Source organism: Vibrio sp. OPT24, assembly GCF_015163545.1.
Lineage (GTDB): Bacteria > Pseudomonadota > Gammaproteobacteria > Enterobacterales > Vibrionaceae > Vibrio > Vibrio cyclitrophicus.
On sequence record NZ_JADDYI010000081.1, the window covers coordinates 286845 to 344199 of the forward strand.

Consider the following 57355-nt stretch of genomic DNA (forward strand, 5'->3'; position numbering starts at 1 on the left):
CGATACGGGCATGGGTTTCTTCGATCACATGCTTGATCAAATCGCGACACACGGTGGTTTCCAGATGAATCTAACTGTGAAAGGCGATCTACACATTGATGATCACCACACAGTAGAAGATACGGCTTTAGCTCTAGGCCAAGCACTTAAAGATGCGCTAGGTGATAAACGTGGGATTGGCCGCTTTGGTTTCAGTCTACCAATGGATGAATGTTTGGCGCAGTGTGCACTAGACCTTTCTGGCCGCCCATACCTGAAATTTGATGCTAAGTTCAGCCGCGAACAAGTGGGTGATCTTTCGACTGAGATGGTGGTTCACTTCTTCCGTTCTCTAACCGATACGCTAGCTTGTACGCTACACCTTTCTTCTAATGGCAATAATGACCACCACATCATTGAAAGCCTATTTAAAGCGTTTGGTCGTACTCTTCGTCAAGCAATTAAAGTTGAAGGTAACGAGTTACCAAGCAGCAAAGGCGTACTGTAAGGCTAACGTTAGCAAGGAAAAACAATGAAAGATCAAAAAGTCGTTATTATTGATACTGGTTGTGCCAACGTTTCCTCAGTGAAGTTTGCGATTGAACGTCTGGGCTACGCAGTTGAAATTTCGAAAGAACCAAAAGTTGTTCTAGCTGCCGATAAGTTATTCCTACCCGGTGTAGGTACAGCAAGTGAGGCAATGAAGAATTTGCAAGAGCGTGACCTCGTTAGCCTTGTGAAGCAAGTCGAGAAGCCTCTGCTTGGTATCTGTTTAGGTATGCAACTGTTAGGTAAACTGTCTCAAGAGAAAGGCCAAAAAGCCGACGAGATAGTGGAATGCTTAGGTTTGTGTGATGGCGAAGTTCGCTTGCTTGAAACGGGTGATTTGCCACTACCACACATGGGTTGGAACACTGTAACCGCAACACCGAATCACCCGCTATTTAAAGACATTGAAGAAGGCGAGTATTTTTACTTCGTACATAGCTTTGCAATGCCAGTAGGTGACTACACAATCGCACAATGTGATTACGGCAATCCGTTTACCGCTGCCGTTCAAAGTGGCAACTATTATGGTGTTCAGTTCCACCCAGAGCGTTCGTCAAAAGCAGGCTCTAAATTGATTCAAAACTTCTTGGAACTGTAATAAGGATTAGGCATCGGCTAACGCTGCCCTATAAGGAATGTAAATGATTATTCCCGCATTAGATTTAATTGAAGGCCAAGTAGTTCGCTTATTCCAAGGCGATTACGGGCAAGTAACAGAATACAAAGTAGACCCAGCAGAGCAGTTTAATCTGTATCACCAAGCAGGCGCAGGTTGGCTTCACCTAGTAGACTTAACCGGCGCAAAAGATACAACAGCTCGCCAGCTAGACTTAATCGCCAAGCTACTTGCAAGCACACCAGCCAATATTCAAATTGGTGGTGGTGTTCGCAATGAACAAGATGTAATTGATTTGCTAGAAGCCGGCGCACAGCGCGTTGTGGTTGGCTCGACTGCTGTTAAACAACCTGAACTTGTGAAAGGTTGGATGGAAAAATACGGCGCTGAAAAAATCGTACTTGCTCTGGACATCAACATTGATGAAAACGGCACACGTAAAGTGGCGATTTCAGGTTGGCAAGAAGATTCAGGTGTGACCATCGAAGCGCTAATTGAAGATTACCTAACGGTTGGCCTCAAACACGTTCTCTGTACAGATATTTCACGTGATGGCACGCTAGAAGGATCAAACGTAGAGTTATACATTGACCTTTGTAAGCAGTACCCACAAGTACAATTTCAATCATCGGGTGGCATTGGCAGCCTAGCTGATATCGAAGCTCTGAAAGGCAGCGGCGTTGCGGGTGTGATTGTTGGTCGCGCACTGCTTGATGGCAAATTCACCGCAGAGGAGGCATTTGCATGCTGGCAAAGCGAATAATCCCTTGTTTGGATGTCCGTGATGGACAAGTGGTTAAGGGCGTTCAATTCCGCAACCACGAAATTATTGGTGACATCGTTCCGCTAGCACAACGCTATGCAGAAGAGGGCGCCGATGAATTAGTGTTTTACGATATCACTGCATCAAGTGATGGACGTGTGGTCGATAAAAGCTGGGTGAAACGCGTAGCAGAAGTGATTGATATTCCTTTCTGTGTGGCTGGTGGTATCAAGTCAGCGGAAGATGCAGCACGCATTCTTGAGTTTGGTGCAGATAAAGTCTCAATTAACTCGCCTGCATTGGCTAACCCACAACTGATTACTGACCTTGCTGATAAGTTTGGCGTGCAGTGTATTGTTGTTGGTATCGATTCATACTTCGATAAAGATACCGGTAAATATCAGGTTTACCAGTTCACTGGCGATGAAGCGCGTACTAAAGCAACCAAGTGGGAAACCAAAGATTGGGTGAAGGAAGTACAAAAGCGTGGCGCAGGTGAGATTGTGTTAAACATGATGAACCAAGATGGTGTTCGTAATGGCTACGATATTGATCAGTTAAACATGGTACGCGAAGTGTGTAATGTACCTTTGATTGCGTCTGGTGGTGCAGGTGCGATGGAACACTTTGCTGAAGCCTACAAGAAGACAAACGTGGACGGGGCACTAGCGGCTTCGGTATTCCACAAACAAGTCATCAATATTGGTGAACTTAAACAGTATTTAAAACAACAAGATGTAGAGGTGCGACTATGAGTTTTGAAACCGCAAGCTTATCAAAAACAACAGTAGGCGCATTATCAGAGCGTATTAACTGGGAAAAAGTAGATGGTTTAGTTCCTGCCATTGTTCAAGATTACCAATCTAGCCAAGTGTTAATGATGGGATACATGAACCCTGCAGCACTTGAGAAAACCGGTGAAACTGGCAATGTTACGTTTTTCTCTCGTACTAAAGAGCGTCTTTGGACGAAAGGTGAAACGTCGGGCAACGTATTGCAACTGAAAAACATCGCTTTGGACTGCGATAACGATACTTTACTTGTTAAGGTAAATCCCATTGGCCCAACGTGCCACACAGGTACAACAACGTGTTGGGATGGAGACAAACAAGAAGAAACACAGATGGTGTGGCTTCATCAGCTTGAGCAGCTACTGGCTGCCCGCAAGGACGCAGACCCTGAGTCTTCTTATACTGCCAGTTTATATGCCCGTGGCACCAAGCGTATTTCGCAAAAGGTGGGCGAAGAAGGCGTTGAAGTCGCGCTTGCGGCGACGTCGGGCGATAAGGCGGAATTAGTGTGTGAATCAGCAGATTTGATTTACCACTTGATGGTTCTTTTACAAGACCAAGGCTTATCGATGAACGATGTGGTGAACAAATTAAAAGAGCGCCATAAGTAAGCTCTCTTTAGATTAATCGACTACGTAACAGATAAATAAAAGCCCCTTAAACAATTATGTTTACGGGGCTTTTTTAGCATTCAATTCTTGAGCATATCTCTTCGACTTTAGGCCTCGTCATTCCGAGGAGTCTAAGCGACATCAGGAAACTCTCCTCTTAATCTAACTTCCTAGACACATGAGTTAGCCGCAGCACTTTTTATACTTCTTACTGCTACCACAAATACACGGGTCATTGCGGCCGATCTTGAAGCTCTCTACAGTTTGGTTTAGGCGAGGATCTATCTCTGGTTGTGTTGCGTCTTCTTGTTCATTTTCTTGATTGGGGAAAGCGCCATCAATGTAGAACCAAATACCGTCTTCACGAACAAAGCGAGAACGTTCTTGCATACAGAACTGCTCAGCCCCGTCGTTGAAGTAAGCTTTAAACTCAACAAAGCCTTCGTTCTCATGTGAACCTGCGGCAGTATCGATGACTTCTAAACCCGCCCAATCACTATCAATGGATTCAGCAATACCTTCTCTCTGCGCTTCTGCATTACAAGTCGGGTGGTAAGTAGCAACCACATAATCAACCAAACCAAGTACATGTGCAGAATAGCGTGAGCGCATCAATTGTTCAGGTGTTTCGACTGAATTGTGGTCAAGATGTGCGGATTCACAGCACTGTTGGTAAGTATTTTTGCTACCACAAGGGCATAAAGACATAGTCAGTTCCTGTAAAAATGGCCTCGATTAAGAGGCCATAAATGAATGCATTGGAGTTTAGCAAGAAACGATCGCTCACCAAAGCTTAGTTTCTATTGCTGTTTTTGTAGGGAGTGTATTATTTCAATGAAGGTGATAACAGATCTTGAGCCCAAGTAGTGGCCTCATCATACGCTTGTCCGAGGTCTGCTTCGCTCAGTTTGAGCAGCTTACGAATGCGTGTCGCTTCATCCCAGCGAGCTTGCTCGTACGCAATGACCATCGCCATGATCGCACCAAGTACACCTTTACGCTGAATAAGAGCTTGTTTGATCTCTTCATCGATGGGTACTGAGTCCAATACTTGCTTTAAAGGCTGATCAAAGAGTGAATCGAGTAGCGAGAACATGCCGGTTAAAAAGGCTTGTCCAGGTTCAACTTTCACATTCATCTTTTCTACTAACAGTTCACATTGACGAGCGCGCAGTACCGCTAAACCATAAAGTGAATCCGGTTTATCTTCTTTCGCAGATGCGATTGCCACTAGTGAAACGAACTTACGCAGTTTCTGTTCCCCAAGGTAAATGAGTGCTTGGCGAAATGAACGGATAGTCGTCGCTGAACCGCCCGCAGAGTTTACGTAGGTGAGTAGCTTATAAGAGAGTGTTACATCCAATGTGATCAAACGTTCGACTTCACTGAAATCGATAGGATCGTGGGCTATTTCTTTTAGTAACTGAACGATAGTCAGAAAAGCAGGACTAAGTGCGCGAGTTTGGATCATTTCCGGTTTACTGAAGAAGTAACCCTGAAAATAAGAAAATCCGGCTTGTTTCGCTTCTTGATACTCATCGTAAGTTTCAACTTTTTCGGCAAGAAACTTGATATCCAATTCTCTCATAGAGTTCATGAACATTGATGCTTTTGTTATTGAGATCAAACGAATATCAAATTTAATGATAGATACGTAAGGCAAGAAACGTTTCCATGCTTTGCTTGGCACAAAGTCGTCCAACGCGATGGTATAACCCGCGTCGTAAATGGTTTTGATCGCTTCAAGCAATTCGTCCGTTGGTTCACAATCTTCAAGAACCTCAACAACGAGGCTTTCTTTCGGAAAGAGGGTAGGGACTAAGTTAATCAGACTTGCATAAGGAAAATTCACGAACCCCAACTTATCACCAAGCGTATTATAGTGAGTTGATAGGAAGTGATCGGAAAGCAAGCGGCTTGTAGCGAGTTCCGGTTCTACTTCAGGGAAAGTGTTCTTAGGACCGTCCCTGAATAGCAACTCGTAACCTATGGTTTTCTTGTCAGCATCGAGTATTGGCTGACGCGCTACATATGAATATTTCAACTTCGTACTGTGTTCGGTTTAGTTCTGATACAGAGATAATAGCTAATTGGAGAAAAATTACCATCTACAATCTTAGAAAGTCTGACCCATAATAATAATCAATGTGAAAGATGAGGAGTGACGTTAAAAGCGGTTGCTAAACTCACGATTCTGTAGTTCAAAACTTTGCGGAGTGAATACCAGAACTGAGCCCTGCGTGTACCAATCACCAAGTACGATACGAGTTTTAGTGCAACTATTGGTATTGAACCTATGAATGTCTGGGCGGTGCGTGTGACCGTGGATCATGAGATCTACATTATTTTGCGCCATCACATTTTCAACTTCTTGTTGTGTTACGTCCATGATGTCTAAAGACTTAGTCTGCTTGTCGTCCTTGATATCGGATTGAACCTTAGAAACAATTTTCTTTTTGATAAAGAATGGAATTCTATTGAATACCCATTGTAGCCAGGGCTGATGTACTTTTTCACGGAAGGCGAGATACTTTACATCTTCAGTGCACAAGGTATCACCGTGTAATACCACGGCTTTTTGTCCGTAGATATCGATCGTTGAAACTTCATCTAGTAGTTGGACGCCCGTTTGTTTGGCAAACTTTTTACCAACTAAAAAGTCCCGGTTGCCCTGAGTGAAATAACAAGGCACGCCAGTGTTAACTAGATCAATAAATGCTTGGCGAATGGAAGTAGCGAAATCGCTCGTATCGTCGTCACCAATCCAGAACTCGAAAAGGTCACCAAGTACATACAGTGCATCCGCTTCTACGGCTTCGTTTTTCATGAAGGTTAAGAAACAATCTGTGATGTCTGGTCGCGACGGGGCTAAGTGCAGATCTGATATAAAATATGTTTTCATAGGTCTAAAAAAGGGAGCGATTCGCTCCCTGTATCCTGATTTATCGGTTCACCAATGGTAATGATTAATACTAATCGAAAGCGAGTAATTAAGCTTCGATTGTAGTACCAGTGATGATCACTTCTTCTAGAGGTACATCTTGGTGCATACCCATAGAACCAGTGCTAACACCTTTAATCTTGTTTACGATGTCCATACCTTCAACAACTTCTGCGAATACACAGTAACCCCAACCGTCTAGGCTTTCGCTACGGAAGTTTAGGAAAGAATTGTCGTTCACGTTGATGAAGAACTGAGAGCTCGCTGAATGTGGTTCCATAGTACGAGCCATTGCAAGTGTACCTACTTTGTTAGCTAGGCCGTTGTTTGCTTCGTTCTTGATTGTAGCGCGAGTCGTTTTTTCTTTAAGGCCAGAAGTCATGCCACCGCCTTGAATCATGAAACCATCGATAACACGGTGGAATAGTGTGTTGTCGTAGAAACCGTCACGGCAATACTGTAGAAAGTTTGCGCTTGTTTCTGGTGCTTTTTCTTCGTTAAGTTGAACTTTGATGTCACCAAAATTTGTGTGAAGGATGATCATGATTGTTACCTTACTGTCTTTTTAATATGAAGTTCGAATTCTAGCGCATGTTGGCGGACTTTCAAATCACCAAATCATTCACTTAACTCAGATGTTTGAGGTAATTCCTGCTTTGGGGGATTACCTATTAAGGTATGACTTGTTATACTGCGAGCTTATTTTTGATTAATCCATAAAATAGATAGAGATCATGCTGAAGATATATAACACGCTCACAAGACAGAAAGAGGAATTCAAACCAATTACAGCTGGCAAAGTCGGTATGTATGTCTGTGGGGTAACCATATACGATCTCTGTCATATTGGTCATGGCCGTACGTTCGTTTCTTTCGACGTAGTAACTCGTTACCTTCGTTACCTTGGTTACGATTTGAACTTCGTTCGTAACATTACTGATATCGATGACAAGATCATCAAACGCGCTAACGAAAACGGCGAGTCTTGTGATTCTTTAACTGAGCGCTTGATTGGTGAAATGCATGCAGATTTCGATGCATTGAATATGAAACGCCCAGATGTAGAGCCTCGTGCAACAGAATTCATCACTGAGATCATTGAGTTAGTAGAAAAGCTAATTCAACGCGGCTTTGCTTACGTAGCAAGCAATGGCGATGTGATGTTCGAAGTTAAGAAGTTCGATGAATACGGTAAGCTTTCAAAGCAAGACTTAGATCAGCTTCAAGCTGGTGCTCGTGTCGATGTTGACTCTGCAAAACGCAGCCCATTAGATTTTGTTCTTTGGAAAATGTCTAAGCCAGGTGAACCTACGTGGGAATCGCCATGGGGTCCAGGTCGTCCAGGTTGGCACATTGAATGTTCAGCAATGAACTCTTCTATTCTTGGTAATCACTTCGATATCCACGGCGGCGGTTCAGATCTACAATTCCCTCACCACGAAAACGAGATTGCACAATCTTGCTGCGCACATGGTACTCAGTATGTAAATACTTGGATGCACAGTGGTATGGTAATGGTAGACAAAGAAAAAATGTCTAAATCATTAGGCAACTTCTTCACGATTCGTGATGTGCTAGCTCATTACGATGCCGAAACGGTACGTTACTTTCTAATGTCTGGCCACTACCGTAGCCAACTAAACTACAGTGAAGATAACCTAAATCAAGCACGTGCTTCATTAGAACGCCTCTACACGTCACTTCGTGGCTTGGATCTAACAGCAGCTCCGGCTGGTGGTGAAGAATATGTAACTCGTTTCTCTACTGCGATGAACGATGATTTCAACACACCTGAAGCTTATTCAGTGCTGTTTGAAATGGCTCGTGATATTAACCGTATCAAGACAGAAAGTATTGAAAAAGCAAGCGCTCTCGGTGCATTGATGCGTGAACTTGCCGACATCATCGGTATTCTTCATCAAGACCCAGAAGCTTTCCTTAAAGGTGATGCTGCTGGTAATGACGACGAAGTAGCAGAAATTGAAGCATTGATTAAGCTACGTAATGATTCTCGTGCTTCAAAGGATTGGGCTAACGCTGACCTTGCACGTGACAAGTTGAACGAGTTGGGTATTGTTCTGGAAGATGGTCCAGAAGGCACGACTTGGCGTCGTAAGTAAACTTTATAAAAAAGGGCTGATTTTCAGCCCTTTTTTCTAGCAAAAATTCTTTAATTTCACCTTTGCTTTTATCTTCAACTTTTAATTAACAGGAATATTTCTGTGGCTCAGATGTATTTTTATTACTCGGCAATGAATGCGGGTAAATCAACAACGCTTCTTCAATCTTCTTTTAACTATCAAGAGCGTGGTATGACGCCAGTGATCTTTACCGCAGCGTTAGACGACCGCTATGGTATTGGTAAAGTGAGCTCACGAATTGGTCTGCAATCTGAAGCTCAACTGTTTAAAAACGACACTAATATGTTTGACGCTATCCAAAAACTTAATGAAGAAGAAAAGCGTCATTGTGTTTTGATCGATGAGTGTCAGTTTTTATCGAAAGAGCAGGTTTACCAACTAACAGAAGTCGTAGATAAGCTGCACATTCCTGTACTTTGCTACGGTTTGCGCACTGACTTCTTGGGTGAGCTGTTTGAAGGTAGCCGTTACTTATTGTCTTGGGCCGACAAGTTAGTTGAGCTGAAAACGATTTGCCACTGTGGTCGTAAAGCGAATATGGTGATTCGTACTGATGAGCACGGTGTTGCGATTGCTGAAGGTGACCAAGTGGCTATTGGTGGTAATGACCAGTATGTTTCTGCTTGCCGTTTGCACTATAAAGAAGCGTTAGGTAAATAAACGGCTCTTTGGTTGATTTTGCTTAAGGAAACAAAGCAAAAATTAGTAATCTAAAATAAAAGCTAAGAATAATAAACGGTGGCCAAATGCCACCGTTTTTGTTTCCTGAAACGTACTATTACGTTACCTAAAGCTTTATTCGAAACCCAGTTTCTTCAATACTTTGTAAGCATGGTCAACGTCATCAGGGATTGGCATTTCAATCTGAAATCCTTGAGCAGGGTACGTTTTGATTCTTTCAAAGTCGGCAACTAAAGCCCCTAGTACCATGTCCAGTGGCAACTCTTCGTTAAAGTAATTGACCCAACTTTGCCATTGCGAAGTCACTCTAATTTCCGCCGCCTGTTCTGGCCATTGTTTGCTGAATGTTGCGTAGGTACGTTTTTCCATAAAGGGCTTTTGTACCAAGGTCAGTCGCTTCGGTGATAGCCCACGTTTTGTAAGCAAGTCATAGGTAAAACGGACATTTTCGCCAGTATTAGTCGCGTGTTTTTCAATCAAAATGTCTGAATCAGGTACTCCACAATCTCTGGCAATAGCGGCAAATGTTTCAGCTTCTGAGCATTCAAAATTTCCCTCAGTAAAACGTCCCACTCCGCCTGAGAAAACGATGTAAGGCGCTACTTTTTGGTGATAGAGATCTGCCGCGTATTCAGCAACCCGAGTATCGTTGCTACATAACACAAAAATGCAGTCTGAAGTTTCTACGTTATGGTTCATCGACATAAAATTCCAAAGGATGTCTATGGAACGATGCAATTTAACCTTGGGGTTTATAATCGATAGTTCAGTCATGAAGTGCGTCCAGTGTGGAATTGAACTTAAACGAGTAGCCTAAGTCGAGAATCTTTTTCGAAGAGATCAGCTTGTCTGGTGTATCAACAATGGGCGGTAAAGGTTCACTACTGTTGGCGCTTTTCAATGCCGCGGCATAAAATTCCGCCTTACTGACCGTATTTGGCGTCGTCACGTTGACCACTTCGTTGTGCAGCTGACTAATAGCGAAGTCGACCGCGTTAATTGCGTCATCAAGGTGAAGCATGTTGGCGGGAGCCTTAGAGCTGACTTGTCTAAGTCTACTGGCAAATCTTGACGGATGACGATTCGGACCAATTAATCCACTAAAGCGAAGAATGGTATAATCGATATCTGAATCAATCACTGACTGCTCAGCTCGCAACATGACTCGTGCGTTATCAGAAAATGAAGGTGCATGGCCGTTATCTGAGTTTGATAGATTCAGTGACGCATCCTGTTCGTGCAGAACGCCGGGCTTAGTAGGGTAGACCGTTGTTGAACTGACCATGAGCAGTTTCTTTATGTTAGCTTTTTTGCAAGCCGTCGTTAACTGTTTCCAGTAAGTGGCATACTCTTGTCCTGCGCCTTTTCTAAAGCCTGGAGGGAAGCTGCCAATGACGATTTCAGTGTTGTTTTCCAGTAGGAGTGAGTAGAGTCGGCCAATAGAGCGTTCAGGTTGCGCGGCATCAAAACTGAACACTTCACAAGGAATGCATTCGTTGCCAATAGCATCAGCGCCTGACTGAGTGGTCTTCGTAACGACGACTCGGTGACCATGTTTGACGAGATGTTCAGATAAGGGGACACCAACCCAGCCTGCACCAACAATAAATATAGAAGCCATGTGTTCCTCACAACTGCAAATGACGAATTTACATTAAGCCTAACAAACCTTTGGCTAAAAATGAAAAAACTCCACGGCCGAAGCAAGTGGAGTTTTTTCTAGAACAATCGAGCTTTAGTTTAGTACGCGAATGAGCTTATCTGCGCGTTCTGCCATCTCGATACCTTCATCTGTTAGGTAACCGCCGTCTGGCTGAGTGCAAAGGTTTTTTTCGAATAGGCGCTTAACGGCGTCTTGAGTTTCTTGAGCAGCCTCTTGATGAACTTTAATTCCGGTAGCAGCGCTACTTACATCAAATTGAAGAAGGAGGTTTAAATCAGCAATATGTTCAGCGTTGTACTTCATAATTAACCTATATATTCATAACGTTCTCTACCTTCACCTTAGTGCGCATTGACAGCTCAGGCAATAGCAAATAAATAGAATTGATAAGTGATACCAAATTGAATGATTAATCATCGCATGAAGGACTTATTTTGGTTAAATTGGGTAATTTACACACGTTTACATCATGAGTGATGTCTATTGCTAAGTGGTTGTAATATATTGTGTGACTAGAAAGATATTGCATGCAGCTAATATTGTACAAAAAGGAAATGCATCAGTGAGAGTTAACAAAGTAGCATTGGTAATTAGTATGCTATTTGCTATCTCAGGTTGTCAAAGCACACCCTCAGAGCAGACAGACGCGAACCAAATCACAAATAATAATGAATCTACAACAGAGGTCCGTTCTTTTCAGTCTCTCCAAAGTGTTTACTCCCAATGGGAAATTAAACTTGAAGATCATGCTCAATTGTCTCTTTATGCTCCGGAGAATTACCATGAACTTCTAGATGCATGGGATGATGCTGAAAATATTTATGCAGATTTACTGAAAGATGAGAGTCGATTATCTAAAAGTTATTCGATTTTCTCGAGCCTAACTTATGCCGAAGCTTTTGATGAAAAAATTGCTCTGATCAAATCTAACTATGATTCGATTTTAGTTTTGAAGAAAAAAGCCGATCGAGTGCTAGCCGATTCGATAGTACAAATGGAATACCTTCAGTTTCTTGGTGCGGACACCATGTTTACATCGAGCTATAAGAAGTTGTATTCAGAGTACAGCGAGCTATTCGAATATGTATTGGTTGATGAGTTAGAAGATGCTCAGGAAGCACAGATCGAATTCCTCAATAGTGCTCGTCTGTTAGAAGTCAAAGTTGCTCATAAAAAATATATTGAGCCTTTGAAGAACGAATTAGAATTTTTGGAAGACGAAGATTTTGATGATGTGGTTCCCTTAACGTTTGCAAAGGCCGCTTCTCAAATAGCATTAGCTGAAAGCCAAGTGAAAGCGAGCCCACGCGAAAAATCGATTATTGAAGATGCCGTTCAAGCTGCAGAGTTTGAATTGAACCATGTACGTAGTGTAGCGCACGAAGTAAAGCTACTTGCGAGCGTGAAAGGTGATCGATTTGAGCAAACGGTATTGAATGCAGAGAACCAATTGTTAAGTATTTCTCAGGTAATTAATGACAAGGACTATCGTGATGTTGTGTTGCGCCTCCAATCTCAAAAGATTGTTGCTAGCGTTAAGGCATTAAAAAGTTCGGATATGACATCTTTATTAAAGTCAGAGATTGAAGCTTTGACTGAACAATTAGTTAAGTTAGAAAGCGATAATCAAAAGCAAGCTCAGCAATTGTTTGAAGCGACTAAGCACAATGAGTTATTAGGTGAGCAGGTCACCAAGAGCGATGCACACATAAAGAGCTTAGAAGAGCTGGTGGATAGTTTGAAAGGATTAGATGGTAAAGTTGCTAACGGAAGCGATTCTGATCTTGTTCCTTCTAACGTTGAATCTAACCTTGAAGATGAGACTTTAACACAACCATCAGAAGAAGTGATTGAGCCAGCAGTTTAGCATAACTAATGTCTTTATTTGTGACTGACTTAAAAGCGCCTAAGGGCGCTTTTTTACGTTCTGTTGATCTATATCAAAATCTCGAAATAAAAGCCCGTTAAACACGGTTAGAGTGTACGTTATTCTTTTGGTTTTTTCGTAACCTGTTGATATTTATGGATGTGTTATTTTTATTGTTGATAACGATTCATTCATAATAGTTTTGATTTTACTACTAAAGTCGTATGAAATTTTAATATCATTCAGAATTTAGTGCTTTATGCATAGTTAAAGTGAATTTGTGAGAAAAATAGCTCTTGAATTAAGAAATGAAAGAGAGGATTATCGCGCTCCCCGACAACATGTTTCAAAATGTAAATCACATGAATCTAAACCAATTTGACTCATTATTACCGCCACAAATGGCTGAGCGCGCTGCAGATATTGGCGTAGGTAAAGCAACCAAAGATCCCATTAAATCTTTTCTTCTCGCTATTTCTGCGGGTATTCATATCGGTATTGCCTTTGTATTCTATACCATCGTAACGACGGGTGCGGGTGATTTACCATGGGGTATTACTCGCTTATTGGGTGGCCTTGCATTTAGCTTGGGCTTGATTCTAGTCGTCGTGACTGGTGGTGAGCTATTTACTAGCTCTGTTTTAACGTTAGTGGCAAGAGCGAGCGGAAAAATTAGCTGGCGTACCCTGATGAAGAACTGGGCTACGGTTTATATCGGTAACTTGATTGGCGCGTTGCTACTAGTAGCTTGTATGCTTCTGACCAAACAATACATGTTCGACAACGGACAAGTGGGCTTGAATGCCATGGCTATTTCACAACACAAGATGCACCATGATTTTATCCAAGCTATCGCGTTAGGCATCATGTGTAATGTTTTGGTTTGTATTGCGGTGTGGATGACATTCAGTGGCCGTACATTAACGGACAAAATCGCAGTAATGATTTTACCTGTCGCGATGTTCGTGTCGGCAGGCTTTGAGCACTGTATTGCGAACATGTTCCAAGTACCACTCGCTATCGGAATTAAAACCTTTGCTCCCGCTGAATTCTGGACAATGACGGGTGCTAACCCTGCCGACTATGTTGACCTAAACATGATGGATTTCTTAATGAACAACCTGTTACCTGTGACTTTAGGCAACATCATTGGCGGCGGTATCTTTGTGGGTATGTGGTATTGGCTAATTTACTTACGCGATTAATCCAGTTTACAAAATTAACTCGGGTTCAGTAAAAACGCTGAACTGACTTATGACATTTACAAGACGGTCTGCATTGCAGGCCGTTTTTTATTTGTGGAAAACTTACTTATTCATTTCTCTAATTATTGAAACGAACGCCCAACAACGCTGATTTTCATGTGTGTATATGTCTTTGAAAACCCCCAAGGATCAATGGCAATGATCTTTTGTTGAGTCAAAGTGACCAAAAAAGGATCGATGTTGATTTGGTTATCCACAATTTCTGTGGATAACCTGTCTCAAATTCGGTGAGTAACCAGAACTGAGGGGAGGAGGTAGCTAGTTTGTTGGTTGTATACGGGCGAGAACTCGACCTTCTTTTGTTAGAGAGGTCTTCAAAGCTAGGTGAAGTGAGAGTGCCAAAGAACAGCTCATCATCACGAAAATCGCCAACATGATCATAAGCTGATATTTGATAGCAATCATTGGTGAAGCACCACCTAGGATTTGTCCTGTCATCATTCCTGGAAGTGTCACTAAGCCTGTGGTTGCCATGGAAGCCATAATAGGAGACATCGCCTTCTGTATAGCATTACGTATAAAAGGCGCTGCAGCATAGGTTGGAGCAGCGCCTAAAGCGATTGCCGCTTCATATTCTGACTTCTGCGTCTCAAAAGCGCCAAACAAGTTCTGCAGTGCCACAATATTACTGCTCAAGCTATTACCCAATAACATTCCTGCGATAGGGATAAGGTATTGCGCGTTCAAAATCGGTGTCGGTTTAATAATAAAGAAGCAGATAAACATGACTACGGGCACACATGTAACAGAGAGGCTCACGGCAACTGGGACCAAAAGTAGGTTTTTCGGTAGTTTAGACTTTTCAACAATCGAGCTTGCACCGACGATTATCATGGTGAACAGCCACAATACATTGATCCACAAACTGTTCAGAGTGAACAAATATTCTAGGTAGAGACCGACAAGAAACAGCTGCACAACCATGCGAACAATACCGATAAAAGCTTCTTTGCCAAGGCCCAGTTTTAGCCAGTAATTTATCCCTATGGGGAGTACTAGAAGTGTACTGAATAACAACAATTGCCACCAAGATATATCAATAACGTCTTGCATAGTGCTTCCTTTTAAGTGGATACACATCATATATGAAAGTGTTAAATGATGCATTTTAGCTTCATTCCAGCTTACTCAAAAAAACACCCAATGATTTAACAAACAAAACACAAAATATTGGTGATTTTAGGCTTTTTTAGCTACTACTTAGTAGGTAAAAGGTTAAAATTGGTTGCCAAATAGTTGCGCAAATGTTTGTTTTTAACATTTGTGAAATATACTTAATTCTTCACATTTGTTAATAGTTTTTAATAACTTTGTTTAACTGAAAACAAGTTTGGATGAGCTCAAAAAAGTATTGATTAGCAAGGGTTATAACGGGGGATTTGATTGAACCTTACTTTGTGTATGGTCTAAAATTTGTTGTTAGATACTCAAGAACTTTAGCTCCTTAGAATGAGCTACTCAGAATTACTAAATACAAAATAGGCAAAATGTATGAGTGATGTTAAAAAAATTGAAACTGGCGAAAAACGCTCGTTGGAGTGGAAGTCATTCCTCTTCATTGCGGTTGTTCTCTTTCCAATATTAAGTGTGGCTTTTGTAGGCGGTTACGGCTTCATAGTTTGGGCACTGCAAGTATTTGTATTCGGACCTCCTGGTGCTCATGGCGGCATGTAATGCCCTCTAGTAACAACATTTTTTAAAATCAATATTTAAGAGAGCTAAACATGAAATCATTTTTAGTTAAATTATGGCGCACAATGACTCGCCCAGCAGTACACATCAGTCTTGGTGTACTAACTATGGGTGGCTTTATCGCCGGTGTTATTTTCTGGGGCGGTTTCAATACAGCGCTAGAACACACAAATACAGAAGAGTTCTGTGTAAGCTGTCACACTATGCGTGACAACGTGTACGTAGAGCTACAAGAAACGGTTCACTGGAAAAACACTTCAGGTGTACGTGCAACTTGTCCTGACTGTCACGTTCCACATGAATGGACAGCAAAAATTGCTCGTAAGATGCAAGCATCTAAAGAAGTATTCGCTCAAGTATTTGGTGACCTAGACACACCAGAGAAATTCGAAGCGCGTCGTATTGAACTGGCTAAACATGAATGGGATCGTTTCTCTTCGAACAAATCTCTAGAGTGTAAAAATTGTCACAACTACGATTCAATGGATTTCGACAACATGCGCCCAACAGCGCGCATTCAGATGAAAAACGCAGCAGAGCGCGACCAAAGCTGTGTTGACTGTCACAAAGGTATTGCTCACAACCTTCCATTAGATATGGCATCGGCAAGCGGTATTGTTGGTGAGCTAGAAAATGTTGCAAGCAGCACATCTTACGCATCGGGTAGCGACGTTATTTCTATTCGTCATCTTCCAATGTATACAGATGAGACTGCTGAAGTTGAAGCGGGTCTACTAAGCCCTGCAAGTAAAGTTGCTGTGATCGATGAAAAAGGCGACATGATCAAGATTCAAATTGACGGTTGGCGTAAAGCGAAAGGCTTCGGACGTGTAATCCAAGAAGACTTCGGTATGAATATCTCGACTGCAATCTTGACGAAAGAAGTCTCTCAAAGTGACGCAATCACTGTTGGTGAGAAGAAAGAAGATGAGCTTACTGGCCTTCCATGGGAAGAAGTTAACCTAGCACTTTGGATGAAGAAAGAGTCTATGGTTGATAACTTCGATCCAATCTGGAACGCAGCGGGTCAAGCGTACCAATCTAACTGTTCAACGTGTCACTCACAGCCAGATGAAGCTCACTTCAGCGCTAACGGTTGGGTCGGTATGCTAGATGGCATGATTGCATTCGTTAACTTCGATACAGATACAGAAGCACTTGTTCTTAAGTATCTACAGAAGCACTCATCAGATTTTTCTGAAGGCCATCACTAATAAGACGTCAATTGGAGTAACACAATGGCAATTACAAGAAGAAGTTTTCTGAAAGGTGTCGCTACAACAAGTGCGGCATCGGTTATCGGTCCAAGCTTATTGGCGTCGGCATCAGCGTCTGCTGCAGAAACAGACGGCGCGTGGAAAGTCTCTGGTTCTCACTGGGGTGCATTCCGAGCTCGTGTTTACGCGGGTAAAGTACAAGAAATTAAACCTCTAGAAATCGATCAGCACCCAACAGAGATGCTGAAAGGTATTAAAGGTATTATCTACAGCCCATCTCGTGTGCGTTACCCTATGGTTCGCCTAGATTGGTTGAAGAAGCACAAGTACAGCGCTGACACGCGTGGTAACAACCGTTTCATTCGTGTGACTTGGGATGAGGCACTAGATCTTGTTTACCGCGAACTAGAGCGCGTACAGAAAGATTACGGTCCATGGGCACTTCACACCGGTCAAACTGGTTGGAGACAAACAGGTCAGTTCCACAGCTGTACTAACCACATGCAACGTGCAATGGCACTTCACGGTTACTCTGTGAAGAAAATCGGTGACTACTCAACAGGTGCTGGTCAAACGATCATGCCTTATGTGTTAGGTTCGACCGAAGTTTATGCACAAGGCACATCTTGGGAACTTATCTTAGAAAACAGTGACAATATTGTTCTTTGGGGTAACGATCCAGTGAAAAACCTTCAAGTAGGTTGGACATGTGAGACTCACGAGTCGTTTGCATATCTAGAACAGCTGAAAGAGAAAGTTGCTAAGAAAGAGATCAACGTTGTTTCTGTTGACCCTGTTAAAAACAAAACAGGTCGTTACCTAGAAAACGAGCAAATGTACATCAACCCACAAACTGATGTGGCGTTCATGCTAGGTGTTGCTCACGTTCTTTATAACGAAGACTTGTACGACAAAGAGTTCATCGAGACTTATTGTTTAGGTTTTGAAGACTTCATCAAGTACGTTCAAGGTGAAACGAAAGATAAAGTTGAGAAGACTCCTGAATGGGCTTCAGCTATCTGTGGCGCAAGCGCGGATTCAATTCGTGACTTCGCTAAGATGCTGGTTAACGGTCGTACACAGATCCTTGTGGGTTGGAGTATCCAACGTCAACAACACGGTGAGCAGCCTTACTGGATGTGTGCAGTTATTGCAGCAATGGTTGGCCAAATTGGTCTTCCAGGCGGTGGTATCTCTTACGGTCACCATTACTCTGGTATCGGTGTATCTTCAACTGGTTTCGCTGCTCCAGGTTCTTTCCCGTTGAACATCGACCAAGGTCAATCGCCTAAACACACCAACACAGATTACAACGGTTACAGCCGTGTAATCCCTGTTGCTCGTTGGGTAGATAGCTTGCTAGAGCCTGGTAAGAAGATCAAAGCGAACGGTTCTACAGTAACACTACCTGACATCAAGATGATGGTATTCAGTGGTAACAACCCGTGGCACCACCACCAAGATCGCAACAAGATGCGTAAAGCATTCAAGAGCCTACAAACGGTAGTAGCTGTTGATTTCGCTTGGACTGCAACTTGTCGTCACTCTGATATCGTGCTTCCAGCATGTACTCAGTGGGAACGTAACGATATTGATGGTTACGGTGCGTACTCTGGCCGTGGTTTGATCGCAATGCACAAGCTAGTGGATCCTCTGTTCCAGTCTAAAACTGACTTCGAGATCATGTCTAGCCTTACTAAACGTTGGGGTCGTTACGACGATTACACGCGTGGCATGGACGAAATGCAGTGGGTTAAATCTCTGTACGACGAATGTCGTGCTGCTAACGAAGGTAGCTTTGAAATGCCTGAGTTTGCTGAGTTCTGGGAAAAAGGTTTCCTAGACTTCGGTAAAGGCAAGCCATGGACTCGTCACGCTTCATTCCGTGAAGATCCAGAGATCAATGCACTAGGTACTCCTTCTGGTTTCATCGAAATCACAAGCCGTACTGTGGGTAATATGGGTTACGAGCACTGTCAAGAACACCCAATGTGGTTCGAGAAATCTGAACGTTCACACGGTGGTCCAGGCTCTGACAAACACCCGTATTGGCTACAATCTTGTCACCCAGACAAGCGCCTTCACTCTCAAATGTGTGAATCTGAAGAGTGGCGTGCGACTTACGCGGTGCAAGGCCGTGAGCCAATCTACATCAATCCAGTCGATGCTAAGAAGAAAGGCATCAAAGATGGCGATGTAGTACGTGTGTTCAATGACCGTGGTCAACTACTGGCAGGTGCTGTTCTAATGGATAGCTACGCTCCTGGTGTTGTTCGTATCGAAGAAGGTGCTTGGTACGGTCCGATCAACGAGAAAGTGGGCGCGCTAGATACTTACGGCGATCCAAACACACTAACTCAAGACATCGGTACGTCTGAACTTGCTCAAGCGACTTCAGCAAACACATGTTTGGTTAACTTCGAGAAGTTCCAAGGCAAACTGCCTCCAGTAACTTCATTCGGTGGTCCAATCGAAGTTTCTTAAGTTCTTGTTAAGTAGCCTAGCTTCTTAGTTGGGTAACTTAAGTACGAAAGCTTGAATTAAAGCCCCTGTAAGCATTCTTACAGGGGCTTTTTGTTTTTCTAGTGTACGTGTTGGGATTTCTAACTAAGCATTGTCACAGCGCCAATTTAGGGTGTTTTTGATACAGGCTTTAATGTGTGTTTGAGGTAGTTTGTAGAAGCAATGAAGCAGTAAGGGAATGTAAAAATAACCTGTTGTAAGAACTTAGACCGATGGAAAAAAGGTCAATACAAAGTACCGACCTAATAAAAACCTATTGGAGAAGCTTGAACCTGGGATATAAAGCGGAGCCCTAAATAGAAACTTAAGCTTCGAACATAAACCAATAACCGTATGCGCAAATCAAAGCAGGAACACTCGAATAGAAGGTCGCGACAAGCGCTGCTTTCGGTGCCATTGCAATCGCTGGGAATAGCGCATCACCATCATTCGAAATAGCGTTACCGACCTGAGCCGAGAGTGGCAGTGCGCCTGAGAGATAAAGGCTAGTCACCAATAGCTGAGGACCACAGCCAGGTAATAACCCCATCAACACACCCGCCAGGGGGATCATCATGCCCCAACTCGAGAATAGCGTCGCAAAATCCACATTTGCTATCACAGAGCCAAATTCAAAGAAAAGAAAGGCCACCACAACCCACGCTGTTACGAAATTAGTATCTTGAGCCGTTTTTTGTAGTGGATGAGAGCCCACACACTTTTCGTCTTCACTCACGGCAGATTTGTAATCCTCAATTTCACGGGTCAGCCCCCACAGAAACATGGAGCTGATCAGCAAAATTGTTCCTGCCCACTCCATCGACATTTCAGGCAAAGCGAGTAACTCGTTAACATCGACTTGAAAAGAGCCGAGTAGGGCAACGGCAGCACCAGGAACAATCAGTACAGACCAAAGGTAACCTTGTAGGTTTATCGCTTTTTTAGAGACCGCTTCTTTGTCTTGAGATTGAGAAGCGCAGCTGTAAGTGACTTCACTTTTTTCTGCCGGTTTCGGGCGTAAGAAGTCGTCGGCGTGAAATAAGTTAATGATTCGGCCTGACGCAGTGCCTACAATGACGCCCATCGCCATCATGGCTAAACCTGTCTTAGGCTCGCTCGCTATGAGTAAGAACGCCGCGTCACCCATGGTCGAGACGAGCACCGCAACCACGGCACCAAATCCGAGTTTTCCTGAGATAAATTGTGTGGTCACCACTATCGCACCGCCACAGCCGGGTAGCGCCCCCATGAGAGCCGCGAATACCACTTGATTTGAGCGAGATTGATGAACGAGCTTGTTGAAGACGTTATCTTTGTTGATGTAGAAGCTTAACCAGTGGTAAATAGCCAAGGTTAACGCGACGTAACAAGACACGGCCCAGAAGGCATCTGACAAAGTGGTCACCGTCAATTCACGTGTGGCAGGGGCTGCCACTAAGGCTACAAGTGAGATAGGCAATAGCAGTCGCTTAAATGAGAGTGAAAACTGAGTTGTTTTCGAAGCACGATTGCTTGGCAAAAAAGAGATTAGTCGATCCATAGGTGTTACTCAAAATTAGTGGCTTAAGATAAATATATACGAATGATAATAATTATCAATTGCATTTGTTGTTTTTTTATCTATTGTTACTATTGGTTAAACCTACGAAACATGACCAATCTAAAAAAATGAGGTAAAGTATGGCCAATAAAGAGAGGCTCTAAAGGTAGAGTCATAATTGTTAGTGTAATAGGAAGAAACATGATTTTAGTTGTTGGTCACAAAAACCCTGATAGTGACAGTATTTGTAGTGCGTTAGTTGCAACTGAGCTTCTTAAAGCTCGTGGCGAGGAAGCGACACCAATTCGCCAAGGCGAGATCAACCGCGAAACTCAACACATTCTAGAAGTCGCTGGTGCTGAAAAGCCAGAGCTTCGTACTTCTGTTGCTGGTGAGAAAATCTGGCTAGTTGACTACTCAGATCTAGCACAAGCACCAGATGATGTTGCTGATGCAGAGATCGTAGGTATTGTCGATCACCACCGTCTAGGCGATGTGATGACAGTTAACCCAATGGAAGCTTGGATCTGGCCCGTTGGTTGTACAAACACTGTACTATTCAACATGTTCAAGATTGAAGGTCACGCTATCTCTCAACAAATCGCTAAACTAATGATGTCTGCAATTCTTTCAGACACTGTCGGTTTTGCTTCTCCAACATGTACTCAAAAAGACAAAGACGCCGTTGCTGAGCTTGCTGAAATCGCTGGCGTGACTGACGTTGATGCATTCATCAAAGCGCTTCTAATCGCTAAGACAAACATCGAAGGCCTATCTGCTGCACAGCTAGTAGAAAAAGACCTTAAAGGCTACCCATTCAACGGTCGTGATGTTGTTGTTGGTCAAGTTGAACTTGCGACTCTTGAGCAAGTAGACGGCATGATCGAAGCATTAGAAGCGGATCTTGAAGAGCGTTGTGAGAAAGACGGTCTAGCATTCGCTGCGGTAATGCTAACAGACATTACTACTGCACAAACTCGTCTACTTTACAAAGGTGAGTGGGCTGAGAAATTGGTTAAGCATGAGCAAAATGGTGTATTGATGATGGAAAATACATTAAGCCGTAAGAAGCAAGGTTGGCCTTGGCTTCAAGGTGAGCTAGCTTAATCAAGTCGCTTTAATAGTAAACGCCTGCTTATCTAGCAGGCGTTTTTCTTTGAAGTCGACTTTCTTCTTCAGAGGTATTAGTTGAAGTTAAGAACACTCGGCATAAAATAACTTTAAGAACAAAGTTACTGACTAAAGTAGGAAATTAAGATGACTACACAGCTAGACGATAAAAAAATCGCTGAAATCAACAAGTATACGGGTGAGCAACGCTTAAAATACTGTGTGAAAGAAATCGTAGCGAACCGTGAAGTATGGATCTTAACCGATGAGCACGGTTGTGTAATGTTGAACACAGAAGATGAAGATTGTGTTCCAGTATGGCCAAACCAAGAGTTCGCAGAATCGTGGGCAACGGGTGATTGGTCTGAGTGTAAAGCTGAGTCTATTTCGTTGAACAAGTGGCACAGCCGCTGGACGAATGGTCTTGAAGACGATGAACTTGCTGTTGTGGTATTCCCGAACGAGCAAGAAGAAGGTGTTATCTTGTTCCCGGATGAGTTCGACTTCGAGCTGAAGAAACAAGCGACTAAGCGATAATCCTCTCGTTAAACGGTAAGTTAGCGTTGCCTTCCTTTAGGCAGCGCTGTTGCTCTCTTTCTGATACTACGCTTCAACACTCAGCCACCAAATGAATACGTGTTAAAGTCGGTGCCTGCTTCTTTGCCCATCACCCATTTCTACGTCCAATGACCACCTTTTTATCCAGTAACTCCCTTTTCGTCTAGTAACGACCGCTTAAATTAGTATCCTATGAGCTGATATAAAGGAGCCTGTTGCGCGTTCTTTGACGCTTGTTGAAGTACGCTTGTTTTGCTGTACCTCTCGAGTATCTTTCGAACGATAGGTTTTACTTCAGATTTTGTCATTCCAGCTTTCAGCTCGGGTTCATACAGTAGTTGCAGTAGCACCACATCTAAAGGTGATAATAAGTCTTCTGGTGTATGGTCATTGAAAATAGAAGGGTATGCCTTATCTGAATCATTAGGCAGGCCGAGAACTTGTGTGATCTCTTCTACGATACATGCGACCAGCTTGCCTCGAGATCTGGCTTGATCCACGGGAATAATAACGCCTGCATAAACAATCTCTCCTTTTGAATTTGCACGATAGCCTGCGGTACAGATAGCGCTGCCCAAATGTTGAGTCGATTTAAGTTTGAGTATCGATTTGGCTTCGGAGACCCACTGGCTTTGTCTTGTGTATATCCACTTAACATTGGCATCGGACTCTTTAGTGACTATTTCAATGGGGTGCCGGGTAACCTGAGATAGGTGTTGAATATGGAGTTCTGCAAGCTCTTGATGCAACTCTTTGTCGCCAACTCGATGGTCGATCCAAATTTTGATCGGTTGGGTCCATTTAGCGAGTGGTTTGTTTCCTTCGGTATATTCGTGTTGAAGTGCAACATTATAAAACGCTGTTTCTACAAAGGTTTTATCTAGCCAGGTGAGCGATGTGCTTGCAACGTTAAAGGAAAACAGCCCGAGCAAGAGGGGAAGCATTGAAGCTATTCGTAACATACCTTTCCCCTTTGTAAAATATAGCGCGATATGAATTAATGGCTCGGCGCTTTGGAAAAATGGCTCTCAACTAATCGTTGCGTGATTTGGTGAGTTGGATTGGTCAACACTTGATCCGTTTCTCCACTCTCAACCACATTACCTTCGTGCATGACAATGATCTTGTCGGTAATGTGTTTAACAATACCGAGGTGTTGAGATACATAAACGAACGATACTCCCATCTCTTCTTGTAGTTCTAAGAAAAGGTTGATGATTTGAGAGCGCATCGCCATATCCAAACCATTCAACGCTTCATCGGCAACAATGATTGATGGTTGAAGTATCAGCGCGCGAGCCAAACAAACCCTCTGTTTCTGGCCCGCAGCAAGCATCTGAGGATAGAAGTAGGCATGTTCTGGTAACAGGCCAACACGCAATAGTGTGTCTTTCACACGGCGCATTCGGGCTTCTGGTAGCATGTTGGTGTTTCGCTTCAATGGGCCTTCAAGAATACGACCAATCTGTATGCGAGGGTTAAGTGAAGTATTGGGATCCTGGAAGATCATGCGAATCAGCTTACAGCGAGTCGAATAATCTTTGTGTTCTAGCTTTTCACCATTCACACGAATCTCGCCCGCAGTGGGCTCAACCATACCGGCTAGCATTCTTGCTAATGTCGACTTTCCTGAACCATTCTGACCGATAAAGCCAATTGTTTGTCCGGCTTCAAGGGTAAAACTTACAGGCTTCACTGCTTGATGAATCTTTTTACGGAAAAGACCAGAGCGAGTCGTAAAGTCTTTAGATAGATCACTGACTTCTAATAATGCACTCATGATTTCTTTTTCTTCTCCATATTCAGAGGGAAGTGACAGTTAAACTTATGGTTTTTAATTCGCTTGGTATGCGGGATCTCTACACATTGCCTTTGTGCATATGGGCAACGAGGCCCCAATCGACAACCAATAGGTAGATGTTGTAATGGTGGAATCGATCCTGGCAATGACTGTAATTTTTCTTTGTGAGGGATCCAGTTATTGAAGTCTGGCATCGCTTTCAACAAAGCAACGGTATAAGGGTGTTTTGGTGCAGCCAACAATTTCTGCGTATCCGAAGATTCGACCGATTGACCACAGTACATAACGGTAATGCGAGTTGCCCACTGAGTTATGGTGGTTAAGTCATGGCCGATCAGTACGATAGTTGTGTTGTTAATCTGGTTCATGCGGCTCAATAGGCGCAATATTTGAGACTGAGTTATCGGATCCAAATCGTTAGTAGGCTCGTCAGCTATCAGCACTTTAGGTTTAGCTGCGATGGCCATTGCAATCATGATCTTTTGACATTCGCCATCGGTTAACTCGTAAGAGTAGCTATCCATCAAGCGAGAGTGATTTTTGATACCGACTTTGTGCAGCAGGGCGATTGCTTGTTTCTTACGCCATTTAAATCGTTGCCACCAGCGACCGTCGAATGCATGGGAAGGAATTGATTCAATGAGCTGGTGTCCCACTTTTTCCGATGGGTCAAGACAACTCGATGGTTCTTGGAATATCATCGCAATATCGCGTGCAATTACACGACGCCTTTCTTTAGGCGTTAGTTGAAGTAGGTCGATATTGCCTAAGCGCATTCGATCGGCTGATACTTTCCAGTTTTCCTTACAAACACCTACGATAGCTTTGGCGACCAAACTCTTACCTGAGCCTGATTCACCTACAAGGCCACGAATTTCCCCTTCATTTAGGGTAATACTCATCCGATCTACAGCTTTAACCAACCCTTGAGGAGTCTCAATTTCGATGGTTAGATGTCGAATATCAAGTAACGGCATTATTCGATTCCTGCATTTAGTGCTTGGCGAACACCTTCACCGACGAGGTTAATTACGATCACTGTAAACATAATGGCTAGGCCGGGTAGCGTCACTGTCCATGGTGCAAGATAAATCAGCTCTACAGAGTCACCTAAGATAGAACCCCACTCAGTGCTCGGCGCTTGAGCGCCAAGCCCTAAGAAACCTAAAGCGGTGATATCTAAAATGGCAACTGACAGTGCTAGCGTAATTTCAAGTGCGACGACGGTGAGAATGTTGGGAACAATCGAATTCCATAACAGATAGAAATCGTTTGCACCATCAAGGCGAGAAGCCAGAATATAGTCTTTCTCTACCTCAGCATGCACAGCAATGTAGACCGAGCGGATAAAGCGCGGTATAAGCGCCAAACATATCGCTAGTAAGATATTAAATTCACCGAAGCCTAAAAAAGCCACAAAAATAATCGCTAGCAGCAGAGACGGAATTGACATAACGGTATCGAGCAGGTGATTAAGTGTGCTTGATAGTAGCCCACGAGTCATACCTGCGAGCACGCCAATTAAACAACCAATCACAGCAGCAATGAATGTGATGACAACAGCAGCACCGAAGGTCAACTGAGAACCAATAATGAGGCGAGAAAGGATATCTCGGCCCAAGTCGTCGGTACCTAGGAAATATTCCACCGTGCCTGCTGGATCCCAAGATGGCGGGGTTAAAAGGTGACCTGTTTGTTCGTGGGAATCGTGCGGTGCCAACCAAGGCGAAGTGACCGTGATTAGGATGATAAAGACTAAGCACCACAACCCGAACATCGCGAGGTTATTACCACGAAAGCTGCGCCAGAAACGTTCGAACTGGGTTGGAACTTGCTCTTCTTGGTAGACGTTATTTGTTAGCATACCATTCCTTCCTTACCAGTGGGTTAACCATTGCGCCCAATAGATCGGACAGAATGTTTGCGGTCAAAACCAGTGTCGCTACTACAATTACGCCAGCTTGAATCGAAACGTAATCTTGATTCGAAAGAGCATCTAGCAACCAGCGGCCAATACCAGGCCAGTTAAAGATGGATTCGGTAATAATAGCGAGCGTTAACATACTTGATAGTTGAACGCCGACTTTCGGAATGATCGGTGGGATCGCATTTCTTAATACGTGTTGCATGACGATCTCTCTGGTAGACAGACCTTTAATACGTGCCGCGCGGATGTAGTTTTGCGTCATCACTTCAGCCACCGATGATCTCATCAGTCGGATAACTTGAGTTGTCGGGGCTAACGCTAAAACAAGACAAGGTAACGCCATATGCTCGATAACACTTTGTAGTGCATGTGCTCGGTATCGACCTTCTGCAAAAAAGGCATCGATCATGGCAAACCCAGTTACGTGTTCAATCTCGTAAAGCAGATCATAGCGACCGCCAACAGGGAACATTTCAAAGTGCAGTGAAAACACCATGATCATCAACAACGCGACCCAAAATATAGGAGCAGAGTAACCTGCCATTGAGGTAAACGAGATCGTGGTATCGACCAATTTACCTTGTCTCATACCGGCGATGGTGCCGAAAGGAATGCCAATAAATAGAGCCAGAACGAAAGCAAAGAAACACAGTTCTAACGTTGCTGGGAATACGATGGCAAGTTCATCGATGATAGGTGCACCGTGTTTACTTAGGCCAAAATTAAGGGTCGATAACTCTGTAATATAGCTAATCCAACCGGGCCAGAAATCTTGAATTGCCCAAGGAGAAGTTTGGTCTAGTCGAAGTAGCGAAAAGCCTACTAAAGTCAGGATCGCAAGCGTAATAACAAATAAATTTACACGTCTTAATGTATACCAAAACATCAGTTCACCTCTCTTCTGACTTGATCAAAAGGTTGAGCGTTGAACGGGCTCTGTTTGAAACCGGTCAGTGAACGGTCGTGGACGCGGAATTGCACGCCGTGTGCGAGAGGTATCACAGGAACTTCTTCGTTCAATATGTTTTGGGCTTGTCGATACAGGTTCACACGGTGCCTTTGTTGATTTATTTCCAAGGCTAAGTCGAGAAGGAAATCAAAATCCGAATTACACCACATAGAGACGTTTAGCCCGGCACGTTCAGAGCTGCAAGAGAGTAAAGGACGCAAGAAATTATCAGGATCTCCGGTATTGCCTATCCAACCAGTAAGAAGCAGATCTGTTGAGGCAATCGATGATAGCTGTGTACGGTCGAATCGGTCGTCGGTATAGAGTTTCAGTTCAACACCGATATCGGCAAAGTTAGCTTGGATAAGCTCTGCCGTTTTTCTCGGGCTTGGGTTGTATGCTCTTGGTTCTAGCGGTACCCACATTGAAAGCTCTAAACCTGGTTCAACACCGGCTTCTTTAAGAAGCGCTAAGGCGTAGTTTCGGTCATAGCGAACCTGAACGCTGTCTTTCTGATGAGCCCAAGACGTTGGTGGCAATAAGGTGTAGGCCTTGGTACCTGTACCGTAGTACACAGAGTCGAGTATGTTCTGACGATTGATTGCTAAATTGAGTGCTTTACGGACTCGAGAGTCACGCAGTGCTGGGTGTTCAGTGTTAAGCGCAATGAAAGAGACATTGACAGCAGGGGTTGCTGAAATCTTTAATTCTTCACGGGCTTGAATGACTGGGATCTGGCTAGAAATTGGCGAGTTCAAGACATCACACTCATTGCGAAGCAGCTTGGCAAGCGTGCCTGTTCCACGTTGCGATGTGTCGAATACAACTTGGTCCATTTGAACGTCACCTTTCCAGTAACGCTTGTTCTTTTTCAAGCGCACTAGATCGTTGATCTGATATTCATCTAGGTAAAAAGGACCAGTACCAACAGGTTTAGAATCGATCTCATTTTTCTCGTCAGTCGCAATCAACTTGTTGGCGTATTCTTTGGAATGAATCACCGCGTAACTGGTGGCAATATTGTTGAGGAACGAGTTGTCTGGGTGGCTTAATCGGAATTTTACCGTTAGGTTATCAACTGCAGTGATATCGACAATTAAGTTTTGGAAATCGATGCCTGCAAACCATGGGTATAGGCCGCCACCCACATAATGGAATGGGTTCGAACTATCAATGATTCGTTCAAAACTAAAGACTACGTCTTCCGCGTTCATGCTGCGAGTTGGGGCAAACCAGTCTGTGGTTTGAAACGCAACATTGGGGCGAAGAGTGAAAGTGTACTCAGTACCTGACTTGTCGACAGACCAACTTGTTGCCAAGTTCTCTTTTGGTCGGTACGTCATAGGGTCAAGCGTTAGCAGTGTGTCGAAAATTTGAGGGCTCAGTGACTCAGAAGTAATGCCACTATCAACCAGTTGTGGGTTGAAGGTGCTAGGATTACCTTGGCCGCAATAGATGAAGCCTTTTTCACGGATTTGTTCGTGATCGACACTCTCACCACATCCAGCTAAAAAGCTCAGCGTACAGATGCTCAGTGATAGTCTTATTAGTGCTTTCATAAAAAGAAATACTTTTCGAAACGAGGCATTAGAGGAGCCTCAAGATCCGGACAATTTAACATTTTATTTATTCGGCTCCAAATAATAATCAAGTGTGGACAGCTATTTATCGTTAGCTTGTCCAACAATCGCGTACTTCCTCACCATTCCTCGTAATTGGTTGTAGGTTAACCCGAGTAATTCTGCTGCTTGCTTTTGGTTATACTTGCTTTGTTTTAAGGCTTGATTGAGCAGCTGGATGTCTTGTTGTTCTTGCCATGCTTTGTAGTCAAGCGGCAAAGAAAATGTCCCTTCAGATGAAGTATGGTTGGTGGATGGATCATTGCCAATTTCTAGTGTGGAATTTTGCTCAGTTTTCCATGCTGGCTCAAACGGGTTAAACACTAAAGTTTCAATAGGATATGGATTCTTACCGTGTTGATAGATAGCACGTTCAATAACGTTTTTGAGTTCTCTCACATTTCCTGGCCAAGAATAATCCAACAACGCATCAACGGCTGAAGGTGAGAAGCCGACAAACAATTCTAGTTCCAATTCTCGACACATCTTGATGGCGTAATACTCGGCGAGCAGTGTGATGTCTTCTTTGCGCTCACGAAGCGGCGGGATAGTAATCACGTCAAACGCCAGCCTGTCCAATAAATCGGCTCTGAATTCTCCCTTCAATGCCATAGCGGGTAGGTCGGCATTGGTTGCGCAGACTAGCCTTACATTAGCACTTAGTGCTTTTTGCCCGCCCACACGCTCATACTGACCGTATTCAATTACACGCAATAGCTTCTCTTGAACAGCAAGGGGAGTTGTAGCGAGTTCATCTAGAAAAAGGGTTCCACTTTCAGCTCTTTCAAAACGACCTTGATGGCGTCCTTTTGAACCAGTAAAAGAACCAGATTCATGACCAAACAGTTCTGAATCAATCAATCCTTCACTGAGTGTTGAGCAGTTCAGTGAGATCAAGGGTTGATCCCAGCGTCTTGAAAGGTAATGCAGCCTTTGAGCGATTAGCTCTTTACCCGTACCACGCTCTCCTATGATCAGAATCGGCCTTTCAATGTGGGCTAACTGAGACACTTTATCCAAAACAGAGAGAAAGCTAGGTGATTCACCAATAAGATTCTGCTGCATAGCGGTTCCTTGTGTGGTTTGAGCGCTGGTTGATGCTATTAGAGGGCTCAATTTAAATAGCTTAAGCAAAAGAGTAGTGGCGAAAAATACCATTACTTGGCTAAATTTATCATAGCATGTATAAACTTAATCACCATTTTATTATAAGTTATTGATAATAAATGGCTTAAAAGTTGGCACGCTACTTGGATTACTCATAGTAGGTTTAACAATAAACGTAAATTTGTGAGCAGGTGGATTGAGAAGTCGAACAACGATTTAAAACACATTTGCCATCATTGTAATTAAGGAGTTCCTCATGGGTATTTTTTCTCGCTTTGCAGACATTGTAAATTCAAACATCAGTGCACTATTAGATAAGGCTGAAGATCCAGAAAAGATGATTCGTCTTATTATCCAAGAAATGGAAGACACCTTAGTTGAAGTTCGTACCAACTCAGCAAAAGCAATTGCTGACAAGAAAGAGCTAGCGCGTAAAGTAGAAGCTATCGAAACACAGATTCTAGATTGGCAAAATAAAGCGACACTTGCCCTGACCAAACAACGCGAAGATTTGGCGAGAGCGGCGCTAATCGAAAAGCAAAAACTGGAAGACATCATCAAGAGCCTTCACACCGAACAAACCTTGGTTCATGAAACCATCGAAAAATTGACGAGTGAAATTGGTAAACTTGAAACAAAGATCGCAGAAACTCGTGCAAAGCAGCAAGCACTTATGATTCGTAATAACGCTGCGAGTAATCGTCGTGATGTTCAAAAACACTTGCACTCAAGCAAAACCAACGAAGCAATGGCGAAGTTTGAGCAATTCTCGCGTAAAGTGGATGAATTAGAAGCTGAAGCAGACGTTTACGCTAAGACAGGCAATGCAAAATCTTTAGATCAAGAATTTGCCGAACTACAAGCTCAAGATGAAATTGAAAAAGAGCTGGCGAAACTGAAGCAGCAAGTTGAAAACCGCGATAAATAATTTTAGGAGTTGTCTATGTCAACATTTCTAATTGCAGGTCCACTGATTGTCTTTTTAATCTTCGTGGCACCGCTATGGTTGTTCTTACATTACCGCAGCAAGAAGAAATCCAGCAATGGTCTTTCAGAGACGGATCTTCAACGTTTACACAAGCTTTCTGCTCAAGCTGAATCGATGCAAGATCGCGTGAAAACGCTAGAAAAAATACTGGATGCGGAGTCACCTAACTGGAGACGAAACTATGAGTAGAGAACTGTATCGCGATCCCATTAACGGTAAGCTTTCTGGAGTATGTGCCGGGTTAGCGAACTATTTTGGCCTGGAAGTTTGGTTGGTTCGTATCTTAGTTATCTCTGCGGCGCTACTTGGCGGAAGCTTTCTTGTCTTACTGGCGTATATTGCTTTGACATTTATGATTGAAAAACAACCACCTCAGTATGTCGATGAAATGAAAGCTAAACAAGAGCACACGCTGAAGCAAAAACCTTGGGAAAAAGGGCAAACGGCAGAGACTCTATTAGGCACTTTAGAAGATGATTTCCAGAAGTTAGAGACCAGTGTGCGTAATATGGAAGCCTATGTAACCTCAGACACTTTTAAAGTCGACCGCGCATTTAAGAACATGTAACGGTAAACCTAAAAAAGATTAGATAACGGTTTAGGAAAATTTATTCCAAGCCGTTATTTTTTTTAATAATTTTGTCTAAATAAATCTTACGATAACTGGTAAGTTACATGTGATTAATCTATGTTATAAAAATATTTATAGATATGGATGATCACCAATGTATAGAGCCTCCGTTGTCCTTTTGACAGCCTTAGCTGGGTTGTCTGGGTGTGGTAAGGAGCTTCCTCCGGTACCTGAGCCTGAATCTAGACCCGCCAAACTCTTCACTGTCTCCGTTGGCAATAATGCCTTTGAACGTAGTTTCCCTGCCACCACTGAAGCCGGCGACAAAGCGGTACTTGCATTTCGTGTTCCTGGTTTATTGCAGAGCATTGACGTTACGTCTGGTCAGCAGGTTAACAAGGGTGATGAACTTGCAACGCTCAATCCTGATGAATATCAGTTGTTAGAAAAGCAAGCGAGAGCGAATTTTAAATTAGCCGATGTTCAATACCAACGTTCAATAAAGTTGCGTAAAGACCGAGTGGTATCAGAGCAAGATTTCGATCAGGCCAAAGCAAATCATAATTCGGCTAAAGCGGTTCTTAACCAAGCAAAAGCGAACCTTCGCTATACCACTTTGGTAGCACCTTACGATGGAACGATTTCCATTATTCCCGCTGAAAACCATGAATACATCGCAGCCAAGCAAGGTGTGATGAATATTCAAACCAATCAAATTCTTAAAGTCGTATTCTTATTGCCCGACCAACTTATTACGCGCTTTTCTTCAGGGTTTGAGACAGATGCAACCATGGTTTTTGATGCGTTTCCTGAAAACTCTTACGTTTTAACCTTCCAAGAAGTGGATACTGAAGCCGACCCTACAACAGGCTCATACAAAGTCACTATGGTTATGGAAAGACCAACTGATGTCGGCATTTTACCGGGTATGTCTGGCACGGTAAATTTGGTTTCAGCACAGGCGGCAGCAACCAAAATTCCAACGTCAGCAATGATGACCGATGGGGATGACGTCTCAGTCTGGCGCGTAGATAGCGACGGTATTGTTGAAAACGTAGCCATTGTGATTGATGAAAAGCGTCATATCGTGTCTGGCCTAAACGATGGCGACCGAGTAGTGACTTCTGGTGTTAATGGTCTTGAAGCTGGCGTCAAAGTTCGTGAGTGGATCAAGGAGAGGGGGCTATAACATGAAAGCACTTAAGGTAGTTGCAGGAATGTCGTGTTTGGCCTTACTTACAGCTTGTGAAGATAAGCAAGTTGTGGAAGTCAATAACACTCCTTTGGTTAAAGCTATTGAGATCTCAGTCATCGATTTTAGCGATAAACTCTACTTCCCCGCAGTCGCAAACGCTGCGGAGAAAGCTCATCTCAGTTTTCGAGTTGCAGGTGAAATCAATAAGCTCGATGTGAAAGAGGGTGAGCGGGTTAAAGCTGGAGATATTATTGCTGAGTTGGATCCTACCGACTACCAATTGGAGGTGGATAACACTCAAGCACGATACACAGTAATCAATAGCCAGTACCGACGTTCAAGTCCACTTGTTAAAAAAGGCCTATTGGCTAAGTCTCAGTTTGATGAAATTGCCGCTCAACGACAAATTGCTTACGCCGAACTTGAATTAGCAAAACTGCGCTTGTCGTTCACTAAGCTTCGCGCCCCAGTTGATGGAATTATCTCTCGAGTCAGTGTCGACCAATATGAAAACATTCAGGTTGGCCAACAAATCGTAAATATTCACAGCATTGAAGATGTCGAGGTGGTGATCCAGCTGCCCGATCAAATCTATGTGAATCAACCCAATGAAACATTGCTCTCGAATGTTGAAGCCGTAGTGAGAGTTCCAAGCGGTAACGAATACACCGCAGGTATTAAAGAGTTCACAACCGAACCGGACCCAAGTACGGGTACCTTTACAGTGACACTTGCTTTACCTATGCCAGAAGATGACTTGATTCTTGATGGTATGGCTGTGGAAGTGACTTCAAACGGGCGAGATATCGGCTTGGAATTGAAAGCTGGAGTTTTGATTCCAATTGAAGCTGTGTTTAATGCCGATGGCGATGAGTTAACGCGTCAAAACTCTTATGTTTGGGTACTCAATGACGACAACACCGTCTCGAAGCAGCAAGTTGTGTTAGGAAAAGCAAACCAGAAAACGTTGCAGATAATGAAAGGATTGGAAGTGGGGCAGCATGTCGTTGTTGCAGGCGTATCGCGATTGCGAGATGGGATGACAGTGGAAGTATTGTCTCAGGAGACGAACAATGAGTGAAGTAAATAACAAGCCCCAAAATGACGATCAACAGGGTGATGATCAGATCACAGGTGTTGCTTCTTACTTTATACGTAACAAAGTCATTAGCTGGATGCTGTCTCTGATCTTTCTTATTGGTGGTGTCTCTGCATTTTTTGGGTTAGGGCGTTTAGAAGACCCTGCTTTTACCATCAAAGATGCAATGGTCGTGACCTCTTACCCAGGGGCTACGCCTCAGCAAGTGGAAGAAGAAGTTACCTACCCATTAGAGAAAGCCATTCAACAGCTTACCTATGTAGACGAAGTGAACTCTATCTCTAGCCGTGGCCTATCTCAGGTAACGGTAACTATGAAGAATAACTATGGTCCAGATGATCTTCCGCAAATCTGGGATGAGCTTCGCCGGAAAGTGAATGATCTCAAGGTTGAACTGCCACCCGGCGTTAATGATCCTCAAGTCATCGATGACTTCGGTGACGTTTACGGTATTTTGCTTGCAGTGACGGGTGATGGTTACAGCTACAAAGAACTGTTGGATTACATTGATTACCTAAGAAGAGAGCTCGAGTTGGTCGATGGGGTCAGTAAAGTTTCTGTTTCTGGTCAACAGCAAGAACAAGTCTTCATTGAGATATCGATGAAGCGGATAAGCTCCTTGGGGCTGTCGCCAACAACCGTGTTTAATCTTTTATCGACTCAGAACATCGTTTCTAGTGCTGGTGCGGTAAGGATTGGCGACGAATACATACGGATCCACCCAACGGGTGAGTTCCAAAACGTAGAACAACTTGGCGATTTGATTCTTACCGAAGGTGGCGCTCAAGGGCTTATCTACCTAAAAGATGTTGCTGATGTAACGCGTGGCTATGTTGAAGTACCGAGTAACATTATTGGTTACAACGGAAAACTTGCGCTTAACCTGGGTGTCTCCTTTGCTCAGGGAGTGAACGTGGTTGCGGTGGGGGAGGCTTTTGATAGACGACTTGCAGAACTGAAATATCAACAACCTGTCGGTATTGATATCTCAGAGGTTTATAACCAGCCAAAAGAAGTCGATAAATCGGTAAGTGGATTTGTGGTCAGCCTCGGACAAGCGGTTGCCATCGTAATTATTGTGTTGTTGTTCTTCATGGGGCTTCGCTCTGGTTTGTTGATCGGTTTGATACTGTTGTTGACCGTTTTTGGCACTTTCATTTTTATGCAGTATTTCAAAATCGATTTACAACGTATCTCGCTAGGCGCTCTGGTTATCGCCTTGGGGATGCTGGTGGATAATGCCATTGTGGTGGTGGAAGGGATATTGATCGGCACGCAGAAGGGGCGAACCCGGATGCAGGCCGCCACCGATATCGTTACCCAAACTAAATGGCCGCTGCTGGGTGCAACTGTTATTGCGGTCACCGCTTTTGCACCGATAGGCTTGTCTGAAGACTCAACCGGTGAATACTGTGGCACCTTGTTCACGGTTCTACTTATCTCGTTAATGCTGAGTTGGTTTACTGCTATCTCAATTACGCCGTTCTTTGCTGATATTTTCTTTAAAGGTCAAAAGATTGACCCAGATAGCGAAGGTAAGGACCCATACAACGGGATGGTTTTTGTTATCTATAAAAACTTCCTTGAGTTCTGTATGAAGCGCGCGTGGCTTACCATGTTTGTTCTGATTATTGGTTTAGGAGCGAGTGTTTATGGTTTTGGTTTTGTGAAACAGGCCTTCTTCCCATCTTCAACTACACCAATGTTCCAAGTGGATGTGTGGATGCCAGAAGGTACCGATATTCGTGCAACCAACACCAAGCTTAAAGTGCTTGAAGGTTGGTTAGCGGAGCAGGATGAAGTCGAACATATCACGACGACGGCGGGTAAAGGCTTACAACGTTTCATGCTGACTTACTCTCCAGAAAAAAGTTATAGCGCATACGGTGAGATAACCGTTCGTGTGAAGAGTTATGAAGTGCTTGAGGGACTAATGCTGCGTTTTCGTGAACACGTAAACAGTCAGTTCCCTGAAATAGACTACAAGCTGAAACAAATTGAATTAGGTCCAGGTGGCGGTGCAAAAATTGAAGCAAGAATTGTAGGTTCTGATCCAACGGTACTGCGTTCAATTGCTGCGCAAGTTATGGATATCATGCGTGCTGATGACGGTGCGTTTAATATTCGTCACGATTGGCGTGAAAGAACCAAGGTGTTAGAGCCTCAGTTCAATGAAAGCCAAGCTCGCCGTTATGGTATTACCAAATCTGACGTTGATGATTTCCTAGCAATGTCTTTCTCTGGTAAATCGATTGGTGTGTACCGCGATGGTACTACGTTGATGCCTATCGTCGCGCGTTTACCGGAAGATGAGCGTATCGATATTCGTAACATTGAAGGCATGAAGATTTGGAGCCCAGCATTAAGTGAATACATCCCACTTCAACAAGTCACGCTAGGCTACGAGTTGGAATGGGAAGACCCACTGATCATTCGTAAGAACCGTAAGCGTATGCTAACGGTGATGGCCGACAATGACCTGTTGGGTGAAGAAACGGCTTCAACCCTGCAGAAGCGCTTACAGCCGCAAATTGAAGCGATTGAGATGCCACCGGGTTACTCACTTGAGTGGGGTGGTGAATATGAGTCATCTGCTGATGCACAGGCGTCACTTTTCACAACCATGCCTTTGGGTTACTTGTTCATGTTCTTGATTACCGTGTTCTTGTTTAACTCTGTAAAAGAACCATTAATTGTTTGGTTGACGGTTCCATTAGCACTAATTGGGGTAACGACAGGCTTATTAGCCTTGAATACACCATTTGGCTTTATGGCATTGCTAGGCTTCTTGAGTTTATCCGGGATGCTACTTAAGAACGGTATCGTATTACTTGATCAAATTGAGATTGAAATGAAGTCAGGTAAAGATCCGTACATAGCGGTTGTTGACGCTGCATTAAGCCGTGTTCGTCCGGTATGCATGGCCGCGATTACGACCATTTTAGGTATGATCCCGTTACTGCCTGATATCTTTTTCAAGCCAATGGCAGTAACCATTATGTTTGGTTTAGGCTTTGCGACTGTACTGACGCTAATCGTAGTACCTGTGTTGTATCGTCTATTCCATAAGATTGAAGTGGCTTAACGCTAGGGCGTGTTGACCAGCAAACGCTGCCCGAAGGGTTCGAGCTGGGCGCCCCGCAAAAAGCATTTTACTCTTTGTTGAGGGAGATTTGCTTAGGATGAATAGGCTACTTCTCCCCTCGCCTCGATTAAAAAGCTTTTATTTCGAACGGAATTTAACCACGAAAGGTCAACGCGCCCTATTTAACCTTTGAAATAATGCTCCCAATTGGGGCATTATTTTTATATACGAATACAAATGAGAACTTCAAATGGAAACAAACACATCAGATAGAACCTGCGCATGGGCGCTTAAACACGAACTTGAGAGGGAATATCACGATGCTGAGTGGGGTGTACCTGTTTATGATGACCAGGTTTTGTTTGAGTTCATTACTTTAGAGGGGGCTCAGGCTGGCCTTAGTTGGATCACGATACTTAAAAAGCGCGAGGGTTATCGTGCCGCTTTTGACAATTATGACCTTAATAAGTTAGCTGCGTTGAATGAAGACAATGTGCCGAATATTATCGAACACTTCGATGTGGTTAAGCATAAGGGCAAGATTGCTTCGGTATACAACAATGCTCGTTCAACCCTTGAGCTTCAGAAAGAGTTTGGATCCCTATCCAATGCTTTATGGCAGTTTGTCGATAATAAGGTGATTGAAAATCAATGGACCGAGATGTCTCAAGTTCCCGCCTCTACAGAGCAATCCAAAGCGATGAGTAAGTTTTTAAAGAAGAGAGGGTTTAAATTTGTTGGTGAGACAATCTGTTACGCGTTTATGCAAGCAACAGGTATGGTCAATGATCATTTAGTCGGTTGCCCACACAAATAAAGTGTTATTTATTTCAGCGGAACAATCACTTAGAAATTGAAAAATTCATAGCCATTTTTTCATCGCTCTGAGATCTTTAAGTGGATGTGCTTTAAGGTTCAATATTGGCTTTGAAAGCTTCTGGATTATGAAGGCTTCTGGACTATGAGCGGTTTGTATTATGAGCTGAAGTATCTGAATATGAGTAGATACATTTGTTTTTGAGTTATGCTTTAAACAGAAAAAGGCAGGAATATCCTGCCTTTTTTGCATATTAGACCTATCGTTTCAGATTAAATCAGAGCGCTATAACGTTCTAATCCCGCCTCTAGATCAGCAATCAGGTCATCAACATCTTCTAATCCAATATGAACACGTATCAAGGTACCTTCGAAATTAGGATTGGCAACAGTTCTCAAGCTGTCAAAACTGCTTGGTTCGTTAGCTAGAATCAAACTTTCAAATCCACCCCAAGAGTAACCCATACTAAAATGTGTCATTCCATCAAGTAACGCTGTCGTCGCTTTGATATTAGAGTTGTTTAGTACAAAAGAGAACAAGCCATTACCGCCAGTAAAATCTCGTTTGAAGAATTCATGGCCTGGGCAAGACTCAAGAGCAGGATGACGAACATGGTTAACTTCAGGACGACTCTCTAACCATTTTGCGACCTTCAAGCTGCTTTCTGCGTGTTGGCGTAGACGCACATCAAGAGTACGAATGCCGCGAAGCCCTAAATAAGCATCATCAGGTGAGACACATTGCCCCATCAAGTAACTTTGCTCTCTTAGTTGATCCCAGCATTTCTCATTGGCGACTGCCGTACCTAGCATCACATCAGAGTGACCCACGATGTATTTGGTCGCTGCTTGAATCGAGATATCAACACCAAAATCAAACGGTGAGAAGTTCACGCCAGCCGCCCAAGTATTGTCTAGCATAACGATGATGTCATGTTCATGAGCGATACGTGCTAGTGTTGGAATATCCTGCACTTCCATGGTGACAGAGCCTGGAGACTCAGTAAACAGCACCTTAGTGTTTGGCTTGATAAGGTCTTGGATACCTTCACCAATCGTTGGCTCGTAGTAAGTTGTCTCTACCCCCATCTTTTTCATGATGGTGTCACAGAAATCACGAGTAGGTTCGTAGCAGGTGTCAACCATTAAAATATGATCACCTGTTTCTACAAAAGAGAGAATGGCATTCGAAATTGCTGCTGTACCACACGGGTACAGTGCACAACCCGCGCCCCCTTCAACTTCAACCATGGCATCTTGGAAAGCGAAATGAGTGGTGGTTCCACGACGTCCGTAAAAAAGCGTCTTGTTAGCGCGATTAATCGTAGCTTTGCGCTTTTCTTCTACTGAGTTGAAAACGACAGTGGAAGCGCGTTGTACTGGTGGATTAACGACACCATTGGTCCACTTCTTATCACGACCTGCAGTGATGAGCTTAGTGGTTTTGTTCTCGGACATGCTGTGAATTCCTTATCAATCGGTTATGTCCTATTTAAAACATGCGAGTAGCCATCAAAGCAAGAGGGGAGAGAGAGTTTTTAACGTTTTCTTTTGCTTTTTAACTTTTCCTCGATTTGTGATGAAAAGTTAAAAAGCGATCGCAAAGATACTATTCGTTGCCAATGGTGGTCGGCGAGCGAGGAGTATTAAAGCAACGGGTTGAATAAATAGAACAGTCTCTCAAAGAAACGGTTACGTAAATTTCTCTGTTCCCACTGCTCTAATTCCACGGGATGAGATGATTCAATATAGGATTGCTGTAAATCAAACAATTGCTTGGTAAAGTGTACGTCGTCAACGGCAAGGGTTACTTCAAAGTTGAGCCACAAACTACGCATGTCGATATTGACGGTTCCGATCAAGCAAAACTCTTCATCGATCACTACTGATTTGGTGTGAAGAAGGCCGCCATAAAACTCGTAAATTTTCACGCCAGCTTCAAGTAGTTCTGTATAAAAGGCGCGAGATGCCCATTTAACCATTAGTGAATCGTTATTGTGTGGAATGATCAGTTCTACAGTTACGCCGCGTTGAGCTGTCATCTTAAGTGTTTCGAGTAAGTCAGCACTTGGCACAAAATAAGGTGTAGTAATACGTACAGAATGATTCGCTTGATTGATGGCGATGGTCAGTACTTGTAAGATCAAATATTCCGGCATGCCAGGGCCAGACGGCACTACTTGAACCGGATGATGTGTCATGATTTCTTCAACTGGGCATTCAGGTATATCAGGGAGAATGCGTTCACCAGTCTCAACTTCCCAATCCCAGCCATGAATAGCGGATAACACATTAACGGTTGGCCCAGTCACTCTGACCATTACATCAATCCACTGACCAACGCCGGAACTTTGTTTGAAGTGAGCAGGATCGACCATGTTCATTGAACCCGTATAGGCGATAGTCTCGTCAATCACAATGATTTTGCGGTGTTGTCTTAAATCTAGGCGACGTAAAAAAATACGCCATGGGCTCACTTCTAGTGCTTGTACGACTTGAACGCCTGCGTCCTTCATCATTGACTGCCAGTGGCTTTTGAAAAAGCGAGGGCTACCGGCTGAGTCAAGTAGGACCTTAACATCTACACCACGTTTGGCTGCTCGAATAAGAGCTGAAGCTACGGAATCGGTCAGGCCACCAGGGTGCCAAATGTAGAAAACCATCTTGATGCTGGTCTGGGCGTTTTCTATATCTTCGATAATGGCGTGTAGGATCTCATTGGGTGAAGATTGCAGTGAAAGTGTGTTTCCACTAAGCGCAGGAATACCCATTCTGTTATTACAGAGTTCATCGATTTTGTGGATAGGGGATCCCACTTTGCCGGGAAGATGCAGTTGGCAATCATTTAATTGGCGGAACCAATCACCAAAGGGAGTAAACATACGATGTGCGCGCTCAGCCCTTTTTCGGCCTAGGTTTAGCTCACCAAAAAGGAAGTAACAAGCTACGCCAACAATCGGGATAATGTAGATAACCATTAGCCAAGCAAGAGAAACGCTGACAGAGCGCCGTTTTAGTACAACACGAAACGTCACACCGGCTACGAGAACCCAGTACAAAACAACAGAGGCCAAAGTTAAAAAATGATAAAGCTTATCCACATTGAATACTCGAAAAAAGAGACACTTAGATAGTAATGCTATTTAACGGATATGGGAATTTAAGGAATCAACTATTTACAAAATAGAGCAAAAGCTGTAAATAGGTTAAAGTTGTTAAGTTTTGGTTAACTTAAGAAGAAAACGATTGTTTTGTATGAAAAGTCGGCATTTAACCATAAAAATTTACATCTTTAACGAAATTTGTACGGTATGCACTTCCAATTTTATTCTTAAACTGGTTTACTTGCTAGACAACGAGCGTCAATCAAATCTTTTAGGTGTGTAAATTTATTTATACACCTTCCTTTTAAAGACGCCACCCAAAGCAAAACACAACATCACATAACACAAAAGTTTGGAGTACACGTGGCTACTAGTAATACAACCACAACACCCCGCGATACCTGGGGTTCGAAGTTAGGATTCGTAATGGCTGCAGCAGGTTCTGCTGTTGGCTTAGGTAACATTTGGAAATTCCCATACACAGCAGGTGAAAGTGGCGGTGGTGCATTCGTTGCCATTTACCTGTTTTTTGTAATTTTTATTGGTTTCAGTGTCATGCTGACTGAATTTGCGATTGGCCGTCATACGCAAAAATCAGCAGTAGGTGCATTTAAAACAACTGACCGTCGTTGGACGTTCGCTGGCGTTATCGGCGTATTCAGTGGTCTACTTATCATGGGTTTCTACCCAGTAGTAGGCGGTTGGTCAATCGCATACATCGGTAAAATTGCAGGTGGTCTTCTAGACGCACCAGAAGCAATTGGTGATAGCTTTGGTGGCTTTATCTCAAACCCAGTTCAACCACTAATGTGGATGGGCTTATACCTACTACTTAACGTTGTTATCGTTATGAAAGGTATCTCTGGTGGTATTGAGAAAGCAGGTAAGATCCTGATGCCGCTTCTTTTCATTATCCTTATTGTAGTATCAATCAAAGGCATTATGCTTCCGGGCGCGATGGCTGGTCTTGAGTTCCTATTCAGTCCTGACTTCTCTAAAGTAGACAGCAATGTAATCCTAGCCGCGCTAGGTCAAGCATTCTTCTCTCTAAGTCTTGGTATGGGTTGTATGATGACATACGGTTCTTACCTTAAGAAGAAAGAGAACCTAGTTCAGACAACAGCAATGGTAACCGCAATGGATACTGGTGTTGCTATTCTAGCTGGTGTTGCAATGTTCCCTGCAATGTTCGCATTCGGTATGGAACCTGCAGCGGGCCCTGGTTTAGTATTCGTTGTTGTTCCTCAGCTATTCGCTGAAATGGGCGGCGTAATCGGTCTTCTATTTGCTCTTATGTTCTTCGTTGGTTTGAGTGTTGCGGCACTAACATCTTCAGTATCTCTACTTGAAGTTGTGGTTTCTTACCTAATCGATGAGAAAGGCATGAAGCGTGTAACAGCGGTACTGTCTGCAAGTGTTGTAATGGCGATTCTATGTATCTTCGCTTCTCTATCACTTGGCGGCTTCGGTCCAACACTGTTTGATACTGGCGCGTTCGACATTTTCGACCTACTAACGGATAAGATTTTCCTAGCGGTTGGCGGTATGTTGGTATGTATCTTCGCTGGTTGGAGACTAAACCGTGCAGACCTAGAGAAAGAAATCACTAACGACGGTGAAGTCTCTTTCCCACTATTTGGTCTATGGTACACACTAGTTAAGTACATCATCCCTGTAGCTATCGCAATCGTTGCGTTCATGGGTATCTCTTCTGGCTTCGATAGCGGTAAAGGTGCAATCATGCTACTAGGTATTGGTATCATTGCTGGTTTTGCGCTGATTTCTAAGAAGTTCTAATCGCAAGATAAAGTAATTTGATAAACGGGAGCTCATTAGCTCCCGTTTTTTTATGTCTGGAACTTAATTATCTAAGAAAAATAATTATTAAAGGTATCCGTCTGATAGCCGATATAAATGGAACGAATAGCTGTTAGAGCTATATTTTGATTTAGGTAGGTGTTGTTTGAAATTGTCAGTGAGAAAGAAACTGTATGCCGGTTTTGGCTCTATATTGGCGGTGCTTGTCACGTTAGTCGGTATTGTATGGATGGAAGTGATTGGCGCTCATAAGAGCGCCGATGAGATTAGATTAGATGATGTACCGGGTACCGTTACCTACCTTGTTTTGATCGATGAAGCTGGAGATGTCTATCGAGATGCTCTGGGTGCAATCACTCTGGTCGATAATGCACTCAATGATTATCGAACCAACAAGAACGAATTTACTCAAGCAATCGAACAAGCAAAACGTTTGGAGAGTCGAGGATCTGAAGACCATCGCCGTATTCAGAGAATAGAAGAGCTGATGGGACGTTTTACTCATGAGTTTGAATCGAAACTCGTACCTAAGATCAATAATGAGGCTGCGCTGTTATCCAATATCCAACAGCTTAGAGCCTTGTATGAAAAGAACCTTATCCCCATTGAAAACTTACTTGATCAGGCATCGGCAAGTGAGCGTGCAGATACGGAACAATCACTGCTTACCTTGACGGATTCGTTTACCACTATTGAACAAACCATCATGTTACTGTCTGCCTTTGCGATGGTATTTGGTGGTGTGATTGCATTTGTATTGTCTAGTTCGATTACCAACCGCTTAACTCGCGTTGAACAAGTGGCACGACGCGTAGCAAATGGCGACCTTACTACTGGGGATATTGTTGATGAGTCAGGTGATGAGTTAGCCGACCTAGCTAAGTCAATTAATCAGATGCAGAAATCGCTGGTTGACCTTCTAGGTTCTATCTCTTCGGTGACTCACCAAGTCCAATCAGTGACAGGCGAGTTGTCGTCAATTAGCCAAGACATCGTTTCTGGCGCATCTGCTCAAGCGGACAAAGCAAACCTGATAGCGACAGCGGCTGAAGAACTAAGCTTAACTATTTCTGAGGTAGCACAGCAGGGCACTTCGACTTATGAAGAAGCACGTCGTTCAGAAACTTCGGCTGAAGATGGCCGTAATGTCATCGTCGAAATGGTTGCGAGTATCGAGCAAGTGTCGGCTCAAATGAGTGATATGTCGGTGCAAATGAATACGCTCGGTTCACATGGTGAGCAGATTGGTAGCGTTATTAAAGTGATTGAGGACATTGCTGGGCAAACCAACTTATTAGCTCTGAATGCTGCGATTGAGGCTGCGCGTGCTGGCGAGTTTGGGCGTGGGTTTGCTGTAGTTGCTGATGAAGTGAGAGCGTTGGCTGAGAGAACAACCAAAGCGACACAAGAAGTGTCGGGCATTATTCAATCAATTCAATCTGGTACGCAAGAAGCCGTTACTTACACGCAGGATAACTGTCGGTTAGTTGAGATTGGCGTAGAGAAAAGTTCAGGTGCGGTTTCAGCATTGGAAGCGATTGTTAGCGGCGCTGGTAACGTACAAAGCATGGTCAACTCTATTGCTACTGCAGCAGAAGAGCAGACAGCTGTAACCAAAGAAATTGCAGCGGACATTACGGCAATCAGTGATATATCTGAGCAATCCTTGCAGCTAGCGACGCGCAGTTCTGAAAACACTTCAGGCCTGAACGCTAAGGTTGCTGAGCTCGAAGTATTAGTCGGTAAGTTTAAACTGGCTTAGCGGTTAGTACGTGTTGGATAGAGATTAAAGATTCATCACCTAAACAGTCAGACGAAAAATGAGCCCAATTATTCAATGTTTATTGAGTCGATTGGGCTTTTTCCTAGCTGGAATCTGGGTTCAGACGCGGTATACTCCCCGTTCTACAATGGAGCTAGCCTTTACATGTTCGATATCCTTCTGAACCATCCTGATTTTTTACTTATTAACAAGCATCCTGGCGTCAGCGTTCATAAAGACGATGGCGATACCATGTTGCTTCAAGAAGTTGTTAAAGCGATTAATGAGCCTAAGTTATATCTTGTACATCGCCTTGATAAAATGACTTCAGGTATTCTACTGCTAGCAAAGAATGCTTCGGCAGCAAGCGAGCTTTCGCAGTTGTTCGCAAAGCGTGAGGTTGAGAAATATTACCTTGCGATTGGTTCTAAAAAGCCAAAGAAAAAGCAGGGTTTGATTTCAGGTGATATGGAACGTTCAAGACGTTCTAGTTGGAAGCTTCTGACATCCAAAGACAACCCAGCGATTACCCAGTTTTTATCGGCAACGGCAGAACCCGGCGAGCGTTTGCTATTATGTAAGCCCTATACAGGAAGGACGCATCAGATCCGTGTCGCGATGAAGTCGATCGGCTCCGCTATTGTTGGTGACCCTATTTATAATCCATCGAGTGAGGCTGACAGAGGCTATCTGCACGCTTTCGCGATTCGATTTACCTATCAATCCCAAGCCTATGAATATGTCTGTGACCCGAGGAACCTTGATTCCTTGGGTGAGAAGTGGCATCAAGAAACCGTGTCTAATGGTTTAGACAGTTGGCTTGAACCTTGGTCATTAACTTGGCCGAAGCTAAATACTAAGTGAGTGAAATAATGGAAGCATCAGCTTTACCTCTGTTTTTTAGTCATATTGAACAGCAACTTAATGAAGTGCCGAATGAGCTACGCCGTATTTTTCACGGTCGTGGTAAGTTTTGGCCGGGCCTAGAACAACTGACATGTGACTGGGTTGATGGGCAGTTATTGGTTAACGTATTCAAAGAGGTGGATGACGAATTCTTATCATCGCTTAAAGCTGGATTGGTTGATCTGACTAATAAAGACATCTGGCAAGCAAAACAGGGCACAAGTATTGTTCTGCAACACCGTTATGCCGATGGCGCGCCTTCAGAGGTTTTATGGGGCGAACTCAATGACTCACCCGTTGTGGTTGAGCACGGTCTTAAATATCAACTCGACATTGGCCGTAATCAGAACTTCGGTCTGTTCCTAGACATGCGTAATGGTCGTCAGTGGGTACAAGATAATGCCAAGGATAAGAATGTTCTTAACCTGTTCGCATACACTTGTGGTTTCTCTGTCGCGGCTATCGCTGGTGGCGCTCGTCAATGCATGAACGTGGATATGTCTCGTGGCTCGTTGAATAAAGGTCGTGATAACCACCGTCTGAATGAGCACGATATGCGTTCGGTTAACTTCCTTGGCTACGATATATTTAAGTCGTGGGGGAAAATCAAGAAGGGCGGCCCATATGAGCTAGTGATCATCGATCCGCCGTCATTCCAAAAAGGCAGTTTTGCTTTAACCAAAGATTACAAAAAGATCCTACGTCGTTTGCCTGAACTTCTAACGGAAGGTGGAGAAGTGATTGCTTGTGTTAACTCACCAGCAGTATCACCCAACTTCTTGATTGAAACGATGGCAGAAGAAGCGCCAAGCGTTGAGTTTATTGAACGTTTAGACAACCCGCCTGAGTTTGCCGATGTCGACCTTGATTCAAGCCTGAAGGTATTGAGGTTTAAAATCACGGCTTCAGCTGAAGCTTGATGTCATGATTTAGTGGGCATTATCCATACTAATATAGAAAACGCCGCTCACAATGAGCGGCGTTTTTATAGGTGCAAGAAACTAACTCATTTATTAACTAGCTTGGTTTTTTAGTGTCTGAAAACCAAAATAAATACGCATGAACGTCGTTAGCCAACACGCTGCGCCAAAAATATAGGCAATAACGGCAAAGTGCTGAGGAAAAATACAAAACACAATAAAACAAGCGATAGTTTCTGTGCCTTCGGTTAGCCCAGACATGTAGTACAGAGACTTATGTTTGTAGACTGGGTTCTCGATACCGCGTTTGCCTGCCATCACTGCAAACGCTAAGAAACTACTGCCTGTGCCGATAAATGAAAAGATCAAAAACGCGCCTGCAATGGCATTGTGTTCTGGGTTGGCAACAACAAAGCCAAAAGGGATGAGTGAATAGAATAAAAAGTCCAAGCTGATATCGAGAAAGCCACCAGCATCACTAATTCCTTGGATTCGAGCCAAAGCCCCATCCAGTCCGTCGCAAACTCTATTCAATACAATGAAGCCCAAAGCCCAATCGTATTGTTGTAATGCAAGCGCAGGAAAAGCTAAACAGCCAACCAAAAAGCCAAACAAGGTCGTTTGGTTTGCTGTGATGCCTACTTGATTCAATAGCTTAGCTGATTGGTTAAGTGGCCACTTGATGATCTTGATGGAATACTTATCCAGCATGATGACTTCTCCACGGCCAAGAAAGTACTTGTGCTCCTTTTGGTACATCGGTTTCGTCGTGCGTCACCATCAACGTTGGTATATTGGCTTTGCTGAGTTGCTCAAACACCCAATCGCGAAACTGTGCTCTCAACTCCTGATCTAGCTTACTGAACGGTTCGTCAAGCAGAGCTAGTTTTGGCTTAGCTAATAGCATACGAGCTAAGCTGACTCTTGCCCTTTGGCCCCCTGATATTTGGTCAGGGAATGATTCAGCTAAGTGTGTCAGTTCAATATCCTGGAGTGCTTTCATCGCTTGATTTTGACGAGCCGAGCCCCTAATTGAATTTGGAAGTGAGAATGCTAAGTTTTCCCATACCTTGAGGTGAGGGAACAATAAATCGTCTTGAAATAATATCCCAACCTTACGTTGATGTGAGGGGATGTTATCAAGGTGAATGTCGTTTAAAACAACACTCCCGGTATACGAAAACTCGCCATTGAGATGTCCAGCGATGGCATCTAATAAGGTCGATTTTCCACAGCCACTAGGCCCCATCAAAGCCAATACTTGGCCTGATTCTAGCGTTACGTTTAGCGCTGAAAATAGCGAATCGCCTCCTTTTTTATGGATGGCGAGGTCGTTGAGATACAGACTCATTGGTGAGAAAACCTTTAAAAGTAAGACGGCGATATCTAAGTTGAAGTCGACTGACAACTATCGCTAAAGAGAAAAAGAACAGAGGTAATAGAGCCTGCCAGATGGCATAAATAGCGGTTACCCTGCGGTCGAAGCCACTGGTAAGTGCGACAGCTTCTGTAGTAATGGTGCTAATTCTGCCAGCGCCTAACATTAATGTTGGTAAGTACTGAGCCAAACTCACACTGATTCCAACTGCCCATGCAAAAGCAATAGCAGGGAGCAGGATTGGTAGCTTGATTGAGCACCAACTCTGAAATGGTGATTTTCCTAGGCTGAGTGAGGCTTTTATCAAGCCATCATTGAAGCTTTTCCATGGGCCATCCAAAGATAAATAAACAAACGGGAAGGCAAAGAAAACATGAGCCCAAATCACCCACAGCTCGTAAGCACTACTGCCAATATAGAGTGTTGTCACCTGTAGTCCGAATAACACTGAAAGCTGAGGGATTAACATTGGGATCGCGATAATAAAACCTGGCACTTGCCATCTGTGCCTGATTCGATATTCATGAGCAACCAACGCTAGCAATAATGCAACTGACGCTGAAGCAAGAGCAATCCATAAGCTTTGTCCGACGGTACTTAAGATACCGTCCCACTCATACTCCCAAAATTTTAGGCTATATCGGCTTGGCAATAAGTCTGGAAAACGCCAGCGTTGAGCTATGCTCCATATAATCATTAACGGGATAATGAGTAACGATAATGCAGCAAGAATCGTGAAGACTGTTTTTCCTGGTAAGTTAATTCCTGTGCGACCAGAAAACTGCCAAAACTTGAACTGTTTTAGCAATGACCACTCAATCAGTCGTGCTGTGGCAATGATAAGTGACGCCAAAACAAACAAGACAATAGCACCAGCCGCAGCGCGTGGTAATAAGCTCAGATCTGGGTCGTTAAACCACTGCCATACTAATACTGCAAAAGTTGGGGGATTGGTTGGCCCGAGAATCAGTGCAATGTCGACAACCGATAAACTATAAGCGAGTACCGCCAGCATTGGGAAGCGAAGCTTGATAAACCACTGTGGGAAAATAACCTTCCACCAAATTTGAGAACGACTGTAGCCCAATGAAGCACTGACTTTAGTAATGCGTTCAACATCGATCTGTTGAAGTATCGATAAGCTCATTAGCAATAAAAATGGAATTTCTTTTATTGCGAGCATAATGATCAGCCCGAATGCATAAGGGTCTTTGACCAATAATGCAAGCTCAGAACTGTTGCCAGCTTCTCCGACTAATTGATGTAAAGCTCTGGCGCCAAGGCCGGTAGGGCTAAACAAAAAAGCAAACCCGATTGCAAAAGCAACATGCGGAATAGCGAGCATTGGGGACAACGTTAGCTCAATTTTTTTCCAAAAAGGCTTTCCCCAGGTTGCTTGGATAATACAAAAAGTGAGAAAGCAGGCGATGTAACTGCTCGCAAAAGCAGAAGATAAACTCAGAGCAATAGAGTGCCAAACGCCTTCCCATTGAAAGACTTGTTCAAAACCGTTGAGCGAAGGTTCCACTAGACCCAAGGGCGGGATAAAGCTTAGTGATGAAGCAACCACTCCCGCAACCCCAGGGATCGTTGGGATTATGCACACTGCTATAACAACAAAATATAGGGCGTGTAGCATCAAATTTAGTTACCGTATCGCTTAAGCCACTCTTTCTCGAGTGCAGCTTGCCAACTAGGGTGAGGTTCATCAACCGATTTGAATTGCTGAGTATTTTTAGCGCTGCCAGTTAAGTATTTACTACTTAATACTGAAGGGTCACCCCAAATATTCAGGTCACCTTTACGTGATTGTGCTTCTGGGCTGAGTAAGAAGTTGATGGCTACTTGTGCACCTGCAGAAGAGTTGGCATTCCAAGGGATCGCTAAGAAGTGAATGTTTGAGAGTGCGCCACTCTCTAGCGCATAAGCTTTGGTGCTTTCTGCCAGTTTTCCGCTAGATTGCGCAGAAAACACAGCATTTGGATTGAACGTGATCGCAAGGTCGATCTGCCCGTCATCAAGCAGTTGAATGCTCTCTGATGTACCAGCCGGGAACTGTTTGCCACCACGCCAAGCGACTTTATGGAATTTATCTAAGTAAGCCCATAGTGGAGCGGTAACGGATTGAAAATCGTCTTCTGAAACCGGTTTAGATAGTGCAGGGTTATTGTTGGTCAACTCAATGAGTAGAGATTTGATAAAGCTAGTACCGTGAAACTCAGGTGGTCGAGGGTAACTTAGGCGATTAGGAAAAGCTTGAGCGTAACTCAACATTTCCGAAAATGACTGAGGAGGGTTGTGTAGCGTCTCTTGATCATGGATGAAAACCAGTTGCCCTACACCCCAAGGTGCTTCTAGACCTTCGGTTGGTTCAGAGAAGTCGACATCAATTGGTAGAGATTTATCAACGTACTGCCAGTTTGGAAGTGATTGAGTAAACGGCCCAAAGAGTAGACTATTGTCTTTCATTGAGCGGAAATTTTCACCGTTGATCCAAACAATATCAACACTGCCTTCACTGTTTTTTCCTGCTGCTTTTTCAGCAATCAAACGCGTGGTTGTTTCTGCGATATCGGTTACTTTTACGTGCTTTAAAGTGACACCATACTCATTTTGTAACTGCTTGCCTGCCCACTGTATGTAACGATTGATCTCTTGGCTACCGCCCCAAGCGTGAAAGTAAACAGTTTGTCCTTCTGCTTGCTGTTCAATTTGGTTCCAATTATCTGTTGATGTTACTTCATCAGCATAAATAGTTGCACTGTATGCAACGGTTGCCATGATTCCTAACGTACTTACTATCTTGTTCATAAACTTTTCCATTTGGTAGTGAACGGGCAAGAGCTTTGCTATTTCGAATTCCCTAACAGTTATTCTATCTGTTTCTGAAATAATTTCTAATTCAACAGTGAATTAGAGGCTTCTGCCATCCTAACAACAGACCGTTAAACCAGTGAATTAATTGCACCTAAATGAGAGATTTTTAATGTTTATTGGACGTGAGTACGAAAATTCGATGAGAAGTAAAGTTTTGGTGAAGAAAAGGGCGATTTTAAGCAATAAAAAAGGAGCCGATAAGGCTCCTTTGATCAATGTCTGGTATCGACAGTATATTGTTAATCGAGGCTAGTTTACCCAATCACGAATGGTGTACGTTAGCGTATGCACGTCGTTTTTCAATACTAGTGTGTCTTTTGTTAGGGTTACGTCACTCCACTCGCTAAGAGTCGCTGAAACCGACTGTTCGATTTCCATTGCAGAGCCGTGACACATCTTCATTGTCATGCCCATTTGCTTAATACGGAACTGGCCGTCTTTCAGCTCGCCTTGGCCAAAGAAGTTGTTACAGCCAGCGATGCCGTTCGCAGTCATCTTTTCACCGATTTCCAGACGAGGAGTCGCTTGGTTTTCGCTTTTCTCAATGTCCTTGCCATCAATTTGAGCAAGTTCCCAGTTATGGTGCTGTAGATCGGTTGGTGTTACTTGCATCGCGTTATCACCTGTTGTTGTACATGCTGCTAGCAACATAGGTAAAGCGGCTACTGCTAGTAATTTTTTTGAACTAAACTTCATATTAAAAGGCTCCAAAGGAAAAAACGAAGTTACTGAAAAGGTGTAACTTGATGGGTTCAAAGTATAGTTTACAAAACACTATATGTGTCAGTATAAGGTCATAGTTTAGTATGAATTTTATGAGCGAGGCGACAAATTAATCGCTTACTTTTTAATTAGTAAGCTTAACTTTTATTGTTTCAGGAAGTGAGGAGACATGGTGGAGCAGTTAGAGTTTTTTCAAGTTCCAAGCCCTTGCGTTGGGGTGTGTTCAAGCGATGATAAAGGTTATTGCAATGGTTGCATGCGCAAAAGAGAGGAGCGCTTTAACTGGATGGCGATGACGCCGTCTGAGCAGTTGCACGTTATTAAGTTATGTCGTCAGCGTTATAGAAGAAAAATAATGAAGCAAAAGAACTTAATCGATAGCAAAACTAACCTAGTTGGTAATAAAAATAATACACAGGGTGAGCCAGTTGACGAAGAGGGAAGTACCACTCCTCAAAGAGAACTTTTCGGCTAATGTGGAACTATCAATATTTTATTTAACTCCAAAGCAACTATTACTTTACATAATGGTTGGCGTGTAATATTAAGGTAGGTACCTTTGTACCAGAAGGAGTGATGTCGGTATGAATAAAAAGCGCGCAAAACTCAAAAAGAAACCAATCAAAGCATTGGATCGAAAACCTATTGGGGCGAAAGATGACCCTGAACAAAGCGCGCGTGATTGGCATTCAATGACCGAAGAAGAGAGAATGGAAATCCTTTCACATCTTTCAGACATGCCTTTTCAATAACATCACAGATTCTTCAGAACCTCTTCGACAGATTAAAATCGCCTAAAGGCTAAACATGGCTAATAGGTAAACTTATACAAACATGTGATTCGCTTTCGTTACACCACGATGATAAGTACAGAATGTATCATCGGCATCGGTGGTTTTACTGTGAATTTTGATGTTTGTGATGACTTCGACAGCACCGGCATCGTAACAAGCTTGTTCAGCCTTTTTAATTATATCGAGTAGTTGGTTGAGTTCACCTTTCATCGTGGTTTCCATCGCGCCGATTTGGAAAGGAACATCCGCTGCCTTAACCACTTCAAGTGCCTTATCAACCACTTCGAAATTGTTGCCTTCTTTAACGCGAGGAATCACTTGGAAGGCAACCATCACTTGTTTTTCTCTTTTTAACTCAGACACTTTCTGCTTACTCAATGAGGGGGAATTGTTGCAGATGATAGGTTAATGCGGAGATAAATTCTACAGCGACAAATCTAGTTCATTTGTTGGGTGCTCTTATTGATCAGCTTACCTAATAACATGGGTTTGCCTAATGACACTGCTATTTGCTACCCCAATGATCGCTAACCCAACCACCAATATGCTCATCAAAATGACTGCCACTGAATCTGTGGTTACGTTCTACAGAAGTATCACACTCATCTTTGTTATCTATCAGGTTTTGTATGTAGTTTGCCATCGGGTCATTCGAACGTTGACGATCTCGGCGAGTAGCCACTTCCTTAATCAGTTGTAATCGGTATGTAGAGCTTGCACGTTTCATTTCGATGACCTCCCGGTTTTTAGACACTAGTAGAAAAATCTAGTTGCCAAATATAGGGGCGTCAACGTGATCAGAAAGTATTTTTTTTGAGCAACCAAGAATCAATACGTTGGCATCATAATTCACAAAAGTGTCATTTAAAATGGCGCGCAGAGGTGCATTATTCTTCAATAAAAATGCTTATCTCTTCCTAAAATATTTATTGCTCAAGCTCAACAGCGAACGTAAAAACGCCCAGAAAAATTTGGGCGCTTATGGGAGGATTCAATTTAGAACAAGGAACTATTTAGTGTGATTTGGCTTGCTCTTAAATTGCTTCACACTTTTTTTCTTTGCGGTTCTGCGGTTGGCCATTTTGTCTTTGGGCGGGCGCTTACGAGCGGTTGCTTCTGACGCTGGCTTGTCTGTGACAGGGAACCCTTCCAGTGATTGTAACGATAACGGTTTATTGGTCAGAGAACGAATCGCGTTTAAACATTCATTCTCACTGTGACTAACAAGAGATATTGCGACTCCAGCACTTCCTGCTCTTGCTGTTCGTCCAACACGATGTACGTAAGTTGCCGAGTGTGCAGGTAAATCAAAGTTGATCACGACCGGCAGTTGCTCGATATGAATACCTCTAGCCATCACATCGGTCGCAATGAGAACTCGTGTTTCACCATTCTTGAAACTCTCTAGTGCTAAGGTACGTTCTTCTTGGTTCTTGTTTCCATGCAGTGCACAGACACTGATTTTTGCTTTGTTTAAACGTTTGGTTAGTGCGTCAGCGTTATCTTTTGCTCCGATAAACACCAAAACCTGTGACCAATCGTTCTGATTAAGTAGAGCAAGGAGCGCTTGAGCTTTACTGCCTTTGTTCACGAGATAGAGCGTTTCATCAATGGCAGAGACAACGCTATTCTCTTGGTGTGCCGCAATTTTTACTGGATGACTGAGAAGTGCTTCCGCTTGGCTAACCAGTTCTTGGGGAAGCGTAGCTGAAAACAGCGATGATTGACGTTTCACTGGAAGAGCATCAGTAATGCTTTGAATATCGGGCCAGAAACCCATATCGAGCAAACGGTCTGCTTCATCAAGCACCAAAGATACGCAGCGAGCTAACTCAAGCTCCCCAGTTTGGATCACAGCGAGTAAGCGGCCAGGCGTAGCAATAGCAAGTTGCGGTTTCTCTGATAACAGCTGTTGCTGATTATCTATGTTGACACCACCGCTTAATGTGATGGTTTTAATTGAGAGTTCTGTTGCAATGGGTTCAAGAGCTTCAGCCACTTGTGATGCGAGTTCACGAGTTGGAACTATGATGATGGCTTGCAGTTCATTCAAGTCGATATTGATGTTGTTCAATAAAGGTAAGCCGAACGCCAACGTTTTTCCACTGCCCGTCTGCGCGAGCGCAAGAACATCTTGGCCTGCGACAATCTTGGGTACGGTCGCTTGCTGTATCTCAGTCGGTGTATTGAATCGAGAAGGAATGGCTGCGACAGTTTTTGCGTTAAGGGTTAGTTTATCAAACGACATAAATGAACCAGGTATCAAAGTGGATGTGGAGTCTAACAGGGCTGTAAAAGTTAGAGAATGAGTTTTGCTATCTTCGTGACAAACTTTTCGAGTATAAGTGTGAAAAACGTTCAGGATATTTTATGAGTAATGATTTAGGTTTGGATTTTTGTTTAGATATGATGTTCCGCTCGTAGTATATGACCGACATCTCAGTTTTTGCAGAGTTTTAGGTAATACCAAGCTCCCAGCTCAAATTACTTAAAGTATTCGTTCATTAAGTCGATATAATTACTAGATATTAATGCAATGAATACATCAATTTTAAAGCGTTAACTGAAACTAATCGATAGCTTATTACTGATCAATCAAAAGAGACAGGAGTCACTGATGTGTGAAGAATCGTTCACCCAGAAACGCCAATATTATCGTTTAAAGTACCCTAAAAGGGCACGTCCGGTGATGCGAATTAAGGATGAGCTTTTTCATGTCAGTGAGGTTTCTGAAAAGGGTGTGCGTCTAATGATGCAAAACGTCATTCCTGTTTACCGCGGCTTTTCAATGGCGGGAACGTTAAGACTACACGACAACAATAGTGTTGATATTAGTGGGGCTGTGTTGCGACAAGAGGGCGATGAAGTGATTGTTCAATTGTCTCAAGGCCCAAGCTTCAAAGATATGGTGTCAGAACAAAGGCATATTCGGCAGAGATACCCGGTCTTCTTTGCTAACTTGAGAGTGGCCTAAGCTAATTAGTAGATTAGTAGATTAGTAGATTAGTAGATTAGACAAGTAGATAAGAAATCAAAAAGCCCGGCGCATCTGAATGCACCGGGCTTTGTCGTTTTTGTATAGCAATATCTTTACGCAGCACTTCTAACCAAAATCGCAAAAAATATGTCTTTGGTTAGGTTAGCGTGACGTCAATTAGAGTTTGCCTGCTGTCGCCCAAACTGCCGCTAGCATGTCGTGACCGAATGCAACGCTACGCTCTGGAGACCAACCGTAAAGTTCATCAGCGTGGCTGATGTGGTCTTTAAATGGCATCTCCACTGTATAAGCCAAACACTTGAACTGTTCGCTTATCCAGTTTGTGCCCACTGTCATATTCGCTTTTCCTGGTTCGTCTTTATCGTAACCAAATTCATCTTGGAATTCGGGAGTGATAGTCAGAAGGGCTTGCTTGAAGTGGTTCTCTAGTTTTTCAATGCGCTCACTGTATGACGGCGTACCTTCGCTACCCGCAACAAAGTTATATGGGATTGCTTCGTCGCCGTGAATGTCTAGACACATGTCAACGCCAGTTTCTAGCATACGCTCACGCACAAGGAAAACTTCAGGACTACGTTCTAGAGATGGCGATTGCCATTCACGGTTAAGGTTAACGCCAATCGCGTTGGTACGCAGGTGACCACGGATACTGCCATCTGGGTTCATGTTCGGTACAACGTGGAAAACAACGTTATCTAGAAGAGAACGACCTACTGTGTCTGTTTCATCAAGTAAACGTTGCAACAAGCCTTCGATCAGCCATTCAGCCATAGTCTCGCCCGGGTGTTGGCGACCAATAACCCAGATGTTTTTCTTCTCTTCACTTGGCTCACCAATGGTTAGCAAAGTGATGTCATTGTTGTCTAGCGTGTGACCCAGCGTTTCTAACTTACAAGCCGGGTGCGTTTGAGCACTGTGCAGGAGATCTTGGTGACGATCATATGAGTAAGGCGCGAAATAGGCGAAGTACATTGAATCGTGTTCAGGAATGATATCAAAGCTTAGTGTATCGCCATCGAACTGAGATGGAACACGGAACCACTCTTCACGATCATAAGATGCAACAACATCGTAATCTTTCCAGCCTTCAGGATAGGCTGATGTTGCCAATTGGCCGATTTCAAAGTGGTGAGCTTGTTGATCTTCACTTTCTAAACGGAAGTGAAACCATTGAGAGATTTCAGTCTGGTTGTCTGCTGGGATCGTCAGTTGAATGTTTTGTGGTGAATCTGCTGAAACGACGTGAATGTTGCCGCTTTCGAAATTGCTGAAAATTTTCATTGTAGTTTTTATCTCGTAGTTGAGTTGCCGTAAGACTAGCACACTTTTTTTCGAGCAAACCACTAGCGAGATCGCAATGAGATGTTATTTCAATTATCTATTTCTTATTATCTACCTTTGAGTTTTCTGACTTGAAACTAGCGACGTTGGCAAGTAGTACAACCACGACAGGCAGAACGTGTGTGGCGATCTAACTTACTACGTTGAACCTTACAGTAGGCGTTTTTCAATGCTCTTCGTCCAGAAAACCAATCGTCGGGCTTTGACAGAATCAGATAACCGTTAAAACGCTTCATCAGTTCTATTCTGTTTTGGTCGATGAACTTGCTATCAAACCCAATTTCAAAGTAATCAAGCGCTTGTTCGATAGAAGTGAAGCTCGTTATTTTTTGTTGGAACTCTGTTTGATTCATGGGTAGCTTATTTGTGACTCATCAATAACAGGTATTGTACTAAGCCTATGGTTTGATTTATTGACCTTAGTTATGAGCTCCCCAGTTTTAAGTGTCAACTTACAGATTAAAGTGATCCCTTTTGTTATTGCGTACTTATAGTTTGAAACATCACAGCGAGAGATAACCCATGAATCGAATTAATCCAAAGAAATTACTTCGCAGTAAATGGACTGCCGTTAGCCCAGTAAAAAAAGAAAAGCACTTTATGATCACAGAGGTTGAATTTGAAGAAGGGGAGGTAATTCGTTGCTTAATAGAGGCAGTGATGACCAAGCGAGAGGAAGCTATTAACTGGCGAGAGCTAACCGACAACCAACACTGGCTCCCTGGTTGGAAGTAGGAGTAAGAAAAGTAATCGAGAAGCCTTTTCCCTTGATTAAGAAACAGGTTCGTGGCTCACGAGCTAGTTCCTATCCACTATTTACAGATGTTTGTTTACAGATGCTCGTTTTTGCCAGTACTTCAGCCCCTCTAAAACGCCCGCGGCGTGTGTTGCTGTGCTGGTGTAAACATTTTCTCTGACGGACAGGTGAGCAACTTCCGGATAATGGTTCGCCACCAATATTGAGTTGACGCCTTCTATAGTAAGCATAGATGTGTCGTTCGCAGAGTCACCTGCAACGCACACTTCTTCAACACTCAAATCATGCTGTTTGAGCAGATGACGAATCGCCGTGGCTTTATTAACTCCTTTGG

Annotated in this window: 59 protein-coding genes (1 of these 59 running past the window's edge); 29 read left to right on the forward strand and 30 right to left on the reverse strand. The window is 43.4% G+C overall.

Features of this window, described 5'->3' with window-relative positions; translation table 11 throughout:
- The 5 genes from hisB to hisIE all read left to right on the forward strand — a co-directional run.
- The coding region (gene hisB, locus IQO02_RS22330) for an imidazoleglycerol-phosphate dehydratase HisB (protein ID WP_228006090.1) at positions 1-487 on the forward strand (487 nt) is incomplete at its 5' end.
- Between the two features lie 24 nt (positions 488-511).
- Entirely contained in the window at positions 512-1126 is a 615-nt protein-coding gene (gene hisH / locus IQO02_RS21590) for an imidazole glycerol phosphate synthase subunit HisH (protein ID WP_010440008.1), read from the forward strand.
- Between the two features lie 43 nt (positions 1127-1169).
- Positions 1170-1907: a 1-(5-phosphoribosyl)-5-[(5-phosphoribosylamino)methylideneamino]imidazole-4-carboxamide isomerase gene (gene hisA, locus IQO02_RS21595; RefSeq protein WP_010440012.1), complete on the forward strand. Its 738-nt coding sequence runs from the start codon at positions 1170-1172 to the stop codon at positions 1905-1907.
- The gene (gene hisF, locus IQO02_RS21600) at positions 1889-2662 is read left to right on the forward strand and encodes an imidazole glycerol phosphate synthase subunit HisF (RefSeq protein ID WP_010440014.1); all 774 of its coding nucleotides are present in this window, start codon (positions 1889-1891) and stop codon (positions 2660-2662) included. Before hisA ends, hisF begins: the two co-directional genes overlap by 19 nt.
- Entirely contained in the window at positions 2659-3309 is a 651-nt protein-coding gene (gene hisIE, locus IQO02_RS21605; protein ID WP_010440017.1) for a bifunctional phosphoribosyl-AMP cyclohydrolase/phosphoribosyl-ATP diphosphatase HisIE, read from the forward strand. Before hisF ends, hisIE begins: the two co-directional genes overlap by 4 nt.
- Positions 3310-3492: 183 nt before the next feature.
- Here the strand turns inward: hisIE and IQO02_RS21610 are convergent, their stop codons facing one another.
- The 4 genes from IQO02_RS21610 to IQO02_RS21625 form a co-directional block, all read right to left on the reverse strand.
- Positions 3493-4017, reverse strand: coding sequence for a YchJ family protein (locus IQO02_RS21610; RefSeq protein ID WP_016784629.1), 525 nt, complete (start codon positions 4015-4017; stop codon positions 3493-3495).
- Between the two features lie 118 nt (positions 4018-4135).
- Positions 4136-5353 (reverse strand): EAL and HDOD domain-containing protein, encoded by a 1218-nt coding sequence (locus IQO02_RS21615; protein WP_010440023.1) that lies wholly within the window; start codon positions 5351-5353, stop codon positions 4136-4138.
- A gap of 123 nt (positions 5354-5476) precedes the next feature.
- Complete coding sequence (gene lpxH, locus IQO02_RS21620) at positions 5477-6211, reverse strand: UDP-2,3-diacylglucosamine diphosphatase (RefSeq protein WP_010440026.1); 735 nt, start codon at positions 6209-6211, stop codon at positions 5477-5479.
- An 88-nt stretch (positions 6212-6299) separates the two neighbouring features.
- Complete coding sequence (locus IQO02_RS21625) at positions 6300-6794, reverse strand: peptidylprolyl isomerase (protein ID WP_010440028.1); 495 nt, start codon at positions 6792-6794, stop codon at positions 6300-6302.
- A 190-nt stretch (positions 6795-6984) separates the two neighbouring features.
- Here IQO02_RS21625 and cysS point away from each other — a divergent pair, with 190 nt between their 5' ends.
- Positions 6985-8370: a cysteine--tRNA ligase gene (cysS, locus tag IQO02_RS21630; protein WP_010440031.1), complete on the forward strand. Its 1386-nt coding sequence runs from the start codon at positions 6985-6987 to the stop codon at positions 8368-8370.
- 102 nt (positions 8371-8472) lie between these two features.
- On the forward strand, positions 8473-9051 hold the full coding sequence (locus IQO02_RS21635; protein WP_004734584.1) for a thymidine kinase: 579 nt from the start codon (positions 8473-8475) through the stop codon (positions 9049-9051).
- A gap of 135 nt (positions 9052-9186) precedes the next feature.
- Here IQO02_RS21635 and IQO02_RS21640 read toward each other — a convergent pair whose 3' ends face one another.
- The 3 genes from IQO02_RS21640 to IQO02_RS21650 form a co-directional block, all read right to left on the reverse strand.
- A complete protein-coding gene (locus IQO02_RS21640) occupies positions 9187-9777 on the reverse strand; it encodes a YdcF family protein (RefSeq protein ID WP_016795086.1) in 591 nt (196 codons plus the stop codon).
- 61 nt (positions 9778-9838) lie between these two features.
- Positions 9839-10693, reverse strand: coding sequence for an NAD(P)H-binding protein (locus IQO02_RS21645; protein WP_016800909.1), 855 nt, complete (start codon positions 10691-10693; stop codon positions 9839-9841).
- Positions 10694-10807: 114 nt separating this feature from the next.
- On the reverse strand, positions 10808-11038 hold the full coding sequence (locus IQO02_RS21650; RefSeq protein WP_010440041.1) for a TIGR02647 family protein: 231 nt from the start codon (positions 11036-11038) through the stop codon (positions 10808-10810).
- A gap of 259 nt (positions 11039-11297) precedes the next feature.
- Here IQO02_RS21650 and IQO02_RS21655 point away from each other — a divergent pair, with 259 nt between their 5' ends.
- On the forward strand, positions 11298-12602 hold the full coding sequence (locus IQO02_RS21655) for a hypothetical protein (protein WP_016768568.1): 1305 nt from the start codon (positions 11298-11300) through the stop codon (positions 12600-12602).
- A 362-nt stretch (positions 12603-12964) separates the two neighbouring features.
- Positions 12965-13807, forward strand: coding sequence for a formate transporter FocA (focA, locus tag IQO02_RS21660; RefSeq protein WP_010440048.1), 843 nt, complete (start codon positions 12965-12967; stop codon positions 13805-13807).
- Positions 13808-14125: 318 nt separating this feature from the next.
- On the opposite strand, the gene IQO02_RS21665 is transcribed toward focA, so the two are convergent.
- A complete protein-coding gene (locus IQO02_RS21665; protein WP_016800907.1) occupies positions 14126-14920 on the reverse strand; it encodes an ABC transporter permease in 795 nt (264 codons plus the stop codon).
- A gap of 438 nt (positions 14921-15358) precedes the next feature.
- Here IQO02_RS21665 and torE point away from each other — a divergent pair, with 438 nt between their 5' ends.
- Genes torE through torA form a run of 3 tightly spaced genes read left to right on the forward strand, consistent with a single transcriptional unit; the run spans position 15359 to position 19260 of the window.
- Entirely contained in the window at positions 15359-15541 is a 183-nt protein-coding gene (gene torE, locus IQO02_RS21670) for a trimethylamine N-oxide reductase system protein TorE (protein WP_010440051.1), read from the forward strand.
- A gap of 50 nt (positions 15542-15591) precedes the next feature.
- The gene (torC, locus tag IQO02_RS21675) at positions 15592-16773 is read left to right on the forward strand and encodes a pentaheme c-type cytochrome TorC (protein WP_010440053.1); all 1182 of its coding nucleotides are present in this window, start codon (positions 15592-15594) and stop codon (positions 16771-16773) included.
- 24 nt (positions 16774-16797) lie between these two features.
- Positions 16798-19260, forward strand: coding sequence for a trimethylamine-N-oxide reductase TorA (gene torA, locus IQO02_RS21680; protein ID WP_010440056.1), 2463 nt, complete (start codon positions 16798-16800; stop codon positions 19258-19260).
- Between the two features lie 343 nt (positions 19261-19603).
- Here torA and IQO02_RS21685 read toward each other — a convergent pair whose 3' ends face one another.
- Complete coding sequence (locus IQO02_RS21685; protein WP_016796370.1) at positions 19604-20818, reverse strand: putative manganese transporter; 1215 nt, start codon at positions 20816-20818, stop codon at positions 19604-19606.
- A gap of 201 nt (positions 20819-21019) precedes the next feature.
- Here IQO02_RS21685 and IQO02_RS21690 point away from each other — a divergent pair, with 201 nt between their 5' ends.
- On the forward strand, positions 21020-21925 hold the full coding sequence (locus IQO02_RS21690) for a manganese-dependent inorganic pyrophosphatase (RefSeq protein WP_010440060.1): 906 nt from the start codon (positions 21020-21022) through the stop codon (positions 21923-21925).
- Positions 21926-22075: 150 nt separating this feature from the next.
- Positions 22076-22465 carry a DUF2750 domain-containing protein gene (locus IQO02_RS21695; RefSeq protein WP_010440063.1) on the forward strand — a complete coding sequence of 130 codons (390 nt, stop codon included), beginning with the start codon at positions 22076-22078 and terminating at the stop codon, positions 22463-22465.
- Positions 22466-22668: 203 nt separating this feature from the next.
- On the opposite strand, the gene IQO02_RS21700 is transcribed toward IQO02_RS21695, so the two are convergent.
- The 7 genes from IQO02_RS21700 to pspF form a co-directional block, all read right to left on the reverse strand.
- Positions 22669-23448: a DUF2927 domain-containing protein gene (locus IQO02_RS21700; protein ID WP_016784625.1), complete on the reverse strand. Its 780-nt coding sequence runs from the start codon at positions 23446-23448 to the stop codon at positions 22669-22671.
- A gap of 35 nt (positions 23449-23483) precedes the next feature.
- Entirely contained in the window at positions 23484-24266 is a 783-nt protein-coding gene (locus IQO02_RS21705) for an ATP-binding cassette domain-containing protein (protein ID WP_010440070.1), read from the reverse strand.
- Complete coding sequence (locus tag IQO02_RS21710) at positions 24263-25264, reverse strand: oligopeptide/dipeptide ABC transporter ATP-binding protein (RefSeq protein WP_010440073.1); 1002 nt, start codon at positions 25262-25264, stop codon at positions 24263-24265. Before IQO02_RS21710 ends, IQO02_RS21705 begins: the two co-directional genes overlap by 4 nt.
- Positions 25264-26151: an ABC transporter permease subunit gene (locus IQO02_RS21715; RefSeq protein ID WP_010440075.1), complete on the reverse strand. Its 888-nt coding sequence runs from the start codon at positions 26149-26151 to the stop codon at positions 25264-25266. Before IQO02_RS21715 ends, IQO02_RS21710 begins: the two co-directional genes overlap by 1 nt.
- Positions 26138-27100: an ABC transporter permease gene (locus IQO02_RS21720; RefSeq protein WP_010440077.1), complete on the reverse strand. Its 963-nt coding sequence runs from the start codon at positions 27098-27100 to the stop codon at positions 26138-26140. Before IQO02_RS21720 ends, IQO02_RS21715 begins: the two co-directional genes overlap by 14 nt.
- On the reverse strand, positions 27100-28722 hold the full coding sequence (sapA, locus tag IQO02_RS21725; protein WP_016784624.1) for an ABC transporter substrate-binding protein SapA: 1623 nt from the start codon (positions 28720-28722) through the stop codon (positions 27100-27102). Before sapA ends, IQO02_RS21720 begins: the two co-directional genes overlap by 1 nt.
- 102 nt (positions 28723-28824) lie before the next feature.
- Positions 28825-29847 (reverse strand): phage shock protein operon transcriptional activator, encoded by a 1023-nt coding sequence (gene pspF / locus IQO02_RS21730; RefSeq protein WP_010440089.1) that lies wholly within the window; start codon positions 29845-29847, stop codon positions 28825-28827.
- A gap of 298 nt (positions 29848-30145) precedes the next feature.
- Here pspF and pspA point away from each other — a divergent pair, with 298 nt between their 5' ends.
- The 7 genes from pspA (at position 30146) to IQO02_RS21765 (ending at position 37644) form a co-directional block, all read left to right on the forward strand.
- Positions 30146-30817, forward strand: a complete 672-nt coding sequence (gene pspA, locus IQO02_RS21735; RefSeq protein WP_010440091.1) for a phage shock protein PspA — start codon at positions 30146-30148, stop codon at positions 30815-30817.
- A gap of 15 nt (positions 30818-30832) precedes the next feature.
- Complete coding sequence (pspB, locus tag IQO02_RS21740; RefSeq protein WP_004734605.1) at positions 30833-31066, forward strand: envelope stress response membrane protein PspB; 234 nt, start codon at positions 30833-30835, stop codon at positions 31064-31066.
- Positions 31059-31445 carry an envelope stress response membrane protein PspC gene (gene pspC, locus IQO02_RS21745; RefSeq protein ID WP_010440092.1) on the forward strand — a complete coding sequence of 129 codons (387 nt, stop codon included), beginning with the start codon at positions 31059-31061 and terminating at the stop codon, positions 31443-31445. Before pspB ends, pspC begins: the two co-directional genes overlap by 8 nt.
- Before the next feature lie 157 nt (positions 31446-31602).
- A complete protein-coding gene (locus IQO02_RS21750) occupies positions 31603-32637 on the forward strand; it encodes an efflux RND transporter periplasmic adaptor subunit (RefSeq protein WP_010440094.1) in 1035 nt (344 codons plus the stop codon).
- A 1-nt stretch (position 32638) separates the two neighbouring features.
- On the forward strand, positions 32639-33724 hold the full coding sequence (locus IQO02_RS21755) for an efflux RND transporter periplasmic adaptor subunit (RefSeq protein WP_010440097.1): 1086 nt from the start codon (positions 32639-32641) through the stop codon (positions 33722-33724).
- Positions 33717-36827: an efflux RND transporter permease subunit gene (locus IQO02_RS21760; protein WP_010440101.1), complete on the forward strand. Its 3111-nt coding sequence runs from the start codon at positions 33717-33719 to the stop codon at positions 36825-36827. The genes IQO02_RS21755 and IQO02_RS21760 overlap by 8 nt, the downstream gene beginning before the upstream one ends.
- 250 nt (positions 36828-37077) lie before the next feature.
- Complete coding sequence (locus IQO02_RS21765) at positions 37078-37644, forward strand: DNA-3-methyladenine glycosylase I (RefSeq protein ID WP_016784623.1); 567 nt, start codon at positions 37078-37080, stop codon at positions 37642-37644.
- Positions 37645-37689: 45 nt separating this feature from the next.
- Here IQO02_RS21765 and IQO02_RS22515 read toward each other — a convergent pair whose 3' ends face one another.
- From IQO02_RS22515 to cls, 3 genes are all read right to left on the reverse strand, one after another.
- Positions 37690-37896 carry a hypothetical protein gene (locus IQO02_RS22515; protein ID WP_016784622.1) on the reverse strand — a complete coding sequence of 69 codons (207 nt, stop codon included), beginning with the start codon at positions 37894-37896 and terminating at the stop codon, positions 37690-37692.
- A 20-nt stretch (positions 37897-37916) separates the two neighbouring features.
- Positions 37917-39101, reverse strand: a complete 1185-nt coding sequence (locus IQO02_RS21770) for a cystathionine beta-lyase (RefSeq protein WP_016768580.1) — start codon at positions 39099-39101, stop codon at positions 37917-37919.
- A 188-nt stretch (positions 39102-39289) separates the two neighbouring features.
- Positions 39290-40744 (reverse strand): cardiolipin synthase, encoded by a 1455-nt coding sequence (gene cls, locus IQO02_RS21775; RefSeq protein ID WP_016768581.1) that lies wholly within the window; start codon positions 40742-40744, stop codon positions 39290-39292.
- Between the two features lie 366 nt (positions 40745-41110).
- Here cls and IQO02_RS21780 point away from each other — a divergent pair, with 366 nt between their 5' ends.
- The 4 genes from IQO02_RS21780 to IQO02_RS21795 all read left to right on the forward strand — a co-directional run bounded on the left by IQO02_RS21780 (position 41111) and on the right by IQO02_RS21795 (position 46153).
- Entirely contained in the window at positions 41111-42544 is a 1434-nt protein-coding gene (locus IQO02_RS21780) for a sodium-dependent transporter (RefSeq protein WP_050543975.1), read from the forward strand.
- A 166-nt stretch (positions 42545-42710) separates the two neighbouring features.
- A complete protein-coding gene (locus IQO02_RS21785; RefSeq protein ID WP_010440120.1) occupies positions 42711-44327 on the forward strand; it encodes a methyl-accepting chemotaxis protein in 1617 nt (538 codons plus the stop codon).
- A gap of 165 nt (positions 44328-44492) precedes the next feature.
- Entirely contained in the window at positions 44493-45191 is a 699-nt protein-coding gene (locus IQO02_RS21790) for a TIGR01621 family pseudouridine synthase (protein ID WP_010440123.1), read from the forward strand.
- An 8-nt stretch (positions 45192-45199) separates the two neighbouring features.
- Positions 45200-46153, forward strand: a complete 954-nt coding sequence (locus IQO02_RS21795; protein ID WP_102282582.1) for a class I SAM-dependent methyltransferase — start codon at positions 45200-45202, stop codon at positions 46151-46153.
- A gap of 93 nt (positions 46154-46246) precedes the next feature.
- Here IQO02_RS21795 and IQO02_RS21800 read toward each other — a convergent pair whose 3' ends face one another.
- The 5 genes from IQO02_RS21800 to IQO02_RS21820 form a co-directional block, all read right to left on the reverse strand.
- Complete coding sequence (locus IQO02_RS21800; protein WP_010440135.1) at positions 46247-46864, reverse strand: CDP-alcohol phosphatidyltransferase family protein; 618 nt, start codon at positions 46862-46864, stop codon at positions 46247-46249.
- Positions 46854-47504: an ATP-binding cassette domain-containing protein gene (locus tag IQO02_RS21805; RefSeq protein WP_016768588.1), complete on the reverse strand. Its 651-nt coding sequence runs from the start codon at positions 47502-47504 to the stop codon at positions 46854-46856. The genes IQO02_RS21800 and IQO02_RS21805 overlap by 11 nt, the downstream gene beginning before the upstream one ends.
- Positions 47470-49170: an ABC transporter permease gene (locus tag IQO02_RS21810; protein ID WP_016790555.1), complete on the reverse strand. Its 1701-nt coding sequence runs from the start codon at positions 49168-49170 to the stop codon at positions 47470-47472. The genes IQO02_RS21805 and IQO02_RS21810 overlap by 35 nt, the downstream gene beginning before the upstream one ends.
- A gap of 5 nt (positions 49171-49175) precedes the next feature.
- Positions 49176-50342, reverse strand: coding sequence for an ABC transporter substrate-binding protein (locus IQO02_RS21815; protein WP_010440144.1), 1167 nt, complete (start codon positions 50340-50342; stop codon positions 49176-49178).
- Positions 50343-50657: 315 nt separating this feature from the next.
- Positions 50658-51104, reverse strand: a complete 447-nt coding sequence (locus tag IQO02_RS21820) for an META domain-containing protein (protein WP_010440148.1) — start codon at positions 51102-51104, stop codon at positions 50658-50660.
- A 196-nt stretch (positions 51105-51300) separates the two neighbouring features.
- Between IQO02_RS21820 and IQO02_RS21825 the strand changes: the two genes are divergently transcribed.
- Positions 51301-51606, forward strand: coding sequence for a DUF1289 domain-containing protein (locus IQO02_RS21825; RefSeq protein ID WP_016768591.1), 306 nt, complete (start codon positions 51301-51303; stop codon positions 51604-51606).
- A 109-nt stretch (positions 51607-51715) separates the two neighbouring features.
- Positions 51716-51883: a hypothetical protein gene (locus tag IQO02_RS21830; protein WP_016790557.1), complete on the forward strand. Its 168-nt coding sequence runs from the start codon at positions 51716-51718 to the stop codon at positions 51881-51883.
- A 72-nt stretch (positions 51884-51955) separates the two neighbouring features.
- Here the strand turns inward: IQO02_RS21830 and IQO02_RS21835 are convergent, their stop codons facing one another.
- The 3 genes from IQO02_RS21835 to IQO02_RS21845 form a co-directional block, all read right to left on the reverse strand.
- Positions 51956-52258, reverse strand: a complete 303-nt coding sequence (locus tag IQO02_RS21835; RefSeq protein ID WP_016768592.1) for a thiamine-binding protein — start codon at positions 52256-52258, stop codon at positions 51956-51958.
- A 172-nt stretch (positions 52259-52430) separates the two neighbouring features.
- Positions 52431-52652, reverse strand: coding sequence for a hypothetical protein (locus IQO02_RS21840; RefSeq protein ID WP_010440159.1), 222 nt, complete (start codon positions 52650-52652; stop codon positions 52431-52433).
- A 282-nt stretch (positions 52653-52934) separates the two neighbouring features.
- On the reverse strand, positions 52935-54173 hold the full coding sequence (locus IQO02_RS21845; protein WP_016768594.1) for a DEAD/DEAH box helicase: 1239 nt from the start codon (positions 54171-54173) through the stop codon (positions 52935-52937).
- 369 nt (positions 54174-54542) lie between these two features.
- Between IQO02_RS21845 and IQO02_RS21850 the strand changes: the two genes are divergently transcribed.
- Positions 54543-54899 (forward strand): hypothetical protein, encoded by a 357-nt coding sequence (locus IQO02_RS21850; protein ID WP_010440166.1) that lies wholly within the window; start codon positions 54543-54545, stop codon positions 54897-54899.
- 180 nt (positions 54900-55079) lie between these two features.
- Here IQO02_RS21850 and IQO02_RS21855 read toward each other — a convergent pair whose 3' ends face one another.
- Positions 55080-56204 (reverse strand): M14-type cytosolic carboxypeptidase, encoded by a 1125-nt coding sequence (locus IQO02_RS21855; protein WP_010440171.1) that lies wholly within the window; start codon positions 56202-56204, stop codon positions 55080-55082.
- A gap of 137 nt (positions 56205-56341) precedes the next feature.
- Complete coding sequence (locus IQO02_RS21860; protein WP_010440385.1) at positions 56342-56617, reverse strand: nitrogenase-stabilizing/protective protein NifW; 276 nt, start codon at positions 56615-56617, stop codon at positions 56342-56344.
- Between the two features lie 169 nt (positions 56618-56786).
- On the opposite strand from IQO02_RS21860, the gene IQO02_RS21865 reads away from it, so the two are divergent.
- Positions 56787-56999, forward strand: a complete 213-nt coding sequence (locus IQO02_RS21865) for a TIGR02450 family Trp-rich protein (protein WP_010440387.1) — start codon at positions 56787-56789, stop codon at positions 56997-56999.
- Between the two features lie 81 nt (positions 57000-57080).
- Here IQO02_RS21865 and IQO02_RS21870 read toward each other — a convergent pair whose 3' ends face one another.
- Positions 57081-57355, reverse strand: the end of a protein-coding gene (locus tag IQO02_RS21870; RefSeq protein WP_016793120.1) for an HAD-IIB family hydrolase. The gene runs 469 nt beyond the window's last position; 275 of the gene's 744 nt are visible here — the last part of the coding sequence; its start codon lies off the right edge, out of view; the stop codon is at positions 57081-57083.

Bases quoted from the DNA above. Each gene is read 5' to 3' on its own strand.
- lpxH (WP_010440026.1), bottom strand. From the start codon at position 6,211: ATGAAAACATATTTTATATCAGATCTGCACTTAGCCCCGTCGCGACCA.
- IQO02_RS21665 (WP_016800907.1), bottom strand. From the start codon at position 14,920: ATGCAAGACGTTATTGATATATCTTGGTGGCAATTGTTGTTATTCAGT.
- IQO02_RS21865 (WP_010440387.1), top strand. From the start codon at position 56,787: ATGAATCGAATTAATCCAAAGAAATTACTTCGCAGTAAATGGACTGCC.
- focA (WP_010440048.1), top strand. From the start codon at position 12,965: ATGAATCTAAACCAATTTGACTCATTATTACCGCCACAAATGGCTGAG.
- IQO02_RS21795 (WP_102282582.1), top strand. From the start codon at position 45,200: ATGGAAGCATCAGCTTTACCTCTGTTTTTTAGTCATATTGAACAGCAA.
- IQO02_RS21700 (WP_016784625.1), bottom strand. From the start codon at position 23,448: ATGTTACGAATAGCTTCAATGCTTCCCCTCTTGCTCGGGCTGTTTTCC.
- IQO02_RS21760 (WP_010440101.1), top strand. From the start codon at position 33,717: ATGAGTGAAGTAAATAACAAGCCCCAAAATGACGATCAACAGGGTGAT.
- hisIE (WP_010440017.1), top strand. From the start codon at position 2,659: ATGAGTTTTGAAACCGCAAGCTTATCAAAAACAACAGTAGGCGCATTA.
- IQO02_RS21640 (WP_016795086.1), bottom strand. From the start codon at position 9,777: ATGTCGATGAACCATAACGTAGAAACTTCAGACTGCATTTTTGTGTTA.
- IQO02_RS21695 (WP_010440063.1), top strand. From the start codon at position 22,076: ATGACTACACAGCTAGACGATAAAAAAATCGCTGAAATCAACAAGTAT.
- IQO02_RS21765 (WP_016784623.1), top strand. From the start codon at position 37,078: ATGGAAACAAACACATCAGATAGAACCTGCGCATGGGCGCTTAAACAC.
- IQO02_RS21855 (WP_010440171.1), bottom strand. From the start codon at position 56,204: ATGAAAATTTTCAGCAATTTCGAAAGCGGCAACATTCACGTCGTTTCA.
- cysS (WP_010440031.1), top strand. From the start codon at position 6,985: ATGCTGAAGATATATAACACGCTCACAAGACAGAAAGAGGAATTCAAA.
- hisF (WP_010440014.1), top strand. From the start codon at position 1,889: ATGCTGGCAAAGCGAATAATCCCTTGTTTGGATGTCCGTGATGGACAA.
- IQO02_RS21645 (WP_016800909.1), bottom strand. From the start codon at position 10,693: ATGGCTTCTATATTTATTGTTGGTGCAGGCTGGGTTGGTGTCCCCTTA.
- pspA (WP_010440091.1), top strand. From the start codon at position 30,146: ATGGGTATTTTTTCTCGCTTTGCAGACATTGTAAATTCAAACATCAGT.
- IQO02_RS21705 (WP_010440070.1), bottom strand. From the start codon at position 24,266: ATGAGTGCATTATTAGAAGTCAGTGATCTATCTAAAGACTTTACGACT.
- IQO02_RS21750 (WP_010440094.1), top strand. From the start codon at position 31,603: ATGTATAGAGCCTCCGTTGTCCTTTTGACAGCCTTAGCTGGGTTGTCT.
- IQO02_RS21625 (WP_010440028.1), bottom strand. From the start codon at position 6,794: ATGATCATCCTTCACACAAATTTTGGTGACATCAAAGTTCAACTTAAC.
- IQO02_RS21755 (WP_010440097.1), top strand. From the start codon at position 32,639: ATGAAAGCACTTAAGGTAGTTGCAGGAATGTCGTGTTTGGCCTTACTT.
- IQO02_RS21840 (WP_010440159.1), bottom strand. From the start codon at position 52,652: ATGAAACGTGCAAGCTCTACATACCGATTACAACTGATTAAGGAAGTG.
- IQO02_RS21690 (WP_010440060.1), top strand. From the start codon at position 21,020: ATGATTTTAGTTGTTGGTCACAAAAACCCTGATAGTGACAGTATTTGT.
- torC (WP_010440053.1), top strand. From the start codon at position 15,592: ATGAAATCATTTTTAGTTAAATTATGGCGCACAATGACTCGCCCAGCA.
- IQO02_RS21825 (WP_016768591.1), top strand. From the start codon at position 51,301: ATGGTGGAGCAGTTAGAGTTTTTTCAAGTTCCAAGCCCTTGCGTTGGG.
- IQO02_RS21770 (WP_016768580.1), bottom strand. From the start codon at position 39,101: ATGTCCGAGAACAAAACCACTAAGCTCATCACTGCAGGTCGTGATAAG.
- IQO02_RS21845 (WP_016768594.1), bottom strand. From the start codon at position 54,173: ATGTCGTTTGATAAACTAACCCTTAACGCAAAAACTGTCGCAGCCATT.
- IQO02_RS21800 (WP_010440135.1), bottom strand. From the start codon at position 46,864: ATGCTGGATAAGTATTCCATCAAGATCATCAAGTGGCCACTTAACCAA.
- IQO02_RS21610 (WP_016784629.1), bottom strand. From the start codon at position 4,017: ATGTCTTTATGCCCTTGTGGTAGCAAAAATACTTACCAACAGTGCTGT.
- torE (WP_010440051.1), top strand. From the start codon at position 15,359: ATGAGTGATGTTAAAAAAATTGAAACTGGCGAAAAACGCTCGTTGGAG.
- IQO02_RS21650 (WP_010440041.1), bottom strand. From the start codon at position 11,038: ATGAAGTACAACGCTGAACATATTGCTGATTTAAACCTCCTTCTTCAA.
- IQO02_RS21710 (WP_010440073.1), bottom strand. From the start codon at position 25,264: ATGCCGTTACTTGATATTCGACATCTAACCATCGAAATTGAGACTCCT.
- IQO02_RS21685 (WP_016796370.1), bottom strand. From the start codon at position 20,818: ATGGATCGACTAATCTCTTTTTTGCCAAGCAATCGTGCTTCGAAAACA.
- IQO02_RS21820 (WP_010440148.1), bottom strand. From the start codon at position 51,104: ATGAAGTTTAGTTCAAAAAAATTACTAGCAGTAGCCGCTTTACCTATG.
- IQO02_RS21715 (WP_010440075.1), bottom strand. From the start codon at position 26,151: ATGCTAACAAATAACGTCTACCAAGAAGAGCAAGTTCCAACCCAGTTC.
- torA (WP_010440056.1), top strand. From the start codon at position 16,798: ATGGCAATTACAAGAAGAAGTTTTCTGAAAGGTGTCGCTACAACAAGT.
- IQO02_RS21790 (WP_010440123.1), top strand. From the start codon at position 44,493: ATGTTCGATATCCTTCTGAACCATCCTGATTTTTTACTTATTAACAAG.
- IQO02_RS21830 (WP_016790557.1), top strand. From the start codon at position 51,716: ATGAATAAAAAGCGCGCAAAACTCAAAAAGAAACCAATCAAAGCATTG.
- hisH (WP_010440008.1), top strand. From the start codon at position 512: ATGAAAGATCAAAAAGTCGTTATTATTGATACTGGTTGTGCCAACGTT.
- IQO02_RS21835 (WP_016768592.1), bottom strand. From the start codon at position 52,258: ATGGTTGCCTTCCAAGTGATTCCTCGCGTTAAAGAAGGCAACAATTTC.
- sapA (WP_016784624.1), bottom strand. From the start codon at position 28,722: ATGAAAGCACTAATAAGACTATCACTGAGCATCTGTACGCTGAGCTTT.
- pspC (WP_010440092.1), top strand. From the start codon at position 31,059: ATGAGTAGAGAACTGTATCGCGATCCCATTAACGGTAAGCTTTCTGGA.
- hisA (WP_010440012.1), top strand. From the start codon at position 1,170: ATGATTATTCCCGCATTAGATTTAATTGAAGGCCAAGTAGTTCGCTTA.
- pspB (WP_004734605.1), top strand. From the start codon at position 30,833: ATGTCAACATTTCTAATTGCAGGTCCACTGATTGTCTTTTTAATCTTC.
- IQO02_RS21810 (WP_016790555.1), bottom strand. From the start codon at position 49,170: ATGCTACACGCCCTATATTTTGTTGTTATAGCAGTGTGCATAATCCCA.
- IQO02_RS21720 (WP_010440077.1), bottom strand. From the start codon at position 27,100: ATGTTTTGGTATACATTAAGACGTGTAAATTTATTTGTTATTACGCTT.
- IQO02_RS21850 (WP_010440166.1), top strand. From the start codon at position 54,543: ATGTGTGAAGAATCGTTCACCCAGAAACGCCAATATTATCGTTTAAAG.
- IQO02_RS21815 (WP_010440144.1), bottom strand. From the start codon at position 50,342: ATGAACAAGATAGTAAGTACGTTAGGAATCATGGCAACCGTTGCATAC.
- IQO02_RS21860 (WP_010440385.1), bottom strand. From the start codon at position 56,617: ATGAATCAAACAGAGTTCCAACAAAAAATAACGAGCTTCACTTCTATC.
- IQO02_RS22515 (WP_016784622.1), bottom strand. From the start codon at position 37,896: ATGCAAAAAAGGCAGGATATTCCTGCCTTTTTCTGTTTAAAGCATAAC.
- pspF (WP_010440089.1), bottom strand. From the start codon at position 29,847: ATGCAGCAGAATCTTATTGGTGAATCACCTAGCTTTCTCTCTGTTTTG.
- IQO02_RS21805 (WP_016768588.1), bottom strand. From the start codon at position 47,504: ATGAGTCTGTATCTCAACGACCTCGCCATCCATAAAAAAGGAGGCGAT.